The 56,709-nt window shown below is 59.9% G+C and carries 55 protein-coding genes and 1 tRNA gene (2 of these 56 running past the window's edge); 24 read left to right on the forward strand and 32 right to left on the reverse strand.

The features are described 5' to 3' along the window. Positions 1–162: the beginning of an LLM class flavin-dependent oxidoreductase gene (locus QO002_RS17015; RefSeq protein WP_307231780.1), read on the reverse strand. It extends 888 nt beyond the left edge of the window; only the first 162 of its 1,050 coding nucleotides appear in the window; its start codon is at positions 160–162; the stop codon falls past the left edge of the window. A gap of 129 nt (positions 163–291) precedes the next feature. Beyond that, positions 292–1,782, reverse strand: coding sequence for a glycerol kinase GlpK (glpK, locus tag QO002_RS17020; protein WP_370878511.1), 1,491 nt, complete (start codon positions 1,780–1,782; stop codon positions 292–294). Positions 1,783–1,999: 217 nt separating this feature from the next. Between glpK and xdhA the strand changes: the two genes are divergently transcribed. From xdhA to xdhC, 3 genes are read left to right on the forward strand one after another with little or no spacing between them, the layout of a single operon-like run. Then, positions 2,000–3,478, forward strand: coding sequence for a xanthine dehydrogenase small subunit (xdhA, locus tag QO002_RS17025; protein ID WP_307231782.1), 1,479 nt, complete (start codon positions 2,000–2,002; stop codon positions 3,476–3,478). 2 nt (positions 3,479–3,480) lie between these two features. Then, positions 3,481–5,832: a xanthine dehydrogenase molybdopterin binding subunit gene (gene xdhB, locus QO002_RS17030; RefSeq protein ID WP_307231784.1), complete on the forward strand. Its 2,352-nt coding sequence runs from the start codon at positions 3,481–3,483 to the stop codon at positions 5,830–5,832. 12 nt (positions 5,833–5,844) lie between these two features. Beyond that, entirely contained in the window at positions 5,845–6,669 is an 825-nt protein-coding gene (gene xdhC / locus QO002_RS17035) for a xanthine dehydrogenase accessory protein XdhC (RefSeq protein WP_307231785.1), read from the forward strand. Here the strand turns inward: xdhC and QO002_RS17040 are convergent. Next, complete coding sequence (locus QO002_RS17040; protein ID WP_307231787.1) at positions 6,645–6,923, reverse strand: hypothetical protein; 279 nt, start codon at positions 6,921–6,923, stop codon at positions 6,645–6,647. The two genes, xdhC and QO002_RS17040, sit on opposite strands and share 25 nt — an antisense overlap. A 26-nt stretch (positions 6,924–6,949) precedes the next feature. Between QO002_RS17040 and QO002_RS17045 the strand changes: the two genes are divergently transcribed. The 4 genes from QO002_RS17045 to QO002_RS17060 all read left to right on the forward strand — a co-directional run bounded on the left by QO002_RS17045 (position 6,950) and on the right by QO002_RS17060 (position 11,731). Continuing rightward, complete coding sequence (locus QO002_RS17045; RefSeq protein WP_307231789.1) at positions 6,950–7,846, forward strand: LysR substrate-binding domain-containing protein; 897 nt, start codon at positions 6,950–6,952, stop codon at positions 7,844–7,846. A 99-nt stretch (positions 7,847–7,945) separates the two neighbouring features. Further along, on the forward strand, positions 7,946–9,184 hold the full coding sequence (gene puuD / locus QO002_RS17050) for a urate hydroxylase PuuD (RefSeq protein WP_307231791.1): 1,239 nt from the start codon (positions 7,946–7,948) through the stop codon (positions 9,182–9,184). Next, complete coding sequence (gene guaD, locus QO002_RS17055; protein WP_307231793.1) at positions 9,181–10,494, forward strand: guanine deaminase; 1,314 nt, start codon at positions 9,181–9,183, stop codon at positions 10,492–10,494. The genes puuD and guaD overlap by 4 nt, the downstream gene beginning before the upstream one ends. A 100-nt stretch (positions 10,495–10,594) precedes the next feature. Further along, positions 10,595–11,731, forward strand: coding sequence for an alpha-hydroxy acid oxidase (locus tag QO002_RS17060; protein WP_307231795.1), 1,137 nt, complete (start codon positions 10,595–10,597; stop codon positions 11,729–11,731). Here the strand turns inward: QO002_RS17060 and QO002_RS17065 are convergent, their stop codons facing one another. The 7 genes from QO002_RS17065 to QO002_RS17095 all read right to left on the reverse strand — a co-directional run bounded on the left by QO002_RS17065 (position 11,732) and on the right by QO002_RS17095 (position 15,579). After that, positions 11,732–11,998, reverse strand: coding sequence for a Txe/YoeB family addiction module toxin (locus tag QO002_RS17065; RefSeq protein ID WP_307231797.1), 267 nt, complete (start codon positions 11,996–11,998; stop codon positions 11,732–11,734). A gap of 2 nt (positions 11,999–12,000) precedes the next feature. Continuing rightward, positions 12,001–12,246, reverse strand: coding sequence for a type II toxin-antitoxin system Phd/YefM family antitoxin (locus tag QO002_RS17070; protein WP_307231799.1), 246 nt, complete (start codon positions 12,244–12,246; stop codon positions 12,001–12,003). Between the two features lie 79 nt (positions 12,247–12,325). Further along, positions 12,326–12,688, reverse strand: coding sequence for a hydroxyisourate hydrolase (uraH, locus tag QO002_RS17075; RefSeq protein WP_307231801.1), 363 nt, complete (start codon positions 12,686–12,688; stop codon positions 12,326–12,328). Next, the gene (locus tag QO002_RS17080) at positions 12,685–13,206 is read right to left on the reverse strand and encodes an ureidoglycolate lyase (RefSeq protein WP_307231805.1); all 522 of its coding nucleotides are present in this window, start codon (positions 13,204–13,206) and stop codon (positions 12,685–12,687) included. Before QO002_RS17080 ends, uraH begins: the two co-directional genes overlap by 4 nt. Before the next feature lie 33 nt (positions 13,207–13,239). Continuing rightward, a complete protein-coding gene (gene uraD / locus QO002_RS17085) occupies positions 13,240–13,743 on the reverse strand; it encodes a 2-oxo-4-hydroxy-4-carboxy-5-ureidoimidazoline decarboxylase (protein ID WP_307231807.1) in 504 nt (167 codons plus the stop codon). Next, on the reverse strand, positions 13,743–14,672 hold the full coding sequence (gene puuE / locus QO002_RS17090; protein WP_307231809.1) for an allantoinase PuuE: 930 nt from the start codon (positions 14,670–14,672) through the stop codon (positions 13,743–13,745). Before puuE ends, uraD begins: the two co-directional genes overlap by 1 nt. A gap of 115 nt (positions 14,673–14,787) precedes the next feature. Then, the gene (locus QO002_RS17095; RefSeq protein ID WP_307231811.1) at positions 14,788–15,579 is read right to left on the reverse strand and encodes a DUF1045 domain-containing protein; all 792 of its coding nucleotides are present in this window, start codon (positions 15,577–15,579) and stop codon (positions 14,788–14,790) included. Positions 15,580–15,787: 208 nt separating this feature from the next. On the opposite strand from QO002_RS17095, the gene QO002_RS17100 reads away from it, so the two are divergent. Continuing rightward, the gene (locus QO002_RS17100; protein WP_307231813.1) at positions 15,788–16,189 is read left to right on the forward strand and encodes a PRC-barrel domain-containing protein; all 402 of its coding nucleotides are present in this window, start codon (positions 15,788–15,790) and stop codon (positions 16,187–16,189) included. An 85-nt stretch (positions 16,190–16,274) separates the two neighbouring features. On the opposite strand, the gene QO002_RS17105 is transcribed toward QO002_RS17100, so the two are convergent. Continuing rightward, a complete protein-coding gene (locus tag QO002_RS17105) occupies positions 16,275–17,414 on the reverse strand; it encodes an NAD(P)/FAD-dependent oxidoreductase (protein ID WP_307231815.1) in 1,140 nt (379 codons plus the stop codon). Between the two features lie 39 nt (positions 17,415–17,453). Between QO002_RS17105 and mnmC2 the strand changes: the two genes are divergently transcribed. Both mnmC2 and QO002_RS17115 read left to right on the forward strand, forming a co-directional pair. Then, positions 17,454–18,200 carry a tRNA (5-methylaminomethyl-2-thiouridine)(34)-methyltransferase MnmC2 gene (mnmC2, locus tag QO002_RS17110; protein WP_307231818.1) on the forward strand — a complete coding sequence of 249 codons (747 nt, stop codon included), beginning with the start codon at positions 17,454–17,456 and terminating at the stop codon, positions 18,198–18,200. Positions 18,201–18,304: 104 nt separating this feature from the next. Beyond that, positions 18,305–19,891: a trimethylamine methyltransferase family protein gene (locus QO002_RS17115; protein WP_307231819.1), complete on the forward strand. Its 1,587-nt coding sequence runs from the start codon at positions 18,305–18,307 to the stop codon at positions 19,889–19,891. A 51-nt stretch (positions 19,892–19,942) separates the two neighbouring features. Here QO002_RS17115 and QO002_RS17120 read toward each other — a convergent pair whose 3' ends face one another. Further along, positions 19,943–20,392, reverse strand: a complete 450-nt coding sequence (locus QO002_RS17120) for a host attachment protein (protein WP_307231821.1) — start codon at positions 20,390–20,392, stop codon at positions 19,943–19,945. A 235-nt stretch (positions 20,393–20,627) separates the two neighbouring features. Between QO002_RS17120 and QO002_RS17125 the strand changes: the two genes are divergently transcribed. Both QO002_RS17125 and QO002_RS17130 read left to right on the forward strand, forming a co-directional pair. Then, the gene (locus QO002_RS17125) at positions 20,628–21,728 is read left to right on the forward strand and encodes a DNA alkylation repair protein (RefSeq protein WP_307231823.1); all 1,101 of its coding nucleotides are present in this window, start codon (positions 20,628–20,630) and stop codon (positions 21,726–21,728) included. A 303-nt stretch (positions 21,729–22,031) separates the two neighbouring features. Continuing rightward, positions 22,032–23,555, forward strand: coding sequence for a DEAD/DEAH box helicase (locus QO002_RS17130; protein ID WP_307231825.1), 1,524 nt, complete (start codon positions 22,032–22,034; stop codon positions 23,553–23,555). 149 nt (positions 23,556–23,704) lie between these two features. On the opposite strand, the gene QO002_RS17135 is transcribed toward QO002_RS17130, so the two are convergent. Further along, positions 23,705–24,598 carry a DMT family transporter gene (locus tag QO002_RS17135; RefSeq protein ID WP_307231826.1) on the reverse strand — a complete coding sequence of 298 codons (894 nt, stop codon included), beginning with the start codon at positions 24,596–24,598 and terminating at the stop codon, positions 23,705–23,707. Positions 24,599–24,991: 393 nt separating this feature from the next. Here QO002_RS17135 and QO002_RS17140 point away from each other — a divergent pair, with 393 nt between their 5' ends. The 4 genes from QO002_RS17140 (at position 24,992) to QO002_RS17155 (ending at position 29,159) form a co-directional block, all read left to right on the forward strand. Further along, positions 24,992–26,386, forward strand: a complete 1,395-nt coding sequence (locus QO002_RS17140; protein WP_307233470.1) for a circularly permuted type 2 ATP-grasp protein — start codon at positions 24,992–24,994, stop codon at positions 26,384–26,386. 5 nt (positions 26,387–26,391) lie between these two features. Beyond that, a complete protein-coding gene (locus QO002_RS17145) occupies positions 26,392–27,330 on the forward strand; it encodes an alpha-E domain-containing protein (protein ID WP_307231829.1) in 939 nt (312 codons plus the stop codon). A gap of 20 nt (positions 27,331–27,350) precedes the next feature. Beyond that, positions 27,351–28,169, forward strand: a complete 819-nt coding sequence (locus tag QO002_RS17150; protein WP_307231831.1) for a transglutaminase family protein — start codon at positions 27,351–27,353, stop codon at positions 28,167–28,169. A 102-nt stretch (positions 28,170–28,271) separates the two neighbouring features. Continuing rightward, complete coding sequence (locus QO002_RS17155; RefSeq protein ID WP_307231833.1) at positions 28,272–29,159, forward strand: DMT family transporter; 888 nt, start codon at positions 28,272–28,274, stop codon at positions 29,157–29,159. A gap of 2 nt (positions 29,160–29,161) precedes the next feature. Here QO002_RS17155 and QO002_RS17160 read toward each other — a convergent pair whose 3' ends face one another. The 8 genes from QO002_RS17160 to chvE all read right to left on the reverse strand — a co-directional run bounded on the left by QO002_RS17160 (position 29,162) and on the right by chvE (position 38,376). Further along, on the reverse strand, positions 29,162–29,575 hold the full coding sequence (locus QO002_RS17160; RefSeq protein WP_307231835.1) for a type II toxin-antitoxin system VapC family toxin: 414 nt from the start codon (positions 29,573–29,575) through the stop codon (positions 29,162–29,164). Next, a complete protein-coding gene (locus QO002_RS17165) occupies positions 29,572–29,817 on the reverse strand; it encodes a type II toxin-antitoxin system Phd/YefM family antitoxin (protein WP_307231837.1) in 246 nt (81 codons plus the stop codon). The genes QO002_RS17160 and QO002_RS17165 overlap by 4 nt, the downstream gene beginning before the upstream one ends. A 123-nt stretch (positions 29,818–29,940) precedes the next feature. Then, positions 29,941–31,680, reverse strand: a complete 1,740-nt coding sequence (gene araD / locus QO002_RS17170) for an L-arabinonate dehydratase (protein WP_307231839.1) — start codon at positions 31,678–31,680, stop codon at positions 29,941–29,943. 62 nt (positions 31,681–31,742) lie between these two features. Next, on the reverse strand, positions 31,743–33,176 hold the full coding sequence (locus QO002_RS17175) for an aldehyde dehydrogenase family protein (RefSeq protein WP_307231841.1): 1,434 nt from the start codon (positions 33,174–33,176) through the stop codon (positions 31,743–31,745). A gap of 73 nt (positions 33,177–33,249) precedes the next feature. After that, on the reverse strand, positions 33,250–34,242 hold the full coding sequence (gene araD1 / locus QO002_RS17180; RefSeq protein ID WP_307231843.1) for an AraD1 family protein: 993 nt from the start codon (positions 34,240–34,242) through the stop codon (positions 33,250–33,252). A gap of 206 nt (positions 34,243–34,448) precedes the next feature. After that, a complete protein-coding gene (gene mmsB, locus QO002_RS17185) occupies positions 34,449–35,648 on the reverse strand; it encodes a multiple monosaccharide ABC transporter permease (RefSeq protein WP_307231845.1) in 1,200 nt (399 codons plus the stop codon). Further along, positions 35,648–37,183: a multiple monosaccharide ABC transporter ATP-binding protein gene (gene mmsA / locus QO002_RS17190; protein WP_307231847.1), complete on the reverse strand. Its 1,536-nt coding sequence runs from the start codon at positions 37,181–37,183 to the stop codon at positions 35,648–35,650. Before mmsA ends, mmsB begins: the two co-directional genes overlap by 1 nt. A 122-nt stretch (positions 37,184–37,305) precedes the next feature. Further along, complete coding sequence (gene chvE / locus QO002_RS17195) at positions 37,306–38,376, reverse strand: multiple monosaccharide ABC transporter substrate-binding protein (RefSeq protein ID WP_307231850.1); 1,071 nt, start codon at positions 38,374–38,376, stop codon at positions 37,306–37,308. A gap of 282 nt (positions 38,377–38,658) precedes the next feature. Between chvE and QO002_RS17200 the strand changes: the two genes are divergently transcribed. Continuing rightward, positions 38,659–39,636 (forward strand): LysR family transcriptional regulator, encoded by a 978-nt coding sequence (locus QO002_RS17200; protein ID WP_307231852.1) that lies wholly within the window; start codon positions 38,659–38,661, stop codon positions 39,634–39,636. A 78-nt stretch (positions 39,637–39,714) separates the two neighbouring features. After that, entirely contained in the window at positions 39,715–40,182 is a 468-nt protein-coding gene (locus QO002_RS17205; protein WP_307231854.1) for a hypothetical protein, read from the forward strand. A 6-nt stretch (positions 40,183–40,188) separates the two neighbouring features. On the opposite strand, the gene QO002_RS17210 is transcribed toward QO002_RS17205, so the two are convergent. Continuing rightward, the gene (locus QO002_RS17210; protein ID WP_307231855.1) at positions 40,189–40,434 is read right to left on the reverse strand and encodes a hypothetical protein; all 246 of its coding nucleotides are present in this window, start codon (positions 40,432–40,434) and stop codon (positions 40,189–40,191) included. Positions 40,435–40,770: 336 nt separating this feature from the next. Between QO002_RS17210 and iolG the strand changes: the two genes are divergently transcribed. Continuing rightward, positions 40,771–41,766 carry an inositol 2-dehydrogenase gene (gene iolG, locus QO002_RS17215; protein WP_307231857.1) on the forward strand — a complete coding sequence of 332 codons (996 nt, stop codon included), beginning with the start codon at positions 40,771–40,773 and terminating at the stop codon, positions 41,764–41,766. A 63-nt stretch (positions 41,767–41,829) separates the two neighbouring features. On the opposite strand, the gene QO002_RS17220 is transcribed toward iolG, so the two are convergent. Beyond that, entirely contained in the window at positions 41,830–43,047 is a 1,218-nt protein-coding gene (locus tag QO002_RS17220) for an ROK family transcriptional regulator (RefSeq protein ID WP_307231859.1), read from the reverse strand. Positions 43,048–43,276: 229 nt separating this feature from the next. On the opposite strand from QO002_RS17220, the gene xylF reads away from it, so the two are divergent. The 3 genes from xylF (at position 43,277) to QO002_RS17235 (ending at position 46,588) form a co-directional block, all read left to right on the forward strand. Continuing rightward, positions 43,277–44,314 carry a D-xylose ABC transporter substrate-binding protein gene (gene xylF / locus QO002_RS17225; RefSeq protein WP_307231861.1) on the forward strand — a complete coding sequence of 346 codons (1,038 nt, stop codon included), beginning with the start codon at positions 43,277–43,279 and terminating at the stop codon, positions 44,312–44,314. A gap of 163 nt (positions 44,315–44,477) precedes the next feature. After that, complete coding sequence (locus QO002_RS17230; RefSeq protein WP_307231863.1) at positions 44,478–45,791, forward strand: sugar ABC transporter permease; 1,314 nt, start codon at positions 44,478–44,480, stop codon at positions 45,789–45,791. Between the two features lie 11 nt (positions 45,792–45,802). Further along, entirely contained in the window at positions 45,803–46,588 is a 786-nt protein-coding gene (locus QO002_RS17235) for an ATP-binding cassette domain-containing protein (RefSeq protein WP_307231865.1), read from the forward strand. Between the two features lie 126 nt (positions 46,589–46,714). Here QO002_RS17235 and QO002_RS17240 read toward each other — a convergent pair whose 3' ends face one another. Beyond that, positions 46,715–47,122, reverse strand: a complete 408-nt coding sequence (locus tag QO002_RS17240; protein ID WP_307231868.1) for a DUF983 domain-containing protein — start codon at positions 47,120–47,122, stop codon at positions 46,715–46,717. Between the two features lie 52 nt (positions 47,123–47,174). On the opposite strand from QO002_RS17240, the gene QO002_RS17245 reads away from it, so the two are divergent. Both QO002_RS17245 and QO002_RS17250 read left to right on the forward strand, forming a co-directional pair. Continuing rightward, on the forward strand, positions 47,175–47,603 hold the full coding sequence (locus QO002_RS17245) for a hypothetical protein (RefSeq protein WP_307231870.1): 429 nt from the start codon (positions 47,175–47,177) through the stop codon (positions 47,601–47,603). 10 nt (positions 47,604–47,613) lie between these two features. After that, a complete protein-coding gene (locus QO002_RS17250) occupies positions 47,614–48,858 on the forward strand; it encodes a flavin-containing monooxygenase (protein WP_307231872.1) in 1,245 nt (414 codons plus the stop codon). A gap of 378 nt (positions 48,859–49,236) precedes the next feature. Here QO002_RS17250 and QO002_RS17255 read toward each other — a convergent pair whose 3' ends face one another. From QO002_RS17255 to QO002_RS17290, 8 genes are all read right to left on the reverse strand, one after another. Next, a complete protein-coding gene (locus QO002_RS17255) occupies positions 49,237–49,782 on the reverse strand; it encodes a GNAT family N-acetyltransferase (RefSeq protein ID WP_307231874.1) in 546 nt (181 codons plus the stop codon). Between the two features lie 253 nt (positions 49,783–50,035). Continuing rightward, positions 50,036–50,112 (reverse strand) — tRNA-Arg (locus QO002_RS17260). 239 nt (positions 50,113–50,351) lie between these two features. Continuing rightward, positions 50,352–51,116 (reverse strand): ABC transporter ATP-binding protein, encoded by a 765-nt coding sequence (locus QO002_RS17265; RefSeq protein ID WP_307231876.1) that lies wholly within the window; start codon positions 51,114–51,116, stop codon positions 50,352–50,354. Then, positions 51,113–51,946 (reverse strand): ABC transporter ATP-binding protein, encoded by an 834-nt coding sequence (locus tag QO002_RS17270; RefSeq protein ID WP_307231878.1) that lies wholly within the window; start codon positions 51,944–51,946, stop codon positions 51,113–51,115. Before QO002_RS17270 ends, QO002_RS17265 begins: the two co-directional genes overlap by 4 nt. Continuing rightward, positions 51,943–52,878, reverse strand: a complete 936-nt coding sequence (gene nikC, locus QO002_RS17275) for a nickel transporter permease (RefSeq protein ID WP_307231880.1) — start codon at positions 52,876–52,878, stop codon at positions 51,943–51,945. The genes QO002_RS17270 and nikC overlap by 4 nt, the downstream gene beginning before the upstream one ends. Further along, a complete protein-coding gene (locus QO002_RS17280) occupies positions 52,875–53,942 on the reverse strand; it encodes an ABC transporter permease (RefSeq protein ID WP_307231883.1) in 1,068 nt (355 codons plus the stop codon). Before QO002_RS17280 ends, nikC begins: the two co-directional genes overlap by 4 nt. Positions 53,943–53,963: 21 nt before the next feature. After that, the gene (locus QO002_RS17285) at positions 53,964–55,601 is read right to left on the reverse strand and encodes an ABC transporter substrate-binding protein (RefSeq protein ID WP_370878555.1); all 1,638 of its coding nucleotides are present in this window, start codon (positions 55,599–55,601) and stop codon (positions 53,964–53,966) included. 58 nt (positions 55,602–55,659) lie between these two features. Beyond that, on the reverse strand, positions 55,660–56,709 hold the 3' portion of the coding sequence (locus QO002_RS17290) for a dipeptidase (protein WP_307231887.1). Its footprint extends 6 nt past the window's final position; 1,050 of the gene's 1,056 nt are visible here — the last part of the coding sequence; its start codon lies beyond the right edge, outside the window — the gene reads right to left on this strand; its stop codon occupies positions 55,660–55,662.

Consider the following 56,709-nt stretch of genomic DNA (forward strand, 5'->3'; position numbering starts at 1 on the left):
ATCCGGGCGGTGATGTTCGCCCAACCCGAAGACATCAAGCCCCACCTGATCGGCAAGCTCGATCTCTTCGATCAGGTGGCGAATACGCTCCTCACCCTCCACCCCGCGCCCGCTCAGAGCCTCGGGATGAACATCCGCAAATGTGTAAAGACCAAGTTCCATGCGTGCGACCTATCCTGCCTGAGCCGCCCAGCGGCTCTCCGTCGCGACTATCTAGTCGCAGCAGATAAAAGATTACAGTTCGCGCATGGAAACAATGTGTTTCAGCGGCTTCGTGGCAGCACTGAAGCGCTAAAATGTACTCAAAGTCCGCTTCACGGCGTTGCGCCAGCCCTTGAACTTTGCCTTTCGCGTCTTGTCGTCCATGGCCGGCTCGAACCGGCGATCGCGCGCCCAGGTGGCGGCAAAGTCGGCCTGATCCGGCCAGACACCGGCGCGACTGCCGGCGAGCCAGGCGACACCCAGCGCCGTCGTCTCGAGGATGACGGGGCGATCAACGGGTGCATCAAGCAGGTCGGAGAGGCGCTGCATCGTCCAGTCCGACACAACCATGCCGCCATCGACACGCAATACTGTCTCCTTGCCGTTGCTTGACCAATCCTTGTGCATCGCCTCGAGCAGATCGCGCGTCTGGTAGCAGACGGCCTCAAGCGCCGCGCGGGCGAATTCGTTCGGGCCGGTGTTGCGGGTCAGACCAAAGATTGCGCCACGGGCATCGGGGTCCCAGTGGGGCGCGCCGAGGCCGGTGAAGGCCGGCACGAGATAAACCTCCTGATGCGGGTCAGCATCCATGGCCATCGGGCCGGTCTCATAGGCGGCGTTGATGATCTTCAGTCCATCGCGCAGCCATTGCACAGCCGCCCCGGCGATGAAGATCGAGCCTTCCAGCGCATAAGTCGTCTTGCCCTCAAGGCGGTAGGCAATCGTCGTCAGGAGCCGGTTCTTCGAACGCACCATGTCTTGCCCGGTATTCAGCAGGGCAAAACAACCGGTCCCATAGGTAGATTTCAGCATGCCGGGCTCGAAGCAGGCCTGGCCGATGGTGGCCGCCTGTTGGTCGCCGGCAACGCCGAGGATGGGGATCGCCGCGCCAACGATCTCGGGATCGGTCACACCGAAATCGGCCGCGCAATCCAGCACCTTGGGCAGCATCGTCCGCGGCACCTCGAGCATCTTCAGAAGATAGTCGTCCCAGTCGTTTTCGACGATATTGAACATCAGAGTGCGGGATGCATTGGTCGCGTCGGTGACAAAGGACTTGCCGCCCGTCAGCCGCCAGATCAGGAAAGTGTCGATGGTGCCGAAGCAAAGCTCGCCCTTGATCGCGTGCGCCTGCCCATTCTTGACGTTGGACAGCAGCCAGGAGAGCTTCGTTCCTGAAAAATACGGATCGAGCAGCAGGCCGGTCTTCTTCACGACTGCCTTTTCAAAACCCTGCCTTTTCAACGTGTCACAGAAGGATGCCGTGCGGCGATCCTGCCAAACGATGGCGTTGTAGATCGGCTTGCCGGTCTTTCTGTCCCAGACGACCACGGTCTCGCGCTGGTTGGTGATACCGATCGCGGAAATGTCGGAAGCCACGAGACCGGCATTGCGGATCGCCTCCTGGATCGTGGAGACGACGGTATCCCAGATCTCCTCCGGATCGTGCTCGACCCAGCCGGATTTCAGGAAATATTGCCGGAATTCGCGCTGACCGGTGCCGACCACCTTCTGTTCGGCATTGAAAACGATCGCCCGGCTCGATGTCGTGCCCTGATCGATCGCAAGCACGTAACCCATGATGGCCTCCCTCCCTTGTGTCGCGCGCGTTTCCTCCCGGCGCGACCTTTTGAAAAACTTCAATACAACAGTAAAACGAATGTCAAACGAAAATAAAACGCAAATTTTTCTGCGTTCTCGCCACCCGGGAAATCTGGCTCTTGCGCTGCAAAACGCAATTGTCACATCAGCGCTTTTGCGCGTAGTCTGATGTGTCGAAATGATAAGAAGAGACAAGATGACGGCAACGACTGGCAGCATTCGCTTCATTCTCAACGATCGCGACGTTGCGTTATCCGATCTTTCGCCTACCGCAACGCTCCTTGATTTCCTGCGCCTCGAGCGCCGGTTGACCGGCACGAAGGAAGGCTGCGCCGAAGGCGACTGCGGCGCCTGCACAGTGCTCGTCGGAAAGCTCGTGGACGGCACCCTGATCTATGAAAGCGTTAATGCCTGCATCCGATTCGTCGGCTCGCTCAATGCCACCCACGTCGTCACCGTCGAGCATCTGGCGGGCAGGGATGGCACGTTGCATCCGGTGCAGCAGGCGATGGCCGATTATCATGGCTCGCAATGCGGCTTTTGCACGCCGGGTTTTGTCATGTCGCTCTATGGTCTCTGGCTTTCGCGGGATAATCCCGGCCGTGCCGATATCGAAAAGGTGCTGCAAGGCAACCTCTGTCGATGCACGGGCTACGAACCGATCGTGAAAGCGGCCGAAGCGATCGCCCACGCCCGTCCGGACAGCCTCTTCGACCCGATCCTGAAAGTACGCGAGGATGTCACCGCACGATTGAAGTCTATAAAGACCGAAGAGACAATCATCATCGGCCCCGAAGATGCGCAACTCCTCGTCCCCGGAACGACGGCAGCTTTGACCGAGATCATGGAACGATTGCCCAAGGCCACCATCGTCGCCGGTTCGACGGATGTCGGGCTGTGGATCACGAAACAGATGCGCGCGATCAATCCGGTCGTGTTCATCAGCGGGCTGGATGCGTTGCAGACCATCGCCGAGAATGCCGCAGGCATCACCATCGGTGCGGGCGCCAGCTATACCGCCGCCTTCGAAACGCTGGCGCGACGTTTCCCTCCGCTTGGCGGCCTGATCAACCGCATCGGCGGCGAGCAGGTGCGCAATATGGGTACGATCGGCGGCAACATCGCCAACGGCTCGCCGATCGGTGACAGCCCGCCGCCGCTCATCGCCCTTGGCGCCACTGTCACGCTGCGCTCTACCGCCGGCCAGCGAACGTTGCCGCTCGAAGATTTCTTCATCCAGTACGGCGTGCAGGATCGGAAGGCTTCCGAGTTCGTCGAGAGCATTTTCGTGCCCGCGCTGCCTGAAGCAGATCATTTCGCCGTCTACAAGATCACCAAGCGGCGCGACGAGGACATCTCCGCGCTCTGTGCCGCTTTTCGGGTCACGCTCGATGCCGGCAACCGTGTCACTGCTGCCCGTATCGCCTTCGGTGGCATGGCCGGAACGCCAAAACGGGCATCCGCCGCAGAGACGGCCTTCGTCGGTCAACTCTGGAACGAAGAGACGATCAAGGCGGCACAGGCTGCTCTTGAGCAGGATTATCAGCCGCTCACCGACTGGCGTGCGACCGCCGATTATCGCATGCTGACCGCTAAAAACCTTTTCACGCGCTTCTTCCTTGAGACATCGGGAGAGCCGGCAGAACTCAAGCGGTTCGCCACCGGGGAGATTTGACGATGGACCAATCTACCTTCGAAGAGCGCAAGACCATCGCTGGCGGCATGCATGCGAACCTGCGCCACGACAGCGCCCACAAGCATGTCTCCGGCACCGCCGACTATATCGATGACATCCCGGAGCCGGTTGGCACGTTGCACGGCGCACTCGGCATGACCGATCGCGCCCATGCGGAAATCGTCTCCATGGATCTCTCCGATGTCGAGGCCTATCCGGGCGTCGTCTGCGTGCTGACGGCCCGCGACATGCCCCACAGCAATGACATCAGCCCAAGCCATCTCGACGACGAGCCGGTGCTGGCGGATGGCAAGGTGCAGTTCCACGGACAACCGGCCTTTGCCGTGATTGCCGAGACACGCGACATCGCACGACGGGCGGCCCGCAAGGCAAAGATCGTCTACCGCGATCTGCCGCACTTTACCGATATTACCGACGCGCTGGAAAACGGCGCGGAACTCGTGACCAAGCCGCTGACGCTTTCGCGCGGCGAGGCCGAAGCGGAACTGGAACAGAGCCCCCGTCGCCTGCATGGCCGGATGCGCATCGGCGGCCAGGAACATTTTTATCTCGAAAGCCACATCGCCTTTGCCATCCCCGGCGAGGACGACGAGATTACCGTCTGGTCATCGACCCAGCATCCGAGCGAAGTCCAGCACATGGTCGGCCATGTGCTCGGCGTGCCCTCCAATGCCGTGACCGTGCAGGTGCGCCGCATGGGTGGCGGTTTCGGCGGCAAGGAAACCCAGGGCAACCAGTTTGCGGCTCTCGCAGCCGTCTCCGCCAAGAAGCTCGGCCGTGCCGTGAAATTCCGACCGGATCGTGACGAGGACATGACCGCGACCGGCAAGCGCCACGACTTCCTTGTCGATTACGATGTCGGCTTCGACGACGAGGGCCATATCCATGCGGTCAAGGCCAATTATGCCGCACGCTGCGGCTATTCCTCCGACCTTTCCGGCCCAGTCACAGACCGCGCGCTGTTCCATGCCGACAGTTCCTATTTCTATCCGCATGTGAAGCTGACTTCCCAGCCCTTGAAGACGCATACTGTCTCCAACACAGCCTATCGCGGTTTCGGCGGGCCGCAGGGCATGGTCGGCGGCGAGCGCATCATCGAGGAAATCGCTTATGCGCTCGGCAAGGACCCGCTCGACATCCGCAAGCTGAATTTCTATGGCGAAAAGGGCAGCGGCCGGGATATCACCCCCTATCACCAGCAGGTCGTCGACAACGTCATCCAGCGCGTGGTTTCGGAGCTTGAGGCTAGTGCCGATTATCAGGCCCGGCGGCAGGCGATCATCGATTTCAACCGCACCAGCCGCGTCATCCGCAAGGGCATTGCGCTGACGCCGGTGAAATTCGGCATCTCCTTCACCATGACGGCCTTCAACCAGGCCGGCGCTCTCGTCCATGTCTACCAGGACGGCTCGATCCACCTGAACCATGGCGGCACCGAGATGGGACAGGGGCTGTATACGAAGGTCGCCCAGGTTCTGGCCGACAGCTTCCAGGTCGATATATCAACCGTCAAGATCACGGCGACCACGACTGGGAAAGTGCCGAACACATCCGCCACCGCCGCCTCTTCCGGCTCCGATCTCAACGGCATGGCCGCCTATGATGCCGCGCGCCAGATCAAGGAACGTCTCGTCGCCTTCGCCGCCGAGCGTTGGCAGACCGATCCGGCCAATGTCAGCTTCGTGCCCAACCACGTGAAGATCGGCGATGAGCGCGTGCCCTTCGCCGACTTCATCAAGCAGGCCTATTTCGCCCGCGTCCAGCTTTCGGCGGCGGGTTTCTACAAGACACCAAAAATCCATTGGGATCGCACCACAGGCCGCGGTACGCCGTTCTATTATTTCGCCTATGGCGCCTCTGTTTCAGAGGTTTCTATCGATACGCTGACCGGCGAATACATGGTCGACCGGGTCGATGTACTTCACGACGTCGGCAAATCGCTGAACCCGGCAATCGATATCGGCCAGATTGAAGGCGCATTCGTGCAGGGCATGGGCTGGCTGACCACCGAAGAACTCTGGTGGGATGCCAAGGGCCGGCTGCGCACCCATGCGCCCTCCACCTACAAGATCCCGCTTGCCTCCGACCGGCCAAAGATCTTCAACGTTAAGCTGGCCGAGTGGTCGGAGAATGCCGAGATGACCATCGGCCGCTCCAAGGCCGTCGGTGAACCGCCTTTCATGCTGCCAATCTCGGTGCTGGAAGCGCTGTCCATGGCCGTCGCCAGCGTTGCCGACTACCGCGAATGCCCGTGCCTTGACGCCCCGGCGACACCGGAACGGGTACTGATGGCAGTGGAACGCCTGCGCGCTGCACAAGCCGGAAAAGCCTGACGGTTTCAGACGATGAACTTCGCAGCCCAAAGTCTGGACGCCTTTCTCGACCGCGAGTTCAAGCTCGTCATCGTCGAAATCCTCGACGCGCGGGGCTCGACGCCGCGGGAAGCAGGCGCGATCATGCTGGTCTCGCCGACCGATCTGCACGGCACCATCGGAGGCGGTCAGATGGAGCATATGGCGATAGACAATGCCCGCGCCTTCCTCGCCGGTGTCAGCGATACCCTCACCATGGATATTCCGCTTGGGCCTGATATCGGCCAGTGCTGCGGCGGTCGCGTCATCATCGGCTTGCGCATCTGCGATGATGCCGCTCGCGCCGATCTTCACCGGCTGATCGAGGAACGACGAAACGGCTTTCCGGAAGTTTGGCTGTTCGGTGCCGGCCATGTCGGCCGCGCGCTTGCCGATGCACTGCTTCTATTGCCCCTGAAAACCTACGCGGTGGAGACGCGGGAAACGGAACTGGCACAGATGTCCGCCGGTGCGCATCATCGTCTCGTCGCCATGCCGGAAGCGATGGTGAAGGATGTCGCGCCGGGCGGCGCGATCGTGATCCTGACCCACGACCACGCATTGGATTTCCTGGTCGCAAAAGAGGCCCTTGCACGAAACGATCTTGCCTATGTCGGCATGATCGGCTCGAAGACGAAGCGAGCGACCTTTTCAAGCTGGGGGCGCCGGGAAGGAATGAGCGACGCGGAACTGGCCCGCCTGACGCTTCCCATCGGCGGCACCGCCGTTCCCGACAAGCGCCCGGCGGTGATCGCGGCTCTCACAGCCGCGGAAATCATCACCCGCATCAGCAACTACCGCGTCAGTTCGCACTCCTGACGAGGTTCCCGTCCTTCAAGAAAACCCAGGTCCCGCTTGATGTAATCCGGGGTAACGTCGAGATCGATCGAGGCGCTGTCCGCGCGGATGCATACCAGAAAATTGCCGGCGGCACGCCACAGGCGCTGCGGCCAGGATGGCATGTAGAGTTCATGTTTTTCAAAGACTTGAAATGTCATGACGAGACCTGATTTCCATATTGAATGTGGTTGCAGCTTGCCGCCAAACGTGCTGACATTCCAATCGAACTTCACGCGCATTGCATCAAGAGAACTTATCCATGAAACTGTCTCGACAGATGCCGCTCAATGCGCTGCGCGTATTCGAAGCAGCGGCGCGCCTGATGAGTTTCACCAGAGCCGGCGAAGAACTCGGCATGACGCAGACGGCGGTCAGCTACCAGATCAAACTCCTGGAGGATCATATCGGCGAACCGCTGTTTCTCCGGCGCCCCCGGCAGATTTCACTGACGGAGGCAGGCGAACGACTGGCACCGAAGGTCACTCAGGGGTTTGCAGTGCTGGCGGAAGCGATGGCATCGGTCAGCGACGAAACCGGCCAGATGCTGCATCTCGATTCGACCGCGACCTTCGCCCAGCAATGGCTGACGCGCTACCTCGGCTCCTTCCAGCTTCGCCACCCGAACATCGCGGTTCGGCTTTCGACCTCCCCCGTCGTCAATGATTTTGCCAGCACGCAGGCAGATGTCGCCATCCGCTACGGCCGCGGCCTCTGGCCGGGGTTGAAGGCGCACCGCATCATGCGCATGGATTTCGCGCCCATGCTGAGCCCGAAGCTGGCCGAGCAGGTCGGCGGCATCCGCGAACCGGCCGACCTCCTGAAACTCTCCATCATCAGCGCCGGCGATGTCTGGTGGGAGCAGTGGTTCACCGCCGCAGGCGTGAAAAACCCGAATCTCAAGCGTTTTCCGCCCAACGAACTCGGCACCCAGTCTTTCGATGCCGGCATGGCGATCGCCGGCCAGGGGGTCGCCATCCTGAATCCCCAGCATTTTCAGGAAGAAGTAGAAAGCGGCAGGCTCTACCAGCCCTTTTCCTTGACCTGTAACGACGGACGCGACTACTGGCTGGTCTATCTCGAAACCCGGAGGCACGTGCCAAAAATCCGCGCGTTCAAAGATTGGATGCTGAGCGAATTTCCATCGGCGGAAGAATGAAATAATCGCTGCGCACTGCTACCACCGGGCCGGAATTGGCCTTCCCTCACGGGCAAAATTTTCGCAATGTGGCCATGCGGAGGATGAAAGGGGAACTGAATGTACGAATACGCCATTGCCTGGGAATGGCTGGCCTTTGCCGTCCGCTGGCTGCATGTGATCACCGCCATCGCCTGGATCGGCTCATCCTTCTATTTCATCGCGCTTGACCTCGGCCTCGTGAAACGCCCCGGCCTGCCGGCTGGCGCCTATGGCGAAGAATGGCAAGTTCACGGTGGGGGCTTCTATCACGTCCAGAAATACCTTGTGGCACCGGCCTCCATGCCGGAACACCTGACCTGGTTCAAATGGGAAGCCTACACCACCTGGCTTTCCGGCTTCGCCATGCTGTGTCTGGTCTATTACGGTGGCGCAGACCTCTTCCTTGTCGACCGCCACGTCCTCGACATCACCTCGACGCAGGCAATCCTCATTTCCATGGGCTCGCTCGCCATCGGCTGGATTTTCTACGACCTGCTGTGCAAATCGCCGCTCGGCAAGAACACCTGGACGCTGATGGGCATCCTCTACGTGGCGCTCGTCGCCATGGCCTGGGGCTACACGCAGGTCTTTACCGGCCGTGCCGCTTTCCTGCATCTCGGCGCCTTCACCGCGACGATCATGTCGGCCAATGTGTTCTTCATCATCATGCCGAACCAGCGCATCGTCGTCGCCGACCTGATCGCCGGGCGCACGCCGGACCCGAAATACGGCGCCATCGCCAAGCAGCGCTCGCTGCACAACAACTACCTGACGCTGCCCGTCATCTTGTTCATGCTGTCGAACCATTATCCGCTGGCCTTCGCCACGGCCTATAACTGGGTCATCGCCGCCCTCGTCTTCCTGATGGGCGTCACCATCCGCCACTGGTTCAATACCACGCATGCGCGCAAGGGTCGCCCGACCTGGACCTGGCTGGTGACGCTGCTGATCTTCATCCTGATCATGTGGCTTTCGACCGTGCCGAAGCTGATATCGGGAGAGGACAATGCCGCGGTCTCCCCGGCCTTCCAGCAATTCGCCTCCAATGCGCATTTTTCGGCCGTGAAGGACACGATCTCAACCCGCTGCAGCATGTGCCATGCGGCAGAGCCCGTCTATGAAGGCATCGTGCGACCACCCAAAGGCGTGATGCTGGAAACCGACGGCGAGATCGCCGCCCATGCGCGCGAAATCTACATCCAGGCCGGCCGCAGCCACGCCATGCCGCCCGGCAACATCACCGATATGACCAAGGACGAGCGCGCCCTTCTCACGGCATGGTTCGAAAGCGCCACCACGGAAGGCAAGACGGAATGACGACGACGCTGGTCCGCGCCCGCACGCTGAGCTTTTCGCGCGCACCGCTCTCCATGGACGACACAGGTGCCTATCGCTACGAAAGCGACGGCGCGCTGCTGGTTGCCGATGGCATCATCCTCGCAAGCGGCCCCTACGCCGCCGTCCGCGAAAATGCGCCCGCCGATGTCATCGAAATCGACCATCGCCCGCATCTGATCGTGCCGGGCTTCATCGATACCCACGTGCATTTTCCACAGATGCAGGTGATCGGTTCTTACGCCGCAAACCTCTTGGAATGGCTGAACACCTACACCTTTCCAGAGGAATGCCGCTTCGTTGAAACCGCGCATGCGCAACGTATTGCCGGGCATTTCTACGATGAGATGATCCGCCACGGCACCACCACGGCCGTCGCCTATTGCTCCGTCCACAAGACCTCCGCCGACGCCTATTTTGCTGAAGCGTTGAAGCGCAACATGCGCACGGTCGGCGGCAAGGTGATGATGGATCGCAACGCGCCGCAGGGCCTGCTCGACACAGCTGAAATGGGCTATGACGAGACCCGGGCTGTCATCGCGGACTGGCACGGCAAGGGCCGCAACCACGTCGCCATCACCCCCCGATTCGCCATCACTTCAACGCCGGAGCAGATGTCGGCCGCGCAGGCGCTCGCCCGCGAGTTCCCGGACCTGCACATCCAGACCCACCTTTCGGAAAACCGGGACGAGATCGATTTCACCTGCTCGCTCTATCCCGAAGCAGCCGATTACACCGATATCTACGTCCGCTATGGCCTGCTCGGGCCGAAATCTCTTTTCGGCCACTGTATCCATCTGTCAGAGCGCGAGATGGATGCGATGAGCGAGGCTGGCGCGATTGCCGTGCATTGCCCGACATCCAACCTCTTCCTCGGTTCCGGCCTGTTTCCGTTGAAGGCGCTGATGCGGCGGGAAAAGCCGGTGCGAGTCTCGGTCGCAACCGATGTCGGCGGTGGCACCAGCTATTCGATGCTGAAGACGATGGACGAGGCCTACAAGATCCAGCAATTGCTGGGCGAACGCCTCAACCCGTTTGACAGCTATTACCACATGACGCTCGGAAACGCGGAGGCATTGTCGCTCGCGCACAAGATCGGCACGCTGGACGCCGGCACCGACGCCGATTTTATCGTATTGAACATGGCAGCAACACCGGCCATGGCGTTGAAGGCGGAAGTGGTAAATTCGCTCGCCGAAGAGCTTTTTCTGCTGCAGACAATGGGCGACGATCGCGTTGTTGTGGAAACGTATGTGGCCGGCATCGCTTCGAAGTCCGGTTTGCGCTCATGAAAGGGAAAGAGGTAAAATAATTTTACCTCTTTCTGATTCCCGGCTTAACAAGCCAAGCCGGAACGTGATATTGCCAGGCAACACGTTCAAGGGTTCCGCCATGTCCACGCCTCTCGAAATCGCCGACCTCAAAGCCATCGCCAAGCGTCGTGTGCCAAAGATGTTCTTCGACTATGCCGACAGCGGCGCCTGGACAGAAGGCACCTACCGGGCCAACGAGGAGGATTTCAAGAAGGTGAAGCTGCGCCAGCGCGTGCTGGTCGACATGACCAACCGCTCGCTGGAAACGACGATGATCGGCCAGACCGTATCGATGCCCGTGGCGCTGTCCCCGACCGGCCTCACCGGCATGCAGCATGCAGACGGCGAAATGCTGGCGGCGCAGGCGGCCGAGGAATTCGGTGTTCCCTTCACGCTCTCGACCATGAGCATCTGCTCGATCGAGGACGTCGCCTCGGTGACCAAGAAACCCTTCTGGTTCCAGCTCTACGTCATGCGCGACCGGGATTTCGTGAAGAACCTGATCGACCGCGCCAAGGCGGCCAAGTGCTCGGCGCTGGTCCTGACGCTTGATCTGCAAATCCTCGGCCAGCGCCACAAGGACTTGCGCAACGGCCTCTCCGCCCCGCCAAAGTTCACCCCAAAACATATCTGGCAGATGGCAACCCGGCCGCTCTGGTGCATGCAGATGCTGCAAACCAAGCGCCGCAGCTTCGGCAACATCGTCGGCCATGCCAAGAACGTTTCCGATCTCTCGTCGCTGTCCGCCTGGACGGCCGAGCAGTTCGATCCGCAACTGTCCTGGGAAAATGTCGCGGAGATCAAGGAAATGTGGGGCGGCCCACTGATCCTCAAGGGCATTCTCGATGTCGAGGACGCGAAGATGGCAGCCCGCACCGGCGCCGATGCGATTATCGTCTCCAATCACGGCGGTCGCCAGCTCGACGGCGCCCCATCCTCGATCAGCATGCTGCCAAGGATCGTCGATGCAGTCGGCGGCATGATGGAAGTGCATCTGGACGGCGGCATCCGCTCTGGCCAGGACGTCCTGAAGGCGGTCGCCCTCGGCGCTCAGGGAACCTATATCGGCCGCCCCTTCCTCTACGGCCTCGGCGCCGGCGGGAAAGGGGGCGTCAAACTGACACTCGAGATCATCCGCAAGGAGCTGGACATCACCATGGCGCTCTGCGGCAAGCGCGATATCAGGGATATCGATGCGAGCGTGATTGCGGAGTGATCAGTAGAGGAAGCGGCATTGGGTGATGGTCACTGACTGCTCCTCACCCTTGCCGGAAACAATGTAAATCAACCTATGCTCCCGCGTTATACGCCGGGACCAATAGCCTTTGAAGTTCTGACGAAGTGGCTCAGGCTTACCGAGCCCTTCAAAGGGATGGGGCAGAATGTCCTTGATAAGCTCATTGACCCGCAGTTGCGCCGCCCGGTCAGTTTGCTGCCAGTAGACGTAGTCGTCCCAAGCAGCCTGATGCCATATGAGCAGCATCTTCAGTCTTCAATAAGACCGTGGTGAACCAGGTTCCTTCCTGCCTCTACGTCTGCGATAGCACCCATGAGACGCTTGGCATTGGCAGGCGACGACATGAGATGCAGCGTTTCCAGCATGCCCTCATATTCATCCTTGTCGATCAGGATCGCCGAGGGTTTGTTGCGTCGGACAATTTCGACAGCAACGCGATCCTGGCTTACTTCATCCAGAAGTCCCGCAAGTTCTTCGCGGGCTTTGGAAAACATAATAGTGCGAATAGTAACCTCGCAACTCAACTATCTGTACAACAAATCGTACAAGTCCTTTCAAATGTCAAGAATTCGTTCAACTCCCCCGATAAGTCGAATAGCTGAACGGCGAGAACAGCAGCGGCACATGATAATGGCTGGCCGCATCTGCGATACCGAAGCGCAGGGGGATCAAGTCGAGAAAGGCGGGTTCCGCCAACGCAGCGCCACTTGCCCGCAAGTAATCTCCCGCATGGAACAGAAGCTCGTAGGTTCCGGCGGCAAAGGCCTCGCCTTCCAACATCGGGCCATCGACGCGGCCGTCGCTGTTGGTAGAGACCGTGCGCAGTAAAGTCTTCCGCTCGCCGTCGATACGATAAAGGTCGATTTTAAGTCCCTCAGCCGGTTTACCGAGAGCTGTATCAAGGACATGGGTGGTTAGGCGGCCGGATTTGATCATGGTTTCGATGCTCCGTCACTGTTGCCAGCGCTTTCGATGACAAAGGGTTCTTCGTAGAAGAACTCCACCAGATTGTTGCCCGGCCCCTCGCGATCGACCACGAGAAAATCGCAGACAGCACCGACTGCGATCAGTGGATGGTGCCAGACATTGCGGCCGTAGTTCAGCCCCCGCGATCCGCTCACCCGAAACACGCGCGGCACTCCCGGCCGTCCGTCCTCGTCCGGGGCGACGACGGCGAGCCAGTTGTGGCCACTGAGCGGTGAAAAGCTCTGCGAGCCGAGAGGATGACGTTCAACCATGTCGACAACATAGGGAAAGCTGCGCGGCTGGCCACGAAACAGATTGATGATGACGGAGGCGCCGTCACCCACAACATCGGCACGGGCAAGCGCATGGAAACGTTCCGTCGTGCCGCCGTTGATCAGCCGCACCGACGAAGGATCAGCCTCGATGATGGTGCCGAACGGTGCAAAAGCAGCTTTCGTCAGCGGCTCTATGACAAGCGGACGCGCCATCAGGTTCGAACCCCAACGGCAAAAAAGGCGACCTCAGACATCGGCGTCTCCCGGCAGCAGCGCCTGCAGCCGCAGCCACGCAATCTTCTCCACCTGCGCTGCTGCCGTCTCCAGTTCCTGCTGCGGCGTATTACCGATACGGCTCTCGAAGGCTTCAAGAATGTTGTCCTTCGTCAGCCCCTTGACGGCGATGATGAAGGGAAAACCGAATTTCTCCACATAGGCCGAATTGAGCTCGGTGAAGCGGGCATGCTCAGCCGCACTTAACCGGTCGAGACCAGCGGATGCCTGCTCGGCCTTCGAATCCTCGGTCAGATTGCCCGCCAAGGCGAGCTTGCCGGCGAGATCGGGATGGGCGCGCAACACGTCCAGCCGTTCGGTCTCCGTCGCGTTTCGGAAGGCGACGACCATGCCGGCATGCACATCTTCCGCCGTGATCGGCATCTGCGGCCGCGCATCATAGGCGCGCTCGGCGACCCACGGGGAATGCTCGAAGATGCCACCGAAACGAGCCACGAATTCCTGTTTTCCGGCCATCAGAGTGCACCTTCCGGCTTGTGATGCTCATACCAGTGGCGGGCGATATCGATGCGCTTGGGGATCCAGACCTTGTCGTGCCCCAGCACATAGTCGACGAAGCGCGCGAGCGCCGCGGCACGACCGGGACGGCCGACGAGGCGGCAGTGCAGCCCGACGTTCATCATCTTCGGACTGCCCTCGGCGCCTTCAGCATAGAGCACATCGAACGTATCCTTGAGATAGGTGAAGAACTGGTCGCCGGAATTGAAGCCCTGCGGCGTGGCAAAGCGCATATCGTTGGCATCCAGCGTATATGGGATGATCAGATGTGGCTTGTCGGGCGTCAGGCCCGGCACCCAGTAGGGCAGGTCGTCGGCATAGCTGTCGCTGGAATAGAGGAAGCCGCCCTCCTCCAGCACCAGCTTCAGCGTGTTGTCGGACGGCTTGCCCTGATACATACCGAGCGGGTGCGATCCGGTCAGCTCCTTGTGGAGCCGCACGGCTTCGAGGACGTGCCTGCGCTCTTCCTCTTCCGGAAAATCCTTGTATTCCAGCCAGCGATAGCCGTGGCTGGCGATTTCCCACCCGGCTTCCTTCATGGCCGCGACGGCCTCCGGGTTACGCGCCATTGCCAGCGTCACGCCATAGACGGTCACATCGACCTTGCGGCTGGTAAACATGCGCCAAAGCCGCCAGAAACCGGCGCGCGAGCCATATTCGTAGATCGATTCCATGTTGAGATTGCGCTGGCCCGGCCAGGACTGCGCGCCAACGATCTCCGACAGCAAGGCTTCGGAGCCTCTTTCGCCGTCCATGATCGAGCTTTCGCCGCCCTCTTCGTAGTTCACCACAAATTGCACGGCGATGTTCGCATCGCCCGGCCAGCGCACGTTGGGAAGGTTGCGTCCATAGCCGACGAGATCGCGCGGATAAGCTTTTTCTACCATCAATTCACCCTTCGATTTCGCCGGAACGGTAGCATCCGAAACCGGAAAGTCGAGATGAAAATGACGGTTATCCGAAGGCGAAAGCGGCAGTCATCCCGGCGGCCGCCACGTGCCTTTAGCCAGCCTGGAGACGCATCGCGAGTGCTGCCAGTTGCTCCGTAGCAGGATTCGGCGTGTTGTCATCCTGCCCTTTCCGGCGAAGAGAAGGGCGATGCGCCGAAAGTTTACCGAGCGGATGCTGGGAATGCACGCGCAACGGCGCGCCCGGCTCAGGCTCGATGAACAAGGCAAGGCTAGCGACTTTTATCGGCTCGGAAAGGAAATGCCCGAAATACTCGCGCAGGGCTTTTTCGAAACGATCTCTCAGATTGGAATGCAGCGCGCCGGTGAGCATCATGTGGAATCGGAACTCATCCATCACATAGGGAAAGCCCCAGCGATGCAGATTGGCGAATTGCGGCGCCGTCAGCGAATCCGAGTCACGTCGGTCGATTTCCGCCTCGGACAGCGGTGCACGAAAGCGGTCGAAGGCTTCCACCACCGAAGCCGCGAAATAGTTCATTTCGGCGCATTCCGAAGCCGACATCAAACCGTAAAAGGAACCCAGGCGAGAGACTTCCAGTCGCGGGATTTCGAACGGCATGGCAGCGCTTGCGAACTGCATCATGAACTTCAGAAGGCTTGCCTCGGTCTCGTCAGGATGCAGCCTGAAAGGTGCCTTGATGGTACCGTGAAAACCATAACGGCGCGGAACCGCCGTGTGAAAGGCGACCTCCTGCCGGCTGAAGCCGGGGATGGACGGGGGCTCGCAGGCCTCACCTGAGTAGACGTTCCGCCCCAGCCAGCTTGCAGCCGCCACCGAGAGCGGATCGTGCATCGATGGCGTGTAGTAGATCGCGTACCGCATCTGCAGTTTCCTGATTCGTATAACTGCTCCAGCAAATAAGCGATCTTCGTGACAGGATGACAAAACCGCGCGTTTTGTTCATTCCAAACCCGACGAAAGAGTGGGACAAGGGAAATACATTTACAATAAAAAGTTGGGGAAAAACAATGGAACCATCGGGTTACTCGGCCGTTTACTACCCGGACACAACAAAATTGGGAGAAACATCATGAGCTACCAGAGCCCTGAATTTCAGACGACCCGCAAGGATGCCAGCATTCGCGAAACCCACGACCTGATTGCCAGCGACAAGGTTGAAGGTACCCGCGTCTATGGCGCCGACGGTAAGCATATCGGCACCATCGAGCGGGTTATCCTCGAAAAACGCAGCGGCCGCGTTTCCTATGCCGTTCTCGCTTTCGGCGGCTTCCTGGGACTTGGCGAAGACCATTATCCGCTTCCGTGGGCAAAGTTGTCCTACGACGAAAACCTCGGCGGTTATCGCACAGACGTGACCCGCGATCAGGTTGAAAGCGCACCGAAGTATCAGAGTGACGAAGAATACGACTGGAACCGTGAGAACGGCCGTCGCGTCTATGATTATTACGGCGTACCGCCGTACTGGATGTAATCCGGTTTGGCTCGCCTGACGTGGCGCGCGCAACGTCCGAACGAGCAGAGAAGACCCCGTCCCGTGCGGGGTCTTCTTTTTGGGCCTATGGCTGCCGCTGCAGACGCAGATGATGATCGACCGTAAAAGATGGCGGCAATTGCACGTCTCTCCCCAACAAACCCGCGACTACGGCCGCTGCCAAGGTATGCGCGATCCCGAAACTGATCTTGAACCCTCCTCCCAGCACAAACAGCCGAGTGTGGTCAGGGTGTTGACCGGCGATCGGATCGCGGCCGATGGCTTTTGGCCTCAATCCCGCCCACCGCTCGATGACGGGTGCGTTTTCGAGGCGGGGCGCAAAACGCCGTGCACGTGCAATTAATGCATCCAGTTGTTCGTCCGTGGAAAAGGGCTGCCCGAAGTGGTCCTCGCTGGTGCTGCCGATCGCGACCCGCCCGTCTTCGTGCGGGATGATATAAAGCCCGTCGTTGAAAATGACGGGTAGTGTTGGGTCTATACCAGCATCCAGGAGTGCCGCCTGCCCTTTGACAGCGACGCCGATCGGCTTGGAAGACGCGGATAGCGAGAGAGTGTCCAGAAAGCCGAATGTCGCCACGCCTTCGGCAGCGATACAGCGGTCGAAGGATAACTGACGACCATCGGATATCTCGGCCTTTCCCGCCTGCAGGTCGAGATGTGCGACCCCGCATCCTTCCTCAAGGACGACGTTCTCCTGTCGCCGCAGCCATGTTGCCAGAAGAGCAAGCAGTGCGCGCGGCGCCACGCGGGCAGCAAGCGTGTCGAGGACAACACCGGAGGAGATAAACTCGTCCGCGGGCCATCCTGAAAGGGATGACTGTTCCTCCACGTTCCAGAAGAATTCCCGCCCACCCTGATGCCAGTTTACCAAGGCCTCTTGTTCGTGCCGCAGCGCTATTTCCCGAAGATGAGGCTTGGCCAGCGGCATGATGCGTCCGCTGCGGCGATAGCCGGCGGAAAGACCGGTCTCCGCTTCCAGCCCGGCAACGTCCATTTCCAGCGCAACGAGCGCATCATACTGAAACTGCTTCTTGGGGTTCCAGCGGTCAGGCATATGTGGCATCAAAGCGCCGACCAGCCCGCCGCTCGCGCCGGAACCTATCCGGTCACGCTCGACGATATGAACGCGGAGCCCCTCTTTCGCCGCCTTTACGCCGGCCCAAAGCCCCATGATACCGCCGCCGACGATCAACAGATCCGTCATCGATTGACCTTCCCGCCTGCCCGGATTAACGCTTCGCCAATGACCGAAAACTCCCAGGAAAACAACCTGTCCCCACGCGAGGAAACAAGCGTTGCTCCCGATCGCCAGACCGTGACATGGGATGAGGGCGATATGCCCTATTCGCAGGAATTTGGCGATCACTTTTATTGCCGCACCGACGGACGCCTGGAATGCGGTCACGTCTTCCTGGCAGGCAACAGCCTCCCAGAACGGTTCAAACAGGCGTCTTCCTTCACGATCGGCGAACTGGGCTTCGGCACCGGGCTGAATTTCTGCGAGACGTGGCGACAGTTCCGCGATGTTGCAACGGCAGGACAACGGCTCGACTTCATTTCCTTCGAACGCTTTCCCCTGCAGCGGGCAGACATAGACCGGGCGCTCTCGCATTGGCCCGAAATTGAACGCGAACGATCGGCGCTTCGCGCCGTCTGGCCCGACACCCCATCTGGCCGCGTGGTGCTGGACATCGATGATCATGTGCGGCTGACTGTGGTCTGTGGCACTGCCTTCGATGAGATAGGGCGCTTCGAAGACCTCTTCGACGCCTGGTATCTCGATGGGTTTACGCCCTCGCGAAACCCCGACATGTGGTCGGCTTCGCTGATGCAGCGCATCTACGATCACACGGTAAACCAGGGCAGCTTTGCCACCTATGCCGCCGCCGGTTTCGTACGACGCAACCTGCAGGCGGCGGGTTTTTCCGTCGAGCGCCGCAAGGGTTTTGCCGGCAAACGCGAGATGCTTTGCGGCGCCAGACAGGGCTGAATCCAAAGCCAGTTTTCTGTCTAGGAAGCTTGGCGTCGCAAATGGAAGCGCATTTTTTTCACGGTCGAGGCAGTTTGGCGGCGACCCTAACCGATGGAAAAGCCATGAGCGACAACCAGGTAACGCCGCCTTCCCTCAGCGAAACAGATGCACCCCTGGAGCGTCGTCGCCGAACCGGAGGAAGGGGAGCGGAACGCTCCCGCAAAAGCCTTGGCGGTTCGAAATATCTCAATCTGGTCAACTCGATAGAAAAAACCAAGGTCGTCGATGAAGAGACGATCGAAGCCATTCATCAGGCATCTCTGACCGTGCTCGAAGAGATCGGCATGGACGTCATCCTGCCGGAAGCGCGCAGCCTGATGAAGGCGGCCGGCGCCAAGGTTACGCCTGGAACGGACCGTGTGCGCTTCGACCGCGGGCTGATCATGGAGATGATCGCCTCCACTCCATCCGGCTTTACCATGCATGCCCGCAATCCAGTTCGCAACGTCCAGATCGGCGGCAATAATCTCGTCTTCGCCCAGATCGCCAGCGCACCTTTCGTGGCAGACCGCGACGGCGGCCGTCGGGCCGGCAATCAGGAAGACTATCGCAAGCTCGTCAAGCTTGCTCAATCCTATGACATCATCCACACGACAGGCGGCTATCCCGTCGAGCCGGTCGATATCCACGCATCGGTGCGCCATCTCGATTGTCTCTCGGACATGGTGAAGCTCACCGACAAGGTCTTCCACGCCTATTCGCTCGGCAAGCAGCGCAATCTCGATGCCCTGGAGATCGCCCGCATCGGCCGCGGTATCACTGCAGAGCAACTCGAGCAGGAACCCTCGCTGTTCACCATCATCAACACCTCTTCACCGCTCAGGCTTGATGGCCCGATGCTGCAGGGCATCATGGAAATGTCGGCACGCAACCAGGTCGTCGTGGTCACCCCTTTCACGCTTGCCGGCGCGATGGCACCTGTCACGATTGCCGGCGCCCTGGTGCAGCAGAATGCCGAAGCGCTGTCCGGTATCGCCTTTACCCAGATGGTCCGTCGCGGCGCCCCGGTCATGTATGGCGGCTTCACCTCCAACGTCGACATGAAGACGGGTGCGCCGGCCTTCGGCACGCCGGAATACATGAAGGCCGTCATCGCCGGCGGCCAGCTTGCCCGCCGCTACGGCATTCCCTACCGCACATCCAATACCAACGCCTCCAACACCCTGGATGCACAGGCGGCCTATGAATCTGCCCTCTCCCTCTGGGCGCTGACCCAAGGCGGCGGCAATTTCATCATGCACGCCGCAGGGTGGAGCGAGGGCGGGCTCACGGCTTCATTCGAGAAGTTCATCCTTGATGTCGACATGCTGCAAATGGTGGCAGAGTTCCTGAAGCCGCTCGATGTCAGTGCCGATGCACTCGGGCTCGACGCCATCCGCGATGTCGGCCCTGGCGGACACTTCTTCGGCACGGCCCATACGCTCGCCCGCTACGAAACGGCCTTCTATGCGCCGATCCTGTCCGACTGGCGTAATTTCGAGACATGGACCGAGGCCGGCCGGCCCACGACCTACGATCATGCCAATCGTATCTTCAAGGAAAAGCTCAACGAATACGAGCGCCCGCCGCTCGATCCGGCTATCGAGGAAGAGCTTGATGCCTTTGTCGCCCGGCGTAAAATAGAAGGCGGCGTGCCGACTGATTTTTAGGAAGCTCAAGTCGTCAGGCCCGCGCAGAACGCCGGCCTGACTTTTTGATGCTTACTGTTCGAACATTACTGAGCGGACGGAAGATATAAGCTTGTCTGTCGGCAGCTTGCTGAAATCCTTGTTGATTTCGGCTGTCGTCTTCTGCCGCGTTGCGCTCGATAGCATCGTGCGAAGATCCCCCAGCGTCTGCGGCGCCGCGCAAAGGACGAGCCGATCGAACGCCCCCTGCTGCGCATAGGCATCGATCTTGCCGGCAACTTCGGCGGTGAACTTCTGCTGTTCCTCACGCACGGGATCGCTGCTGTACTCCATGGCAGAGCGGCCTTGTCCGTTCGAAGAGTGGCTACGGCCCGGCTTGTCGGCCATGATGTCCTGCACGCGCTTGGTTTCTATCTGGAATATCTCCTGCTCAGGGCTCTGGGGCTCGTCCTTCAGAAAATTCACGCCCTTCAGCAGACGAGCCTGATTTCCATCAGCGGCAAGTATCCATGTGGTGGTCATTTTTCACTCCTCGAGCAGATTGTCGTTGCGGGATTCGGACATCACGTTACCGGCGGCTACGCGACCGAACGCCGTCCGTCCGCCGCCCCCCTGGACGACGCACGTGGAGGATTCAACGCCATGGCCAGACCGATGGTTCCGTGACGTCACGGAAATTTTGAAAAGCTGGGGCTGCTTATGTCTACCATCTGCCGTCTTGAGCGTTTATCGTTCTTGAAAATCGCACGGGATGCTCATGGCCGAACCGCTGAAGAACCTGCTCCATCCTGGCCTGGTCGAGACCATGGCCCATCATATCGGCCGCAATGCGAGCACCTTCGACCAGAAACGCTTCCTTGCGCTGGCGACGAAGAACATCGAAATTCTCGAACTGATGCAGCGCTCGCTGCAGATTTGCGACGCGCTTGAGGCGACGTTGCCGGAAGATTTTGCTGAAGCGGCAGCCTTGCTGTCGGCCAGCTTTCCAAGCGAGAACCGTCCCGGCCTTACGGGCTGGATGCTGCTGCCGGTGAGCCAGTATATTGCGCGTCGGGGGCTGGATGACTTCGAGATATCCCTTGCCCTCCTCAAGGAACTGACCCCTCATTTCACCGCAGAATTCGGCATCCGCGTCTTCATCCACGCCGATCAGGACCGTGCCTTGACGGAAATCGGCGGCTGGGTCCACGACCCGAACCATCACGTCCGCCGCCTCGCCAGCGAAGGTACGCGCCCTCGCCTGCCCTGGGCAATGCGCCTGCCGCACCTGATCCGCGATCCGCAACCGATCCTGCCGATCCTGGAAGCCCTGCTTGACGACCCCGAAGACTATGTCCGCCGCTCGGTTGCCAACAGCCTCAACGATGTCGCCAAGGATCATCCCGATCTGGTTGCAGAGTTTGTCGCGAAACACATCACCGCCGCCGCCGCTGACCGAAGGAGGCTGCTGCGCCATTCCTCGCGCACGCTCCTGAAGAAGGGCCACGCCAAGGCGCTCGGCAATTTTGGTTTCGGCGCGCTCGACTCCATTGATGCCGATCTTGCCATCGGCAGTCCGCAAGTGCTGTTCGGCGATGGTGTCGATTTCACCCTCACCTTGAAAAACACAAGTGTGGCGTCACAACAGGCAATGATCGACTATGCCGTTCATCACCGCAAAGCCAACGGCACGTTGGCGCCCAAGGTGTTCAAGTGGAAAAGCCTGTCGATCGCGCCGGGTGAGACGCTGATGCTGAGGCGCCGGCATGCACTGCGTGAAATCACCACCCGGCAATATTACCCCGGCACCCACCGCCTCGAAATCCTCGTCAACGGCAACGCCCTTGCCAGCGGCGATTTCGAACTTGTCATGCACTGAGGGCATGGCTGCCCTTCGCAGCTGCACAAAAGCTTCTCTTGACTTTTGAACTGAAAACAACGACATGAGGCGCAGCGTCACCTTCCGGCCGCCGCGTGAGCGAGCCCTGCGGGATTTTACCGATCCGTAACGAAGGATAAGCGCACCAAAGAATGTCCAGCCAAACGTGGCCGGATGCAGCGCAGACAGCTTAATCAACCCACAAGTTCCCAAATCACGCGGGGTTCTTGACGCGAAGCGAAACCGGAACCGCATGGTGCAGTTCCGGCGAAATCCGTTTTGCGCCCCCGAAAAGGTAATACATTGACCACTTTTAAAGACCTTGGCCTCTCCGAGCACGTTCTTTCGACCCTGACCGCCATGGGGTTCGAAACGCCGACGCCGATCCAGGCCGGCGCGATACCGCTCGTGATGGCAGGCCATGACCTGATCGGTCTTGCCCAGACCGGCACCGGCAAGACGGCCGCTTTCGGCCTGCCGATGATCGAGAAGCTGATGGTCGACGGCAAGCGTCCCGATCCGCGCAACATCCGCGCGCTCATCCTTGCCCCGACCCGCGAACTGGTGAACCAGATCGCTGCCAACCTCAAGGAATTCGTCAAGAAGACCCCGATCAAGGTCGCCGTCGTCGTTGGCGGCGCATCGATCAACAAGCAGTCCGAACAGCTTGCTCGCGGCGTCGATATCCTGGTTGCCACGCCCGGCCGCCTTCTCGACCTCGTCAACCGCCGCGCAGTGACCCTGACCCAGGCTCGCTATCTCGTGCTCGACGAAGCCGACCAGATGCTGGACCTCGGCTTCATCCATGACCTGCGCAAGATTTCCAAGCTGGTTCCGAAGAACCGTCAGACCCTGCTTTTCTCGGCCACCATGCCGAAGGCGATCGCGGAACTGGCCGGCGAATATCTGAGCGATCCGAAGCGCGTCGAAGTTTCGCCTCCGGGCAAGGCCGCCGACAAGGTCGAGCAGTATGTTCACTTCGTCGCCGGCGCCAGCCAGAAGACCGAAATCCTCAAGAAGACCATGAACGACAACCCGGATGGCCGCGCCATGGTGTTTTCGCGCACCAAGCACGGTGCCGAAAAGCTCATGAAGCATCTGGAGCATGTCGGCTTCTCCGTCGCCTCGATCCATGGCAACAAGAGCCAGGGTCAGCGCGAGCGCGCCCTAAAGGCCTTCCGCGACGGTGATATCCGCGTTCTGGTTGCGACCGACGTTGCCGCCCGTGGCATCGATATCCCCGGTGTTACCCACGTCTACAACTACGATCTGCCGGAAGTTCCGGATGCCTACGTGCACCGCATTGGCCGTACCGCCCGCGCCGGTCGCGACGGCATCGCGATTGCCTTCTGCGCCCCGGACGAAATCCGCCTGCTGCGCGACATCGAGCGTTTGATGAACATCGATATCGCCGTTGCCAGCGGCGAAGTTCCTGCCGACCGCGCCCGTCCGAAGGGTGCCCGTGGCGGCAATGGTGCCCGCAACGCCCAGCGTCCAGCAGGCGACGGTCACAACCAGCGCCGCGCCCGTCCTCAGGGTGGCAGCGATAATGCTCCTCGCGCCGAGCGCACTGCTCCGAGCGCCTTTGCCGGTGACGAGCTGTTGGTCGATGCCAACGGTCAGCAGAAGAAACAGCATCGCAAGGGCCAGGGTCCGGCTGCAACGGCCGCCCATGAAGCTGCTGTCGCCAAGCGCGGCAACCGCAATGGTCGCCCCGGCCAGAAGCAGGGCCAGTGGCGCAACCGTGGCGGCAATGGCGGCGGCGGCAATGGTGGCCAGCAGGGTCAGCGCCGTCAGGGCGGCGGCCAGCGTCGCGACGAAGCTTAAGCTCTGAAATAGAATAGAAAACGGCGGGCTTGGTCCCGCCGTTTTTTTTTAGAGGATATCTGGTTCAGATTGAACCAGATATCCTCTAGACTCTTTTGTTTCCGTTTGTCTTTTCGGGAAAACCGGTTTCCACTTTTCCCTGACAAACTCTAAGCGCGTTCTGCGAGCGGCTCAGCCTTGCGATTGGTGAGGTAAACACCGAGCACCGCAATCACCGTGCCTGTTATCATCGGCAGTGTCAGTGCCTCGCCAAAGATCAGGAAAGCCTCGACGGCGGCGAGCGGCGGCACGAGGTAGATGAGCGAAGCCGCTTTCGATACCTGACCACGGCCGATCAGATAGAGCAGCAATGCGACTGCGCCCATCGACACCCCGAGCACGCCCCAGGCAAGGGTCGCGAACAGCTCGATACCCCAATCGACACGCATATCTTCCAACAGATACGCAGCCGGCAGCGTCACGATCAGCGCACCGACATATTGCAGCATCGCAGTCGTGCGGATGTCGCCGGTCTGCAGGTGGCGTTTCTGATAGATCGTGCCATAGGTGACGGACGCCATACCGATGACATTGACCAGTACCGGGAAAGCCGGAATAGCCGTCGCGGAATCGAGGGCGAGGACTTTGGGCAGCACAGCAAGCGCGATGCCGATGAAGCCGAGTACAAGACCAAGTTTCTGCATCGGGGAAAGCCGTTCGCCGAGAAGCGCTGGGGCAACCGCAGCTGTCATCAGGGGTTGAAGCCCGGCAATGATCCCGGAGATCGCGGCGGACACACCTTGGCCGACCGCCCACCAGACTGCCCCCAGGTAAAACCCGTGCAGGAATACGCCAGACATGATCGCATGCCCGGCCAGCTTCCAGCTCCTGGGCCATTGCGCGCCGGTGACAATGCAGAACACGACAAAGAGAATACCGGCCAGTGCATAGCGCAGCACAAGGAAGGTTAGCGGATCGGCGTAGATCACCGCATATTTCGCCATCACCCATCCGGTCGACCAGAGCAGCACGAAGATGGCCGGAGCCAGGCGATCGAGGGTCATGTCGTCTCCGGATAAGGGTAGTCTATAAGGGAGCTTGCATCCGTGTTGCGATAGGCAGGGTTGGCGTGATCGTCAAAGCAATTTTGCTGATGCTTAAGTTCAGCCCCAATTCGAAACCGCTATAAATTTTCGTTTCTCGGCTATGGAATGGCGTTCAAAAAATAGGCAAAAGTAGTGATCGATGCATCCAATTTCGCCGAAAAAATAACCAAAGATAATTTTCGGCCAGCATAGACGTGCGAAATCTTCACTGAACACACCATTTTTGCCGAAAAAATCAGCAAATTTGACCCCGAATTTCTTTTGACCCCAGATGAGCATGCTTCTTGCATTGCTTATCGCGTTGTACTCAAATGGCAAAAAAAGGGGAACAAACCGTTGGCATTTGACGAAATGATGAATGCGGACAACAGCCCGCGCCCGCCTTATACGACCTACAATGACTGGTACTCGAATCAGGACAAGGCCCGCCTGATCGCCAAATCCAAAGAGGCCGAGAACATATTCCGAAAAACGGGCATCACCTTCGCCGTCTATGGCCATGCCGACAGTTCCGAAAAGCTTATCCCCTTCGACCTCATCCCCCGCATCATCTCCGGCCGCGAATGGCGCCGTCTCGCCCAGGGCATCGAACAGCGGGTCATCGCCCTCAACGCCTTCCTCGATGACATCTACCACAAGCAGGAGATCATCAAGGCGGGCCGCATTCCCCGCGAGCTGATCGAGCGCAACGAAGCCTTCCTGCCGCAGATGATCGGTTTCCGCCCACCCGGCGGCGTCTACACCCACATTGTCGGCACGGATATCGTTCGCACCGGCGAAGACCAGTTCTACGTTCTGGAAGACAATGCCCGCACGCCCTCCGGTGTCAGCTACATGCTGGAAAACCGCGAAACGATGATGCAGATGTTCCCCGAACTCTTCCATCAGAACCGCGTACGCCCGGTCGAAAACTATCCCTACCTGCTGCGCCACAGCCTTGCCTCGCTTGCGCCTCCGGGCTGCGCTGGCAAACCACGCGTCGCCGTTCTCACCCCCGGCATCTACAACTCCGCCTACTACGAACATGCCTTCCTCGCCGACATGATGGGCGTGGAACTGGTGGAAGGTTCGGACCTGCGTGTTATCGACGGCAAGGTGAAGATGCGCACCACCCGCGGCTACGAGGCGATCGACGTGCTGTATCGCCGTGTGGATGATGACTATCTCGATCCGCTGACCTTTAAGCCGGAATCCGCGCTCGGCATTCCCGGCATCATGGATGTCTACCGGGCCGGCAACATTACCATTGCCAATGCACCGGGCACCGGTATTTGCGATGACAAGGCGATCTATTCCTACATGCCGGAGATCGTCGAGTTCTATACCGGCCGCAAGGCGCTTCTGGAAAACGTGCCGACCTGGCGCTGTTCGGAACCCGACAGCCTGAAATACGTGCTGGAAAACCTCGCCGATCTCGTCGTCAAGGAAGTCCACGGCTCCGGCGGCTACGGCATGCTGGTCGGCCCGACGGCGTCCAAAAAGGAGCGCACCGCGTTCGCCGAAAAGCTGAAGGCACGCCCCGGCAACTACATCGCCCAGCCCACGCTCTCGCTTTCGACCGTGCCGATCCTCGTCAACAAGGGCATCGCGCCTCGCCACGTCGATCTTCGGCCCTATGTGCTTGTGTCCGACAAGGTACAGATCATTCCGGGCGGTTTGACCCGCGTGGCCCTGAAGGCCGGCTCCCTGGTGGTGAATTCCAGCCAGGGTGGCGGCACCAAGGATACCTGGGTTCTGGAGGACTGATCCGCATGCTTGGAAGAACCGCAAACGGCCTTTACTGGATGTTCCGGTATATCGAACGGGCCGAAAACAGCGCGCGCCTCGTCGATGCCGGCCTTCGCATGTCGCTTACCCGCTCAGAAGCCACCGAAGACGACTGGGATGGGGTGCTTCAGACCTCGGGTATTCGCGACATCTATGACGAACGCTATGAGAAGGTGACAACCGCCGACGCGGTCGATTTCCTGCTCCGCGACAAGGCCAATCCCTCGAGCGTGCTGTCCTGCATCGAAACCGGGCGCAGCAATGCGCGCATGGTGCGCACCGCGTTGACCCGAGAAACCTGGGAAGCCGTCAACGAGTGTTACCTCGACATGAAGACGCTGCTTGCCCGCCGGGTGAAGCCCACCGAACTGCCGGAGGTGATCGATAGCATCAAGCGGCGAACCGGTCTCATCCGCGGCGCCTTCCACGGCACCATGCTGCGCAACGAAATCTTCAACTTCTCGCGCATCGGCACTTTCATCGAACGTGCCGACAACACGGCCCGCATTCTCGATGTGAAGTATTACGTGCTGCTGCCGGCAGTCTCCCAGGTCGGCTCCTCCATCGACAACGTGCAATGGGAATCGATTCTTCGTTCCGTATCCGCGCACCGTTCCTATGGATGGGTCTACGAGGCGGAATACAAGTCGACCAATATTGCCGACTTCCTGATCCTCAACGGTCGCATGCCACGCTCGCTCGCCTATTGTTACGACAAGATCGTCAGTAACCTCGGCTATCTCGCGCGGGAATATGGCGAGCGAAACGCAGCCAATGAAACTGCCGAAAAGACGATGTTGTCGTTGCGCAACCATTCCATCAAGGATGTGATGGACAAGGGGCTGCACGAGTACATCGAGAATTTCATCAGCGATAACAACCGTCTGGGCCAGGAAATCTCCGACGGCTACCGCTTCTACTGAGTTTCGGAACGGAGACACCAATGCGTCTGAAAATCAGCCACAGCACAAAATATGCCTACGACGAGCCGGTGCAATATGCCTTGCAACGGCTGCGGCTAACGCCGCACAACCAGCCCGGCCAGACTGTGCTGGAGTGGGATATTTCCGTTGAAGGCGCCAATCTCGAGGTCGGCTATGACGACCACTTCGGCAACCGCGTGAACCTCGTCAGCGTCAACAGCGAAAGAAGCGCCATCCAGATCACGGCATCTGGAGAAGTCGAAACCACCGACAAGGCTGGTGTCTACGGACCGCATCTGGGCTACGCGCCGCTTTGGCTGTACCTGCGCGAAACACCGCTTACCAAGAAGACGAAGCCGATCCGCAATCTTGCGAAATCGATGAGCGGCGACGGCGATCTCGCGCGCATGCATGCGCTAATGGCCGAGATCCACGAGAAGATCGAGTACATGCCCGGCGAAACCGGAACGGAGACGACGGCCGAGCAGGCATTGGAGCGCGGCCGCGGCGTCTGTCAGGACCACGCCCATGTGATGATATCAGCCGCACGCACACTCGGACTGCCGGCACGCTACATCTCGGGCTATCTCATGATGCCGGATCACCCGGACCAGACGGCGACCCATGCCTGGGCGGAAGTGCATCTGGGCGGCCTTGGCTGGGTCGGTTTCGACGCAGCCAACAAGATGTGCCCGGATGACCGCTATGTCCGCGTTGCCTCCGGCCTCGATTATCAGGATGCGGCTCCCGTATCCGGTCTGGTCCACGGCGTTGCCAACGAAACCCTCAAAGTTGCGATTACCGTCGAGGAACAGGGTCAGAGCCAGTCGCAGAGCTGACAGGGCCTTTCAGAACGGCAAGACGGTTTAATCGTGCGATTTCGCTGGGGTTCTGAGATGCTTTGTGGCATGACCCGTCCACATTAAAGCCGGTCACGCCCCATGTATCTTTCCGAAATCCTCGCCCTTGCGGCGGCAACCTGTATTGCGACGAGCGGGATGCTTGTCAGCGAGGTGAAGGGACGTATCGACATCTTCCGGCTGGCCCGCTGGCAGATGGTGGCATCGTTCCTGATGACGGCAGGCGCCTCGCTTGTCGTCGGGGGATGGCACACGCTCGAACCGTGGCAACTGGGTTACCTCGGCGCTTCCAGCCTTTTCGGCATCGTCATCGCAACGACCACCTATTTTGCCGCGATCTACACCGCCGGAGCCCGCACGACCGCGCTTTTGTTTTCGCTCGCCTCGCCCTTCGCCTTGCTGCTCGGATACATCGTGCTCGGCGAGACCATCGATATGCAACAGGGGCTGGGCGTCATTCTCGTTCTCTTCGGCATCGTGCTCGCAATCGGCCTACCGGCCTCTAAGACGCCCGCCAAAACTACGGCTACGGCTCCCGTTCCCTGGCTCGGCATAGGACTTGGTGTGATCACCGCCATCGGCCAGGCGCTAGGAAGTCTTTGCGCACGACCCGCGATGGCAGCGGGTGTTGAGCCGTTTACCGCTAGGGCTGTGCGCTCCGGCATAGCAGCCATCGTCTTCCTGCTCGCAAGCCTGTTGCCGCTCGCAGCGCTCCGCAATAAGACGCCCGTCGGTTGGGATGTCCGGTTCCTGGCGCTGGGATCTGCCTTTTTCGGGACGGGCCTCGGCATGTCGCTGCTGATGGCCGCCCTCAGCAACGGCAATGTCGGCATCGTCTCGACGCTATCGTCCATGACGCCCGTGCTGATCCTGCCGATGGTCTGGGTCCGCACCGGCATCGCCCCGCCAAAAGCCGCCTGGTTTGGCGCCGCCCTGGCCGTCTGCGGGACGGCGCTGATCAGCCTGTAGGTTCATATCGACGCCGGAAGAACGGCGAGATGCCCCATGGCGCCATAGTTCAGAATAGCTTGATCCGCCGTCATCAATGGAACCTGATGGAACCGCGCCGTGGCGACGATGATGCGGTCGGCGGGGTCTGTATGAAACTCTCCGGGCAAACGAACGCTTGCCACAGCAATCTGCGGTTCGATCGCTGCAAGTCCTATGCCCGGCAAAGCCAGCACGCGATCGATCCAGCGACCGACATCGTCACCCAGTGCGATGCGCCCTTTCTCGGACAGCATGGCAATTTCCCAGGGCGTGATGGCAGAGACCAGGATTCGGCTGCCCCGGGTGCTCTCATCAATAATAGCACGTGCCTTCTTCCCAAGCCGGGGATCATCATGAACGGCCCAGACCAGAACATGCGTATCGACGAGGATCACTGGCTGGCATCCCAATCAGTGACATCCGCTGCGGGCGAAAACGGATCGTCATAGGCCAGCACGCTCCCCTTCATCGCGCCGATGATGCTGGCGGGTGCAGCCTCCTCGCGGATCGGCGACACGATCGCCACCGGGGTGCCGCGCTTGGTCACAACGATAGGCGCGCCGTCATCCGCCATCTTGTCGATGAGATTGAGACAATTGGCCTTGAACTCAGCCGCGCCGACGGTTTTCGTATTCATGTCCATGTCTCCTATACAGATGAACATGAATATAGTCGCAATTGGGGGCAATGAGAAGGAAAACAAAAAAGGCGAGGTTCGCACCCCGCCTTTTCATCAATTTCCAATCTTGGATTCAACCTATCAGTGGCTGTCCCTGCCAACTGCACTGCCGCGACATCCCTTGAGGAAGTCGAGGTCGGCACCGGTGTCGGCGCCCTCGACGTGCTGTTGGTGCAGGAAGGCGTAGCCGGAAGTCGGCAGGTCGTGGTTCGGCTGCCATTCGGCAAGACGACGCGCCATTTCCTCATCGGAAATATCGACATGCAGGCGACGGTTCGGGACGTCCAGCTCGATCATGTCGCCATTCCTGACAACGGCGAGCGGACCACCCACGGCAGCTTCCGGCGAGGTGTGCAGGACGACTGTGCCATAGGCCGTGCCGGACATGCGCGCATCGGAGATGCGCACCATGTCGGTGATGCCCTTCTTCAGCACCTTGGGCGGCAGGCCCATGTTGCCGACTTCAGCCATGCCCGGATAACCCTTCGGACCACAGTTCTTCATGACCATGACGCAGGTCTCGTCGATATCGAGATTATCGTCGTTGATCTTGCGCTTATAGTCGTCGATGTCCTCAAACACCACCGCACGACCGCGGTGCGTGAGCAGATGCGGAGAGGCGGCGGACGGCTTCAGCACCGCGCCCTTCGGTGCGAGATTTCCACGCACCACGACGATACCGCCCGATTGCGTCAGCGCCTTCTCTGCCGGCAGGATGACATCCTCGTTCCAGTTGATAACGTCCTTGACCTCGTCCCACACGGTTTCGCCGGAGACCGTGATCGCGTCCTTGTGCAGGAGGCCAGCTTCGCCGAGGCGCTTCAGCACCACCGGCAGGCCGCCCGCGTAGAAGAACTCCTCCATCAGGTATTTGCCGGACGGCATCAGGTTGACGATGGTCGGCACATCCCGGCCACAGCGATCCCAGTCGTCCAGCGTCAGGTCGATACCAACGCGGCCGGCCATGGCGAGCAGGTGGATAACGGCGTTGGTCGAGCCGCCGATAGCCGCATTGGTGCGGATGGCGTTCTCGAAAGCCTGCTTGGTCATGATGTCCGAGGGCTTCAGGTCATCCTTGACCATCTGCACGATGCGGCGGCCGGTGAGCTGCGCCATAACCTTGCGGCGCGAATCGACGCCGGGAATAGCAGCGTTGCCGGAAAGTGCCATGCCCAACGCTTCAGCCATGGAGGCCATGGTGGAAGCGGTGCCCATGGTGTTGCACGTTCCGGACGAACGACTCATCGAAGCTTCCGCCTCGAGGAACTCGTCCTGCGTCATCTCGCCGGCCTTCACCATCTCTGAGAACTTCCACAGATGCGTGCCGGAGCCGACGCGCTCGCCGCGGAAGTACCCATTCAACATCGGACCACCGGTGACGACGATCGAGGGCAGGTCAACAGAAGCCGCCGCCATGATCAGCGACGGTGTGGTCTTGTCGCATCCGACCATCAGCACGCAGCCATCCATCGGTTGTCCGCGAATGGTTTCCTCGATCGCCAGCGCCGCAAGGTTGCGGTACATCATCGCGGTCGGGCGGAAGGTGTTTTCAGAAGCCGAGAACACCGGCACTTCCATCGGGAAACCGCCGGCTTCCCAGATACCAGCCTTCACCTTTTCGGCGAGCTCGCGCAGATGGCCGTTGCACGGCGTCATATCCGACCAGGTGTTGAGGATGCCGATAACCGGGCGTCCGTCGAACAGGTCATGCGGATATCCCTGGTTCTTCATCCAGCCGCGGTGATAGATCACGTCACGGCTCGTGCCGCCATACCATTCCTGCGAGCGCAGCCTGCGCGGCCATTCCGCTTTCTTTGTCATTTCCGTAGTCCTTTGAACGGTGAAGGTGGCCCGGCCTGACGAGTCGGAGCCACCCCGAAGGCTTACGCCAGCGTGTATGCAGTCTTGACGGTCGTGAAGAATTCAGCGGCATACTTGCCCTGTTCGCGCGAGCCGAAGGACGATGCCTTGCGGCCGCCGAACGGAACGTGGAAGTCAACGCCTGCTGTCGGCAGGTTGACCATCACCATGCCGGCTTCCGAGTTGCGCTTGAAGTGCGTCGCATGCTTGAGGCTCGTCGTCGCGATACCCGCCGACAGGCCGAACGGCGTGTCGTTGGCAACCGAAAGCGCTTCCTCGTAGTCCTTGACGCGGATGACGGAGGCAACCGGTCCGAAAATCTCTTCGCGACTGATGCGCATCTGGTTGGTGGCTTCGGTAAACAGCGTCGGCTGCAGGTAGAAACCAGGGTTCTCGCGGGAGATCGTCTCGCCGCCGAAGGCGAGCTTGGCGCCTTCGCGCTTGCCGATCTCGATATAGTCCGTGTCGGTCGCGAGCTGGCGCTCGTCGACAACCGGGCCGATATGGGTGCCGGCCTTCAGGGCATCGTCCACCACCAGCGTCTTCAGCTTCTCGGTGAGCGCTGCGACGAACTTGTCGTGGATGCCTTCAGTGACGATCAGGCGCGAGGACGCGGTGCAGCGCTGGCCGGTCGAGAAGAAGCCGGAGTTTGCTGCTGCTTCGACGGCAACGGTGAGTTCGGCATCATCGAGAACGACCATCGGGTTCTTGCCGCCCATTTCCAATTGGAATTTGCGGTTATGTTCGATCGACGCTGCAGCGACGCGCTTGCCGGTGCCGGTCGAGCCGGTGAACGTGATGGCAGACAGATCGGCGCTGTCGAGCATGGTCTGACCCACGACCGAACCCTTGCCCATGACAAGGTTCAGGACGCCCTTCGGCAGACCGGCGCGGTGCAGGATATCGACGATGGCGTGGGCGCAGCCCGGAACCAGTTCGGCCGGCTTGAAGACGACGGTGTTGCCGTAGCAGAGCGCCGGTGCGATCTTCCAGGCCGGGATGGCAATCGGGAAGTTCCAGGGCGTGATGATGCCAACGACGCCGACGGCTTCGCGGGTGATCTCGACGCCGATGTTCGGGCGAACCGACGGCAGAACTTCGCCTGCAAGGCGAAGGGCCTCACCGGCGAAGAAATCGAAGATCTGGCCGGCGCGGATCGTTTCGCCGATGGCTTCCGGCAGGGTCTTGCCTTCCTCGCGGGCGAGCAGGCGGCCAAGCTCTTCCTTGCGCGCCATGATCTCGTCCGAGGTCTTCTTCAGGATCGCATGGCGCTCCAGGATGCCCGAACGCGACCAGGCCGGGAAAGCGGCCTTGGCAGCGGCAATGGCGGTCTTGACGTCATCGGTGGACGCACGGGCAAAAAGCCCGACGACTTCGTTGGTGTTCGACGGGTTGATGTTTTCAACGCCGTCACCGCCGACCCATTCGCCGGCAATCAGGTTCTGATGAAGTGTCATGGGCTTAAGCCCTCCTTGGTTCTAGCGCGAGCACCGCCACCGCGGTGCATCGCCAGGAAACGAACGGTCAGCCTCAGAGCTGCCCGATCACGATCTCGTCTTCGCCGGCGACCGCCAGCGTGTTGCGCAGCGGCAGACCGAACTCGCCTGCCTCGATTTCAAAGATATCGCCGGCCTGCGTCTTGAAGCCGTCCCCGAAGGACAGCGTCGCCGTACCGAACATATGGACATGCACATCGCCCGGTTCACGGAAAATGCCGTATTTAAAATGGTGATATTCAAGATTGGCGAAGGTGTGGGACATATTGGTTTCGCCGGAGAGGAACGGCTTTTCCCAAACGACCTTTCCATCGCGGATGATGCGGGATGCGCCACGGATGTCGGACGGCGCCTCCCCGACGCGGATTTCCGGGCCAAAGCTTGCCGGGCGCAGCTTGGAATGGGCGAGATAGAGATAGTTCACACGCTCGGTGACGTGATCGGAAAACTCGTTGGCGACGGCAAAGCCGATGCGGAATGGAGCGCCCTTGTCGGAGATGACATAGATGCCGGCCATTTCCGGCTCTTCGCCGCCATCTTCGGCAAAAGACGGGGACACGAGTTCGGCGCCGGGAGCAACCGACTGCGTGCCGTTGCCCTTGTAGAACCACTCCGGCTGAACGCCCTTTTCGCCGGGCTTCGGCTTGCCGCCTTCAAGACCCATCTTGAACATCTTCATGGTGTCGGTGGCACCCTCTTCCACCTTGGAGACCGCGGCGTGCATGGCATCGCGCGTCGAGGCGGAACCGAGATGGGTAAGGCCGGTGCCCGTCAGATGGAGATGGGCCGGATCGGCATGGGTAATCGGGGGCAGGAACAGGCCCTTGGCATAGGCATCCTGCAGGTCGACGACATCGCCAAGACCCTTTTCATCCACAACAGCCTTCAGGCTCTTGCCGGAATTGGCCGCTTCCATCGCAAGCGCATGGACGCTTGCCGCACCCTTGACTACACGCGCCTCGCCGCCGGCGTCGCGCACCGCAACCGTGATGGAACCGTCAGCGTTCTTGACCTGGGAAATCAGCACAATTCTGTCCTCTTCTACAATGTCGGATTTCCGGGCGGCAACCTTGGCCGGCAGGCGGAATATCCAGGGGAGGGCTTAAGCCCTCTCAATCCGGCGAACAGGTCGCCGCGTTCAGGGCATTCTGATGGACGTACATCCGATTGATGAAGGCACGCCAAGTCACATGGCCTGCGCGGCCGAAACCGCACAGGCAGGAGTGTCGGGCCTCAGCCCTTGTTCTTGTTGTAGACGTCGAAGAACACGGCGGCGAGCAGAACAAGACCCTTGACGAGCTGCTGGTAGTCGATACCGAGACCCATGATCGACATGCCGTTGTTCATGACACCCATGATGAACGCGCCGATGACCGCACCGGTGATTTTGCCAACGCCGCCGGAAGCCGAAGCACCGCCAATGAAGCAGGCCGCGATGACGTCCAGTTCGAAGCCGACGCCCGCCTTCGGGGTTGCCGAGTTCAGACGTGCAGCAATGATCATGCCGGCGAGAGCGGCAAGCACGCCCATGTTGACGAACGTGTAGAAGGTCAGGCGCTCGGTGTTGATACCCGAAAGCTTTGCGGCCTTCTCATTACCGCCCATCGCGTAGATGCGGCGACCGATCGTCGAGCGCGTGGTGACGAACGTATAGAGCGCGATCAGGAGCCCCATCACGACCAGGACGTTCGGAAAGCCCTTATAGGTCGAGAGCTGAAAGCCAAGGAAAATGGCAACGATCGCAATGATGGCCATCTGCGCCGCGAAGAACGCGAAGGGCTCGTTTTCCGTGCCGTGCTTGTCGTTTTCCTTGCGGTTCTTCAGGCCGTAGTAGATCGCCAGCACGACCAGCGCAACGACGACGACCAGCGCAGCGAAGTTGGTGATCGTACCCGGCACCGGATTGACGAAATAGAGGAAGTCCGGGACGAAGCCGGTCGACAGCGACTGGAAGTCCTTGGGGAACGGACCGATCGGGCGGTTCTGCAAGATCAGGTAGGTGAGGCCGCGGAAGACGAGCATGCCAGCAAGCGTCACGATGAAGGCCGGGATTTTCTGATAGGCGACCCAGTAACCCTGGGCAGCGCCGACCATACCGCCGAAAACCAGGCAGATCGGCACGACGATCGAGAAATGGATGCCCCATTTGACCAGCATGATGGCCGACAGGCCGCCGGTGAAGGCAACGATCGAACCCACCGACAGGTCGATATGACCGGCAACGATGATCAGCAACATGCCCAGCGCCATGATGACGATGAAGGAGTTCTGCAGGATCAGGTTGGTGATGTTGACGGGCCGGAACAGAACACCGCCGGTCACGGCCTGGAAGAAGACCATGATGACGACAAGCGCGACCAGGAGGCCGTATTCGCGAATGTTGGCTCGCAGGTAGTCGCCGACGGACTGAGTGGTTTTGGTTTCGGTGACCATTAGTGTTTCTCCCCGGAACGCATGATGGCGCGCATGATAGACTCCTGGCTGGCTTCAGCCTTGGAAAGCTCGGCCACGATGCGTCCCTCGTTCATGACGTAGATGCGGTCGCAGGTTCCGAGAAGTTCGGGCATCTCCGACGAGATCATGAGAATGCCTTTGCCCTCTGCGGCAAGCTGGTTGATGATGGTGTAGATTTCATATTTCGCACCGACGTCGATACCACGCGTCGGCTCGTCGAGGATCAGGACCTCGGGATTGGTGAACAGCCACTTGGACAGGACGACCTTCTGCTGGTTGCCGCCCGAAAGGTTGACCGCTTCCTGATAGATGGAGTGGGAACGGATGCGCAACTTCTGACGGTAGTCGGAAGCGACCCTGCGCTCCTCATGATCGTTGATCACGCCAGCGGACGACACGGCTTCGAGGTTCGAAAGCGTCGTGTTGTGCATGATGTTGTCGATCAGCACGAGGCCGAGATGCTTGCGGTCTTCCGTCACGTATGCGAGACCTGCATCAATCGCCTTCGGAATGGTACTGACATCCACGGACTTGCCACGCATTGCGACATCGCCGGTGATCTTGTGGCCCCAGGCCTTGCCGAAGATGCTCATGGCGGTTTCGGTGCGCCCGGCGCCCATCAGGCCAGCAATGCCGACAACTTCGCCCGACCGGACGTTAAAGTTGATATCGTGCAGGAATTGGCGGTCGCGGTGCTGCTGGTGGAAGACATTCCAGTTCTTCACCTCGAGCAGCGTCTCGCCGATCTTGGGCTCGCGCGGCGGGTAGCGGTCTTCCATATCGCGACCGACCATGCCCTTGATGATACGGTCTTCGCTGATGTCTTCATTGTGACAGTCGAGCGTTTCGACCGTGCCGCCATCGCGCAGGATAGTGATCTTGTCGGCAACCTTTTTGATCTCGTTCAGCTTGTGGGAGATGATGATCGAGGTCATGCCCTGCTTGCGGAATTCCATCAACAGCTTCAGGAGCGCGTCGGAATCCGTTTCGTTGAGCGAAGCAGTCGGCTCGTCGAGAATGAGAAGACGAACCTTCTTTGAAAGCGCCTTGGCGATTTCGACCAGCTGCTGCTTGCCGACGCCGATATCCGTAATCAGGGTCGGCGGCGTTTCCTTCAGGCCAACCTTCTTGAGGAGTTCCTGCGTGCGTGCAAAGGTCTCTTTCCAGTTGATGACACCGTTTGTCGCGATCTCGTTACCGAGGAAAATATTTTCCGCGATCGAGAGCAGCGGAACAAGCGCAAGTTCCTGGTGAATGATGATAATGCCGATGTGTTCGCTGTCGGAGATCGTGCTGAACTGGCGAAGCTCGCCGTCATAATGGATCTCACCTTCGTAGGTGCCGGCGGGATACACGCCGCTCAACACCTTCATCAGCGTCGATTTGCCGGCGCCATTTTCGCCGACAAGTGCGTGGATTTCACCTTCGCGGACCTTGAAGCTGACATTGTCCAGAGCTTTGACGCCCGGAAACGTCTTTGTAATGCTCCGCATTTCGAGAATGATATTGTCCATGTTCAGGCATTCCAGCGGTGGTCTTTGTAGGATGATGAGGCCAGACCGACCGTAAGTGCAAGCTCCCTCATCACGAGAAAGGGTCCGCGATGTCTCGCGGACCCCGATGGGATTGGAAGAGATCAGTTGTTGATCTGGTCTTCCGTGTAGTAACCGGCGCCGACCAGGATGTCCTTGGCGTTGGACTTGTCAACAGCAACCGGCTTCAGGAGGTAGGACGGGATGACCTTGACGCCGTTGTCGTAGGTCTTCGTGTCGTTAACTTCTGGCTCCTTGCCACCAATGATGGCGTCCGTCATGGTGACGGCAACCTTGGCCAGCTCGCGGGTGTCCTTGAAGACGGTCGAGTACTGTTCGTCAGCCAGGATCGACTTGACGGACGGCAGTTCTGCGTCCTGACCGGAAACAACCGGGATCTTGAGGTCGCCCGAGCCGTAGCCAACGCCCTTGAGGGCGGACAGGATACCGATGGAAAGACCATCGTAAGGCGACAGAACGCCGTTAACCTGTGCGTCCGTGTAGGTCGAGGAGAGAAGGTTTTCCATGCGGGCCTGAGCAACCGCACCATCCCAACGCAGCGTACCGACCTGATCCATGCCCTGCTGGCCGGACTTGATCACGATGTCACCGCTGTCGATGAGCGGCTTGAGAACCGACATTGCGCCGTCGTAGAAGAAGAAGGCGTTGTTGTCGTCCGGCGAACCGCCGAAGAGTTCAACGTTCCACGGCTTCACGCCAGCGAAGTTCTTCTTCAGGCCGTCAACGAGGCTGGTTGCCTGCAGAACGCCGACCTGGAAGTTGTCGAAGGTGGCGTAGTAGTCAACATTGCCCGAATCGCGGATCAGACGGTCGTAAGCGATGACCTTGACGCCGGCTTCATGAGCCTTGGCCAGGATGTCGGAGAGCGTCGTGCCGTCGATGGCGCCGATGATGAGAACCTTGGCACCCTTGGTGACCATGTTTTCGATCTGGGCGAGCTGGTTCGGAATGTCGTCGTCAGCAAACTGCAGGTCCGGCGTGTAGCCGGCTTCCGTGAACAGCTTTTCCATGGTCTCGCCATCGGAAATCCAGCGCGTCGAGGTCTTGGTCGGCATCGAAATACCAACGACACCCTTGTCCTGGGCCAGCGCCGGCATCGCGAAGGACGCGACGCTGAGCGCAGCAGCCGCGAGAAGCGAAGTAATCAATTTCATATGTCTCTCCCTGAGTGTTAACGCAGACCACCCCTCGGGGTCGGTCTGATATGTGCAGCGCTGGCGTATCCGAGGGTGAAGCCCTCGGTGGAGACCTTAAGGATGAAAGAAAGCCCTCCCAGGCCTTACACTCTCCCGCTGCGCTGGCGCACATGGCGGCAAACTGGAATCATTCAACATAACTGTCAAATACAATATTCTGGTGCCTGCATATCATTTTCGATATAGTAAACGACAACAGTGTGATTTTTGGCCGTATTGAATGGCATTCTCGGAGGATTCATGGACGAGCAAACCAACGCGATATCCGTGCCTGTGGATTATTCGGAGAAGGGTATTCTCCGTTCAGGCCTGAAAATGAATCACCTGCAGCTGATTCTCGCAATTGAGGACCACAAGCAGATCAGTGCCGCGGCCGATGCACTCAATATTTCGCAGCCTGCAGCCTCGCGCCTGTTGGGTGAGATCGAGGCGATCCTCAAGGTGCCTCTTTGTGCCCGTGTCGCTCGCGGAGTCGAATTGACCCAGTACGGCGAGACGCTCGCGCGACGCGCACGCACCATCTTCCTGGAACTACGGGAAACCGCCCGTGAAATCAGCGAATTGAAGACCGGAAGCGGCGGCTCGGTCTCGATCGGTTCCGTCACCGGTCCTGCATTGCATCTCGCCGTGCCGGCGATCCGTCAGGTCTCCACCGCCTATCCCGGCATCGAGATAGACCTGCAAATCGAAAACAGCACTGTGCTTGTCCGGGAATTGCTCGCGGCGCGACACGATTTCGTGCTTGGCCGCATTCCTGATGACCAGAACCGACGACTCTTCAACTTTGCTGAAATCGGTATGGAAAACGTCTGCCTGATCGTGCGCGAAGGTCATCCGCTTCTGGAAAAATCCATCGTCTCGCCGTCGGATCTGCCTCTCTATGATTGGGTATTCCAGCCGCCTGGCACGCTCTTGCGGCGTGCCGTGGAAGATAGTTTCCTTTCAGAAGGTATTCCTTTTCCGGCAACGATCATCAACACGTCATCCACCATCCTGACCGTGGCGATCGTCTGCAACACCAATGCGATCGCAGCCGTAGCACGCGACGTCGCGACATTGATTTCAGACAATGGCACCGCGTCCGGTGCAATCCGCATTCTGCCAGCCGATTTCCATGTCACGATACGGCCCTACGGCCTCATAACCGCCCGTGGGCGCGATCTGCCCCCAAGCGCCCGCTTGCTTTACGACCTCATCCTCAAGCAAAGCACCGCGTGATCAGCCTCGCATAATACTCTTATGTCTATAGGCATGACGTGATGATGCTCGCTGAGTTTAACCGTCTGCGGAGGCTTGATGTTCGGGATGTCTGTTTTCCAGTCCGTGCTGGAACGATTTAAGGCCGAGGAAAACGAGGCCACGACGGAGGATGAGACTCCTTCCGTCGTGAGCAGCGGCATTTCCGCGCCCTTCGTCGGCACCCTTACCGCCGCCGGCAATTTCGGCACGGTTGTGGCACATCACGCCTATCTCGAAAATGCTGGCGAAGAGATGCTTCAACCTCCTAAGCCAAAGCCGAAACCGGTGATTCCGGATCACCTGCGGCGCACCAACCCGGACATGATCGCAGCGGACCTGGGCCTCGGCGATAACGAGACAACCTTGTCGCTGACCGAAAAACGCCGCCGTTTCGCAGCCGAAAACCACCCCGACAGATATCCGCTGGACTTTCGTGCCCATGCGACGCTGCGCATGAAGGTTGCCAACATGCTGATCGACGAGGCATTGAGGCGGCTGAAGATCATGGCGCCCAAAGGTGCCTGACAACGGTCAGGCCGCGTCGTCTCCCGCAGGCTTCTCTTCCGGCGCAACCACGTCCTCGGTTTTGTCTTTCGGGTTGTAGAAGATCAGCAGCGCGCAGGCCGCATAGGCTCCAACTGCCAGGAAGATGAAGCCCCAGGTGGTGGCACCGTTGTAAAATTCGACGCCCGTCCAACCAGCACAGAACAGCACGATCAGCACGCGAATCCAGAGTGGCCGGTAAAACGGATGATCCACATCGATGAATTTGAACATGCTGCTGTTCCTCCGGCCTTGACGTTCGCTTGCGAGCATGGCGCCTTGCCGACCCATGCCCCTTCAAGCCTTATGGGGATATTTGCCACGACTGCAAGAGGACTATCCGCGGCGGCTTGACGGATGACGCAAAAACGGAATAAATATTCCGAAATATGAAATCATTGTCGTTTCATTCCGAATTGGAGGATGAAGGGTGAAACGAGACCACGGGAGAGAACCGGCAGGCGTCATCAGATGCCCCTCCTTTTTTGAACACGCATCTGTCGCCCGCGCCGCCGCGAGCGCGAACCCGCCCCTTCGCGGCATGCTGCCGCATTTATGAAAGAGACGAACATGACTGTCAGATTTGCTCTTCTCGGCGCAGGCCGCATTGGTAAGGTTCACGCCAAGGCTGTCAGCAACAACCCGAACGCTATTCTCGTCGCCGTCGCCGACGCGATGCCGGCCGCTGCAGAGGCTATCGCCAAGCAATACGGCTGCGAAGTCCGCACGATCGAGGCGATCGAGAAGGCCAGCGACATCGACGCCGTCGTCATCTGCACGCCGACTGACACCCATGCCGACCTGATCGAGCGCTTCGCCCGCGCCAGCAAGGCGATCTTCTGCGAAAAGCCGGTCGATCTCGATGTCAATCGTGTACGTGAATGCCTTGATGTCGTCGAGGAAACCAAGGGCAAGCTGATGGTTGGTTTCAACCGCCGCTTCGATCCGCATTTCATGGCCGTGCGCAAGGCGATCGATGACGGCGCCATCGGCACCGTCGAAATGGTGACGATCACCTCGCGCGATCCCGGCGCACCACCGGTAGACTACATCAAGCGCTCTGGTGGCATTTTCCGCGACATGACTATCCACGATTTTGACATGGCCCGCTTCCTGCTCGGCGAAGAGCCGGTCGCCGTTACCGCCCATGCCGCCGTTCTGGTCGATCCGGAAATCGGCAAGGCCGGCGACTTCGATAGCGTCTCGGTCATCCTCGAAACGGCAAGCGGCAAGCAGGCCGTCATCTCCAACTCGCGCCGCGCCACCTATGGCTATGACCAACGCATCGAGGTCCACGGCTCGAAGGGTATGGTCGCGGCCGAAAACCAGCGCGCCGTCTCGATCGAGATCGCCAACGGCCAGGGCTATACACGCCCACCGCTGCACGATTTTTTCATGACCCGCTATACCGAAGCCTATGCCAACGAGATCGCCAGCTTCATCGCCGCGATCGAAAAGGGCGCGACCATCACGCCGTCCGGCAAAGACGGGCTTGCAGCGCTTGAGCTTGCCGATACGGCCATGCGCTCCGTTGCGGAAAAGCGCCAGGTACGTATCGAGGTTTAAAGCCTGATGCGGCCTATCGGAAGATACCGTAAGGGTCGGCCTCCGCCGGCCCTTTTCTTTTTCTCAGGTCGAAAGCTTCGCCGAGATGATGTCCTGATCTGCATCCGTCAGAGCCCGGTCGAGATGCCCCTCGAAAACCAGCCGCTGCTCATCGAAATTCACTGATATCTCCGGCATGCCCTGCAGCCGGACCTCATGCGATTGCGACAAGCCTTCCTCGATGCCGCGCTGCAGGAGATCGAAATAGCGGGTTCCCGGTCCGGTGATGTGGATCGGCATGCGCTCGTGAAAACTCATCAGCCGCGACAGACCGTTGCCCAGCGCCACGCCGGCCTGCCGGAAGGCATATTCGGCCATGCGGTTTCCTTGCCGGGCGCTCGTCGCGATCTTGTCCATTTCGACAAGCGGCACGAACTTCGCCGGGATTGTATCGGGTGGAACCTGGAAGGCGGAACGCAGAATTCCGTAAAATCCGGCCGAAGCCTCGATGCAGCCATAGGAGCCGCAGCGACAAAGGCCGCCTCCCGCGTTGTGCAGCATGTGACCGAAGTTCGGAGCAGTCGCTTCCAGCTCGCCCTGACTATTCTTGCGCGCGATGCCGAGCCCGACGCTGTGGCCGAGTGACAGAGCCGCCAGCGCCTGAAACTTGCTGTCCGGCCCCTTGTCCGCCTTCAGGGCGAGCGCCTGGGCAACGAGCAACGTCTCGTTGTTCAGCGATATCTTCGCCCGCCAGTCCTGCCGCAAAAGCGCGCCAAAATCGAGCTGGCGGCTTCCGAAAAGGGGCGACCAGAGCAGCGTCGGGCTTGCAGCGTTAACCGTGCCCTTGCTGCTGATCGAGATCGCCAGCACCGCATCCTTATTAAGCTGAGAACGTGCCGCCAGCCGCGAAAGCGCATCAGTCACTTCGGCCGGAAAAGCATCGGCGCCACCCGGACCGTGATTGCGCGCGTCCTCGAAGCGATCGATCAGCCGTCCGCTGTAATCGACCAGTGAATATTGAACCGTATCGGAGGAAATGCGCACGGCAATCAGGTAGCCACAGTCGCGCCGCTGCGAAAACAAAACACGCGGGCGCCCGCGCCCGCCATAGGCCCGCTGCTCGCTCTTTTCGAGAACCCCTGCCCGCTCCAGCTCGGCGGTGATAGCCGACACGGTTCCAGAGGCAAGCCCGGTGCGCGTCGCAAGCTCGGTATGGGAAGCGGCCCCACCTCGGCGAAGCGCCGAAAGAACAACGGCGCTGTTTTGCTGACGCACCAGTTCGGTGCTGGATTTCGTCAGCATTTCAGATCCTTATCCCCAATCTCCTGATGAAACACATGCCCTCCCAAGCATCTGTCTGCAAGCGTGTCCAGCATTTGGAATGCCTTGTTGACAGCTTCTGAAAACTCTGACATTTATTTTCTCGACTGTCGAGAAAAAACTCTTTCGGGTTTGCGACAGCACGTTGCGCTGACCGGGGGCCGGGCGGGAGGTTCGCTCGGACGGTTGGCATGTCACTTGGGAGGACTTAATGAAATCAGTTTTGAAGCTGATGGCAGGTGTTGCCATCATCACGTCCATGCACACGGCTGTCATGGCGAAGGACCTTATCGTTGGCGTATCCTGGTCGAACTTCCAGGAAGAGCGTTGGAAGACCGACGAAGCCGCCATCAAGGCAGCACTCGAAGCCTCCGGCGACAAGTACATTTCCGCTGACGCCCAGTCGTCCGCTGCCAAGCAGCTGACCGACGTCGAGTCGCTGATCTCGCAGGGCGCAAACGCCCTCATCGTTCTCGCTCAGGACTCGGACGCCATCGGCCCGGCCATCGAAAAGGCTGCTGCTGAAGGTATCCCGGTCGTCGGCTATGACCGCCTGATCGAAAACCCGGCTGCTTTCTATATCACCTTCGACAACAAGGAAGTTGGCCGCATGCAGGCCCGCGAAGTGTTCAAGGTGAAGCCGGAAGGCAACTACGTCTTCATCAAGGGATCGTCGTCCGACCCGAATGCTGACTTCCTCTTCGCAGGTCAGCAGGAAGTTCTGAAGGAAGCCATCGATAGCGGCAAGATCAAGAACGTCGGCGAAGCTTACACCGACGGCTGGAAGCCGGAAAATGCCCAGAAGAACATGGAACAGTTCCTGACGGCCAACGACAACAAGGTCGATGCCGTTGTTGCCTCGAACGACGGCACGGCCGGCGGCGCGGTTGCAGCACTCGACGCACAGGGCCTCGCGGGTTCGGTTCCGGTTTCGGGTCAGGACGCCGACAAGGCAGCCCTGAACCGCGTTGCTCTCGGCACGCAGACGGTTTCCGTCTGGAAGGATAGCCGCGAACTCGGCAAGCGCGCTGCTGAAATCGCAGCAACGCTCGCAAGCGGCAAGACCATGGATGACATCGAAGGTGTCACAACCTTCAACGGCGGCCCGAAGGGCGTCGAAATGAAGTCCGTGTTCCTGGCTCCGCTGCCGATCACCAAGGACAACCTGAACGTCGTCATCGACGCGGGCTGGATCTCCAAGGAAGAAGCATGCGCCGGCGTCAAGGGTGACGTCGCAGCCTGCAAGTAACAAACGGCATCCGCCATTTGACGGTTTGACCAAAAAGAACGCCGCAGCGGCCTCCGTTGCGGCGTTCTTCACGAGGTTAGGCCACGCATGCGGACAGTGATATTATCGACGTGACCGCGAAAGCGGTACAAAAGCAAGAACGAGTGGGGGGAATGGCAGGGCCATGGCCGACACGATACAAACCACACAACTCAATCGCGCCCGTAGCGCCACCGAACATCCGGTGAAGCGCTTTTTCCGCGCCACCGAGATCGATACCCGCCTGCTGGGAATGGTCGGCGCGCTGCTGATCATCTGGATCGGCTTCCAGGTCTTGACCGGCGGCCTGTTCCTGACGCCCCGTAACCTCTGGAACCTGACGGTTCAGACCTCGTCCGTCGCCATCATGGCGACCGGCATGGTGCTCGTCATCGTCACCCGCAACATCGATCTGTCCGTCGGCTCCGTGCTTGGCTTCTGCGGCATGATTATGGGGGTCCTTCAGGCGCAGATCCTGCCGCAATATCTCGGCATGGACTCAAGCCTCACCTGGATCGTCACGCTCGCCTGCGGCATCCTGATCGGCGCGGCCATCGGCGCGCTTCATGGATCGATCATCGCCTTCCTCAACGTGCCATCCTTCATCGTGACGCTCGGCGGCCTGCTCGTCTGGCGCGGTGCGACATGGTTTGTGACCTCCGGCCAGACGGTCGCCCCGATGAACCCGACCTTCCGTCTGATGGGCGGCGGCACCGAAGGCTCGATCGGCGCGACGGTCAGCTGGATCGTCGGCATCATCGCCTGCCTCGCCATCGTTGGCGCGATCATAAACTCCCGCAAGCAGCGCAAGCGCTTTGGTTTTCCGCGCCGCCCGATCTGGGCCGAATATTTCCTCTCCATCCTCAGCTGCGCACTGGTGCTTTTGGCTGTGTGGGTCGCCACGATCTACTATTGGCCGGTCAACATCGCCCGCAAATACGCCGAAGCGAATGCCATCGCCTGGCCTGAAGGCGGGCTGCAGATTTCCCACGGCATCGCCATTCCGGTGCTGATGGCGATTGCGGTCGGCATCGTCATGACGTTCGTCTCGACCCGCCTGCGCTTCGGCCGCTACGTCTTCGCGCTCGGCGGTAACCCGGAAGCGGCTGAACTCGCCGGTATCAAGACCCGCTGGGTCACCATCCGCATCTTCATGCTGATGGGCATCCTCTGCGCCGTCGCCGCTGCTATCTCCACTGCCCGCCTCAATGCAGCCACCAATGCCCAGGGTGAACTCGACGAACTCTATACCATCGCGGCAGCCGTCATCGGCGGCACCTCGCTTGCCGGCGGTGTGGGCACCATCGCTGGTGCCATGATCGGTGCGCTCGTCATGCAGTCGCTGCAATCAGGCATGGTGCTTCTCGGTATCGACAGTCCGCTGCAGCGCATCGTCGTCGGCATCGTGCTGGTGCTCGCCGTCTGGGCCGACACCGTCTACCGCACGCGCGCCAAGTAAGGAGTACGAATATGTCAGAACAACGCACTCCCCTCGTGGAAATGAAGAACATCTCCATTTCCTTCGGCGGCATCCACGCCGTCGACAACGCCTCGGTCGATCTTCACCCCGGTGAAGTGGTGGCCCTTCTCGGCCACAACGGCGCCGGCAAGTCGACGCTGATCAAAATCCTGTCAGGCGCGTACAAACGTGATGCCGGCGAAATCCTGATCAATGGCGAGCAAGCCGACATCAACAACCCGCGCGACGCCAAGAAATACGGCATCGAGACGATCTACCAGACGCTCGCCGTCGCCGATAACGTCGATGCCGCCGCCAACCTCTATCTCGGCCGCGAGTTGCGCACCCCCTGGGGCACGCTCGACGATGTCGCGATGGAGGCTAAGGCCCGCGAAGTCATGGGACGTCTCAACCCGAACTTCCAGCGCTTCAAGGAACCGGTGAAAGCACTATCTGGTGGCCAGCGGCAGTCGGTGGCGATCGCCCGTGCGATCCTGTTCGACGCCCGCATCCTGATCATGGACGAGCCGACGGCAGCGCTCGGCCCCCAGGAAACGGCACAGGTCGGTGAACTCATCAAGCAGCTGAAGCGCGAAGGCATCGGTATCTTCCTGATCAGCCACGACATCCACGACGTCTTCGACCTCGCGGACCGCGTCTCGGTCATGAAGAACGGCCAGGTTGTCGGCCACGCCCGCACCGAAGACGTGACCAAGGATGAGGTGCTGGGCATGATCATCCTCGGCAAGGTGCCGGAAAAGGCGATCCCGGGACCGGGCGCGATGCAGACGGCGTAAAGCCCTTAGCCCCGCCCGAACATCAAAAGCGCCGCGCTCCAGAAGGACGCGGCGCTTTTATATTTTGCAGCCAAGATCAAATCCGGTTTAGCGATCTTCACATCCGCCGCTGAAACCTATGGCGAATTACTTGAGACCCTTGGCTGCATTCTGATGCCATTCCCGGTCGATGCTTCCCTCTTCAGCCTTATGGAAAAACTGGGAGCACACCAGCCAACCCTTCAGTGGTCGCAGTAGCGCCACGCACGCAAGAAGTGTCAACGGCAAAGTAGTCAGCACGTGCACCCACAGCGCCGGTTCATAAGCAAGCTGAAGCCAGAGCGCGAACAACAGCGCCGGCACCGCGACGATCGTCATCGCAAAGAACGCCGGCCCATCCGCCGGATCGGCGAAGGAATAATCGAGCCCGCAGATTTCACACCGCGGCGCAAGCTTCAGCACCCCCTCGAACAGATGACCCGTCTGGCAGCGGGGACATAAGCCCCTGATCCCCGTCAGGGCCGGGTTGGTGGTCGGGCTATAGCTCTCTTCCATGTTTGCCTCCTGGGGCATCCGTATCTTCAAGCCTGGGAAATGAGAGGTTGCTGTGCGCAATACCATTGGCCGGATTGTCGCAGGAGACCTGCAATCGACCAAAGACGGAGAAAAAGGAAAATTTCTGCAGTCATATCAATCTGATAACGAACATATATCTTGCCCGCGACGGAACAGCGCACTATCTGGACTCTTCGCTTTGAAAGCGAACCACCCGCCCAGGCGGATGAATAAGAAGGCGATGTCAGGCCCCTTAGTTCCCGCCGGCCAGCGCTATAGCATCGGCACCCGCGGGAAGACGCAGTCGATCCGAGACATCGTTGCCGCCTGCCATATCGCCTCCCCCACGCCGGTTTCTTTCGTCACCAGCGCCGACGTTACGGAGGCCTCGGGCTGCGATTTTGTCATGTGTGAGAGCAAAACCGTACCGCAAAGCGGACCGTTTACTGATTTCACAAAGTACAATAGGCTGACAATATGAGGGGAACGCAATGGCGAGCGGAACGGACATTCTTGATGCCGTCGTCATCGGCGCCGGTTGGGCCGGGCTGGGCGTCAGTCACGCGCTGACGCAACGCGGCTTGCGCCATAAAGTGGTGGAGCGAGCCCGCATCGGCGAAACCTGGCGGACCCAGCGCTGGGACAGCTTTCGGATAAACACACCCAACAGCCAAACTGTCATGCCCGGGGATAGCTATTTCGGCCCCGATCCCGACGGCGCCATGACGAGCGACGAGTTTGTTGCGCTCCTGGAGGACTACGCCGACCGACATGACCTCCCCGTTGAAACCGGCGCCCCGGTGACGGACCTTGTCGCGAGTGATGGCCTGTACCGGGTGACCCTGCCGCGCGGCCCCCTGTGGGCGAGAAATGTGGTGATCGCCAGCAGCAACCAGAATTGCCCGGCGCGCCCGCCTTTCTCCGCTTTATTGCCGGCCAATATCCAACAGATCGATGCATCGGCCTATCGCAACGCATCTGCTCTCGACAGTGGAGCCGTGCTGGTCGTCGGTAGTGCCCAGTCGGGCGGCCAAATCGCCGAGGACCTGGTCCAGGCAGGGCGAACGGTGTTTCTTTCAACAGGGCAGGTCGGCCGACTGCCCCGAATGTATCGGGGTACGCACATCAGCGTCTGGATGGTTCTGACCGGACTGATCGATGTGACACGCAGGGAAATGCTTCAACAGGGGCCGATCCCTGGAAGGGCGCTGACAGGCGCGCTTCACACGATCAGCCTGCAGTCCCTCAGCGCGCAAGGCGTTGTCCTACTCGGCCGGCTCACCGGCATCGACGACGGTCACCTATCATTCAGCGAGGATGCGGAAGCCCATGTTCGCCATGCGGACGAGGGTTCCGCAAGACTTCGAAGCCAGATCGACGCATATATCGCGCGCAACGGCATCGATGCCCCGGAGGCTGAGCCGGACCCGGCGGAGGTAGTGCCGGCGGTTCTGCCAAATCCACCCGTCCTATCCCTTGATCTCGCTGCGCAGGGAATCACGACGGTAATCTGGTGCACGGGATTCAAGGGGGATTTCGAGTGGGCGCGCGTTCCCGATGTGCTCGATGCACAAGGCCAGCCCTCACATGAGGGCGGCTTCGCGAGTGTCCCCGGCGTGTATTTCGCCGGTCTGCCTTTCGCGATCTCGCGACGGTCGGGCACCATATTGGCAATCGCGGAGGAAGCAGCCCTTTTGGTCGAAGACATCCAGCGTCGGCTGGACACCAGCCTCTGATGTTCCGGTTCAATGATGGCGGCCTTAAGCGAATACCATCCGACCGGCGGCTTCCTCCTCTCGCGAAATTCAAGCCGTTCAGATGAATGGCTGCTGAGGGTCAGTCGCGGGACTCTACGCCCAGTTTTGTCCCGAAATGGCGGAAAATGGGTGGCGCTCCGGACGAGATGAAACCGGGAACTGTTATGTGATTGTTTCGGCTCCTGAGCCCCACGTGCCGAAGCTAGAGCATGTCGCGCAAAAGTGTGCAGCGGTTTTGCGGTAACGACATGCGCAAAAACAAAGAGCTAAAGCATGGGAGCGAATCTGAAAGGTCGCGACGCGCTTTAGCCCTGGCGTGAACGGCCGTCGAACTTCTCAGAGCGGGCGTCCTGCCCGTTACGTCCGCTTGTAGACGCACCACAAGGGCGTTGCATCGAGGCTGCCTTCTCCCCTGAGTTCGAACCCGTTATTGTAGTAGAATTGGAGGCTGACCGGATTGGAGGTCTCCAGATAGACGCCGTGTGATTTTGGATCTGCGTGAGCACACGCGCAAAAGGTGTCGAGCATAACCTTTCCTGCGCCCTTGCCCTGAACGGACGGGTGTACGCCGATCACGCCGAGATAATAGTGGTCCTCGCTCGGCTGATGAGCCTCGCAGATTTTCTCGTAGGCCGCGAGGCGCCCGGTAAATCCGGGCATTTCGGCTTCGAACTGGCGCCATTCCCTGGCGAGCGCCGCTGGCCAGACCGGACGTGACGTGTCGTACCCCATCACAGCGCCCAGCACACTGTCGGCTTGCTGCAGCACATATGCGGGCATCCCGAGCGCAATCCTGGCCCTGAGCAAAAGAGAGAAGAATTCCATCGCGCCAGCGCGGACGCCATTTGGGTTTTCGCGAAAGAGATACAACATCAAGGAGTCTTGGTCGAAAGCTTCGCCCACGGCGGAAACCGCTCCACCAATGTCCCCGGGCCGTGCACGTCTGACTTCGAACATAACAATGCAACGAGTGGTGAATTCGACGATACGGTACCACTAATCCGAATATCCCGGCAACAGTTCGAATGTCTGAGACGTACGCCCAAGAGGACATCGATTATTGGAGCTTCGCTCCTGGCGTCAGAGAAGGCTGATTCCGTTCGCGACCATATACCGCCGGCAGGGGACAAAGCGATTTGGAATATATACTGCAATTTGGTGCACCCGGCGCGATTCGAACGCGCGACCTTTGGAATCGGAATCCAACACTCTATCCAGCTGAGCTACGGGTGCATCCGCGGCGTTTCCGCCGAAGCAGGCTGTGCCCGGTTCATAGCCCAGGATGAACGCCGCTTCAATGGCCAATGCACCGGAGCAACAAGGAAAATCAGCGCAAACGGCTGGGATGGCGATTTGAGCGTCCGCAGTAACCTGGATAAGCCATAACGGCCTCCATTCCAGCCTTTTACCCTCATCTCGCGCTTGAATGCCACCCTGCCCCGTTGAGCCAATCGGAAAACCGTCGCCGCGGCTTAAATGACCGCGGCTTCCTTGCGCACGAAGCCCTTGCTCGCCACCATCAGGTTTTGCGTATAGGGCTCGGTGATGCGGCCCGCCACAAGATCCGGCGCAGTCAGGCGTTCGACGACCCGGCCGTTTTTCATCACCGCCAGACGCTCGCACATATGGGTGACGACGCCGAGGTCGTGGCTGACCATGATGAAGGTGAGCTTGCGGTCGCGGCGGATCTGTTCGAGCAGGTTCAGCACCTCTGCCTGCACGGACGCATCGAGCGCCGAGGTCGGCTCGTCGAGCAGCAGGATCGAGGGCTCGACGATCAGGGCTCGGGCAATCGCGATGCGCTGACGCTGGCCGCCGGACAACTGGTGGGCGTAGCGAAAGCGGAAGCTCGGGCCGAGACCAACCTCATCCAGCGCCCGGACAATGCGATTTTCCGCATCCGGAACGCCGTGGATGGCGAGCGGTTCCTGCAACAGGCGGTCGATCGTCTGGCGTGGATGCAGGGAGCCGTAGGGGTCCTGGAAGACCATCTGGACCTGACGGTAGAACGCTTTGTCGCGTTTACGGCGCGGCAGCGACTTTCCGTCGATGCCGATCTGACCATCTGTGACCGGCGCAAGGCCGGCAATGGCGCGCAGGAGAGTCGATTTACCCGAGCCGGATTCGCCGACGAGGCCGTAGGATTCGCCCGGCTCGACGTTGATCGAAACCTCGTTCAGCGCCAGAAAATCCTCGTAGGTGACGGTGAGGTTTTCGACCGAGATCGCTGAGGTCATAACGCCCACTCCGGTTTGCGGTCGAGCACCGGAAGAGGATGCCGGGTTGAGCCGATGGTCGGCATGCAGTTGAGCAGGCCTTGCGTATAGGGATGTTTTGCGTTGGCGAGATCGCCCGCGGCCAGCTCCTCGACGATACGGCCAGCATACATGACGATCACTCGGTCGCAGAAGGAAGATACGAGCCGAAGATCATGGGAGATGAAGATCAGCCCCATGCCTCGCTCGGCCACCAGCTTGTCGAGAACCGACAGCACTTCGAGCTGCACGGTCACGTCGAGTGCCGAGGTCGGTTCGTCGGCAATCAGCATCTCGGGGCCGGCAACCAGCATCATGGCGATCATCGCGCGCTGGCCCATACCGCCTGAAACCTCGTGTGGATGCAGGTCGAAGACGCGGGCCGCGTCGCGGATCTGCACGGCTTCCAGCATGGCAATAGCCCGGTCGCGGGCCTCGCGCTTGCCGATGTTTTCATGGGTGCGCAGGGTCTCGACGATCTGGCGGCCGATACTCATGACAGGGTTCAGCGAGTATTTCGGATCCTGCAGGATCATGGCGATGCGATTGCCACGCAGAGCCCGCTTCTGGCGAGGGGATGCGGAGACGAGATCTATGCCGTCGAAATTCAGAGTCTTTGCCGAAATTTTGGCGTGGGCCGGGGTAAGCCCCATGATTGCCCTGCCCGTCTGCGACTTGCCGGAACCGCTCTCGCCGACAATGCCAAGCCGCTCGCGACCAAGCGTGAAGGAAACGCCGCGCACGGCCTCGACCGTGCCGGTGCGCGTCGGGAAGGAAACCTTGAGATTATCGACCGTCAGAAGGGCGCTCATTGACCGCTCTCCCGCGGGTCGAGCGCATCGCGCAGGCCATCGCCGAGAAGGTTGAAGCCGAGACTGACAATCAGGATGGCAATGCCCGGCATGGTCGCGACCCACCACTGGTCGAGGATGAAGCGGCGGCCGGATGCGATCATCGCGCCCCATTCGGGCAGCGGCGGTTGGGCACCAAGGCCAAGGAAGCTCAGACCGGCGGCCGTAAGGATAATGCCGGCCATATCGAGCGTGACGCGCACGATGAGCGAGGACATGCACATCGGCATGACATGGCGCAACACAATGCGGAAGGGCGAAGCGCCCATAAGCCGGACGGCGGCAATATAGTCGGAGTTACGCACCGTCAGCGTCTCGGCACGGGCGATGCGGGCATAGGGCGGCCAGGAGGTGATGGCGATGGCGAGGATGGCGTTTTCGATGCCGGGTCCCAACGCCGCAACAAAGGCGAGTGCCAGTACGAGCTTCGGAAAGGCAAGGAAGATATCGGTGATGCGCATCAAAACCGCATCAACCCAGCCGCCGACATAGCCGGAGACCGTGCCGACAAGCAGCCCGACCGGGGCTGCGATAACAGCGACCAGCACGATGACAAACAATGTCAGGCGCGAGCCATGCAGCAGGCGCGAGAGGATATCCCTGCCCTGATCGTCGGTGCCGAGCAGATAGCCTTGCGCCCCCGGCGGCAGCAGACGGGCGCCGGCCAGATTGCCGATGACCGGATCATGGGGTGACAACACATCGGCAAAGATCGCGATCAACACGAGGGCAACGATGATCAGAAGGCCGAGAACGGCGAGACGGTTCGACGAGAAGCGCAGCCAGGTCATGTAGGCCCGGCCGAGGCGGGCCTGCGCGCGCGATTGCGGCCGGTCGGACAGTAGCCATTCGCGGCGACTTGCAGGGCGTTGGGGGGACGGGGCGATGCTCATCGTACGCGCGTCCTTGGGTCAAGCGTCCGGTAGAGAAGATCGGACAGGATGTTGATGGCAATGAACACCGAACCGATGATAATCGTGCCGCCAAGCACGGCGTTCATATCGGCGTTCTGCAGCGAATTGGTGATGTAGAGACCGAGTCCCGGCCAGGAGAAGACGGTTTCGATCAAAACCGAGCCTTCGAGAAGCCCGGCATAGGAAAGCGCAATCACGGTCACCAGCGGCACCGCGGCGTTGCGCAGTGCGTGTCCCCAGATGATGCGGGTTTCCGAGAGACCTTTGGCACGGGCGGCGACGATATATTCCTGCGACAGCTCGTTCAGCATGAAGCTGCGCGTCATGCGGCTGATATAGGCGAGCGAGAAATAACCCAGCAAACCAGCAGGCAGGATGATGTGGCGAAAAACATCGACGAACACGTCCCATTGCCCCTGCCAGAGAGAATCGAGCAGGTAGAAGCCGGTTACCGGCGTAAAACTGTATTCGTAGACGATGTCAATGCGACCGGGAAATGCGATCCATTGCAGCTTGGCGTAGAAGAACAGCAGGGCCAGCAGTGCCAGCCAGAAGATCGGCACGGAATAGCCGATGAGACCGACGACGCGCACGACCTGGTCAGCAATGCTGCCACGCTTGACGGCGGCAAGCACGCCGAGCGGCACACCAACGAGACTACCGATCAGGGTGCCCACCGTGGCAAGCTCTATCGTGGCCGGGAAGACGCGGCGGATATCGGCCATGACCGGATTAGTCGTCAGCACCGAGGTGCCGAAATTGCCGGTCAGCGCATCACGGATATAATAAAAGAACTGCACATAGAGCGGCCTGTTGAGCCCCATTTCCTCGCGCACGCGCTCCACCACATGGGCGGGCGCCCGGTCGCCGAGAACGGCCAGCACCGGATCGATGGGGATGACACGGCCAATGAAGAAGGTCACGGCGAGAAGGCCGAGATAGGTGGTGACCATCACCACGAGAAACCGTGCGATGGTCGAAGCCCAACCTTTGGCACGGGCGCGTTTGCGCCCGGCCAGTTGCGATGTTTCGGGAATGCTCAACGGACTACCCTTGAAGGCCGATTACTTGCTGATCGGACCGACATAGTTGGTGTCGAAGCTCGGACCCAGCTTGAAGTCCTTGAGCTTGGCGCTGTAGCCGGCCACTTCCGTCTGCTGGAAGATGATCACGAACGGACCCTTTTCCAGAACAGCCTTCTGCAGCGACTTGTACATATCGGCGCGCTTGGCGCTGTCCTTTTCGAGGAGAGCAGCCTTGGATTCGTCCGAAAGCTCCTTCGGAACATCCCAGGCATTGCGCCAGGCGAGCGTCTTGTTCTTGCCTTCGTCCGAATTGTCGGGGTTGATCGTGAAGGTTTCCGAGTTCGAATTCGGATCGAAGTAATCCTGGCCCCACTGACCGATATACATGTCGTGGGTGCGGGCGCGGTATTTGGTCAGCGTCTGCTTACCGTCACCGGGGATGATTTCGAGCTTCACGCCGGCCTGACCGAGCGTCTGCTGGAAGGATTCGGCAATACCGGTGACCGGCTGGGTGTTGCGCACGTCCATGGTGACGGTGAAGCCGTCGGCGAGACCGGCCTTGGCCAAGAGTTCCTTCGCCTTGGCAACGTCGAACTTGTAGGGATTTTCATCAAGCTCGCCGAGAACGCCCTTCGGCAGGAAGGTCTGGTGAATATCGCCGATGCCCTTGATCAGGGTCGAGCCGATGGCATCATAGTCAACCAGATATTTGAAGGCTTCCACGACCTCAGGCTTGGCCAGGTTCTCGTTCTTCTGGTTGAGGCTGATGTAATAGACCGTCCCCTTCGGCGCTGCCGTGGTTGCAAGATCCGCGTTCTTGGAGATGGCCTCGAGATCGCCCGGCTCCAGGTTGCGCGCGATATCGATATCGCCGGCTTCCAGCGCCAGACGCTGACCGGAGCTTTCCTTCATGTGACGATAGATGACGCGGGTGAGCGGCGCCTTGGTGCCGTGATAGTTGTCGTTACGCTCCAGCACGACGACTTCGTTGGCGCGCCATTCACGCATCTTGAAAGCACCGGAGCCGGCATAGCCAGTCTTCAGCCAGGCGTTGCCGAAATCATTGTCGTACTTGTATTCGTCAGACGGGGTAACGGCGGCAACGTGCTCAAGGACAAGCTTCTTGTCGACGACTGAGGCAACCGTTGCCGTCAGGCAGTTCAGGACAAAGCTCGGCGCATAGGGCTTGTCGACCGTGAAGACGAAGGTGCCTTCGTCAGCAGCCTTTGCCTTTTCTGTAACATTGTCGCCGGAGAGGCCAAACTGGGTGAGGATGAAAGCCGGGCTCTTGTCGAGCTTGACAGCACGCTCGAAGGAAAAGGCGACGTCGTCAGCGGTGATCGGGTTGCCGGAGGCGAACTTCAGGCCCTGCTTCAGCTTGAAGGTATAGGTCAGGCCGTCGTCGGAAACGGTCCAGCTGTCGGCGAGATCGCCAACGATCTTGGACGTGTCGTTGAGGTCGAGGCGCACCAGCAGATCGTAGGTGTTGCTGGTGACTTCAGCCGTCGAAAGCTCGAAAGCTTCGCCCGGATCCATGGTGATGATGTCGTCGATAGCGAAGCCCTCAACCAGCGTATCGGCCGGAGTGACGGCAAAGGCCGGAGCGGCTGCCAGAAGTGCGAGCGACATGGCGGCACCCGTTGTCAGCATGCGCATGTGACGGCTGAAAATCTGCATCTGCATTTTCGTTCCCTCTTGTTTAAGTCTTTGATGACTCTTGATTTAGTCTCTTGGATCAGGCGGCTTCGTGCCAGGCCTGACCCAAAACGCGCAGCCAGTTTTCCCGGCATATTTTTATGAGTTCCTGTTCACCATATCCGGCAGCGGAAAGAGCGGCAATCAGACTCTGGTTGCCGGCGGCATCAGCGATCTCTTCCGGAATGGTTGCACCGTCGAAGTCCGATCCAAGTGCCACGCAATCGATGCCGATGCGCTCGACGAGATAATCGACATGACGCACCATATCGGACAGCGGCGTCCTGGCATTCTCCTGCCCATCCGGCCGCAGCATGGTCGTCGCGTAGTTGAGACCAACCAGCCCCTTGCTCTCGCGGATCGCGTCTAGCTGCTTGTCCGTCAGGTTGCGGGCGACGGGCGTCAGGGCGTGAGCGTTGGAATGGCTGGCAATCAGCGGCTGGTCAGATGTCCTGGCGACATCCCAGAAGCCTTTTTCCGTGATATGAGCGAGATCGATGAGGATGCCGAGACGATTGCATTCCTTGACGAGAGCAAAACCGGCATCGGTCAGGCCCGGCGCTGTATCCGGGTCCATCGGATAGGCAAAGGGCACGCCATGCCCAAAGATGTTGTGGCGGCTCCAGACCGGGCCAAGCGACCGCAGGCCAGCCGCGTAAAAGGTTTCGAGCGCGGCAAGATCCGCACCGATTGCCTCGCAGCCTTCCATGTGCATGACGGCGGCGAAGATGCCGTCAGTCATCGCCTTGCGGATATCTGAGGTTGAGCGGCAAAGCCTCCAGGCCCCTGCCCTGTCGAGACGCAGTGCGATAGCGGCAAATTCAAGCGCAATATCGAGCGACGGCTGGCGTTCAAGCGGCTCCGAGAGCGGCGTTACGTAACGGCCATTTTCATCCGGTGTCTTCAACACCACGCCGTCGGAGGGAATGTAGATGGCGCAGAGACCGCCGGCGAGGCCGCCCTTGCGAGCGCGGGGACCATCGATATGCCCACTGTCGATCCCATCGACGAATTCCGAAACCGGATCAGCACCCTTGGCCGCATTGGCCCAAAGCCGCAGCAGCACGTCGTTATGGCCGTCGAAAACCGC

The organism is Pararhizobium capsulatum DSM 1112 (genome assembly GCF_030814475.1).
GTDB lineage: Bacteria > Pseudomonadota > Alphaproteobacteria > Rhizobiales > Rhizobiaceae > Pararhizobium > Pararhizobium capsulatum.

Excerpts from the sequence above, each read along its gene's own strand:
- glpK (WP_370878511.1), bottom strand. The coding sequence starts at position 1,782 with ATGGGTTACGTGCTTGCGATCGATCAGGGCACGACATCGAGCCGGGCG.
- xdhA (WP_307231782.1), top strand. The coding sequence starts at position 2,000 with ATGACGGCAACGACTGGCAGCATTCGCTTCATTCTCAACGATCGCGAC.
- xdhB (WP_307231784.1), top strand. The coding sequence starts at position 3,481 with ATGGACCAATCTACCTTCGAAGAGCGCAAGACCATCGCTGGCGGCATG.
- xdhC (WP_307231785.1), top strand. The coding sequence starts at position 5,845 with ATGAACTTCGCAGCCCAAAGTCTGGACGCCTTTCTCGACCGCGAGTTC.
- QO002_RS17045 (WP_307231789.1), top strand. The coding sequence starts at position 6,950 with ATGAAACTGTCTCGACAGATGCCGCTCAATGCGCTGCGCGTATTCGAA.
- puuD (WP_307231791.1), top strand. The coding sequence starts at position 7,946 with ATGTACGAATACGCCATTGCCTGGGAATGGCTGGCCTTTGCCGTCCGC.
- guaD (WP_307231793.1), top strand. The coding sequence starts at position 9,181 with ATGACGACGACGCTGGTCCGCGCCCGCACGCTGAGCTTTTCGCGCGCA.
- QO002_RS17060 (WP_307231795.1), top strand. The coding sequence starts at position 10,595 with ATGTCCACGCCTCTCGAAATCGCCGACCTCAAAGCCATCGCCAAGCGT.
- QO002_RS17065 (WP_307231797.1), bottom strand. The coding sequence starts at position 11,998 with ATGCTGCTCATATGGCATCAGGCTGCTTGGGACGACTACGTCTACTGG.
- QO002_RS17070 (WP_307231799.1), bottom strand. The coding sequence starts at position 12,246 with ATGTTTTCCAAAGCCCGCGAAGAACTTGCGGGACTTCTGGATGAAGTA.
- uraH (WP_307231801.1), bottom strand. The coding sequence starts at position 12,688 with ATGATCAAATCCGGCCGCCTAACCACCCATGTCCTTGATACAGCTCTC.
- QO002_RS17080 (WP_307231805.1), bottom strand. The coding sequence starts at position 13,206 with ATGGCGCGTCCGCTTGTCATAGAGCCGCTGACGAAAGCTGCTTTTGCA.
- uraD (WP_307231807.1), bottom strand. The coding sequence starts at position 13,743 with ATGGCCGGAAAACAGGAATTCGTGGCTCGTTTCGGTGGCATCTTCGAG.
- puuE (WP_307231809.1), bottom strand. The coding sequence starts at position 14,672 with ATGGTAGAAAAAGCTTATCCGCGCGATCTCGTCGGCTATGGACGCAAC.
- QO002_RS17095 (WP_307231811.1), bottom strand. The coding sequence starts at position 15,579 with ATGCGGTACGCGATCTACTACACGCCATCGATGCACGATCCGCTCTCG.
- QO002_RS17100 (WP_307231813.1), top strand. The coding sequence starts at position 15,788 with ATGAGCTACCAGAGCCCTGAATTTCAGACGACCCGCAAGGATGCCAGC.
- QO002_RS17105 (WP_307231815.1), bottom strand. The coding sequence starts at position 17,414 with ATGACGGATCTGTTGATCGTCGGCGGCGGTATCATGGGGCTTTGGGCC.
- mnmC2 (WP_307231818.1), top strand. The coding sequence starts at position 17,454 with ATGACCGAAAACTCCCAGGAAAACAACCTGTCCCCACGCGAGGAAACA.
- QO002_RS17115 (WP_307231819.1), top strand. The coding sequence starts at position 18,305 with ATGAGCGACAACCAGGTAACGCCGCCTTCCCTCAGCGAAACAGATGCA.
- QO002_RS17120 (WP_307231821.1), bottom strand. The coding sequence starts at position 20,392 with ATGACCACCACATGGATACTTGCCGCTGATGGAAATCAGGCTCGTCTG.
- QO002_RS17125 (WP_307231823.1), top strand. The coding sequence starts at position 20,628 with ATGGCCGAACCGCTGAAGAACCTGCTCCATCCTGGCCTGGTCGAGACC.
- QO002_RS17135 (WP_307231826.1), bottom strand. The coding sequence starts at position 24,598 with ATGACCCTCGATCGCCTGGCTCCGGCCATCTTCGTGCTGCTCTGGTCG.
- QO002_RS17140 (WP_307233470.1), top strand. The coding sequence starts at position 24,992 with ATGATGAATGCGGACAACAGCCCGCGCCCGCCTTATACGACCTACAAT.
- QO002_RS17145 (WP_307231829.1), top strand. The coding sequence starts at position 26,392 with ATGCTTGGAAGAACCGCAAACGGCCTTTACTGGATGTTCCGGTATATC.
- QO002_RS17150 (WP_307231831.1), top strand. The coding sequence starts at position 27,351 with ATGCGTCTGAAAATCAGCCACAGCACAAAATATGCCTACGACGAGCCG.
- QO002_RS17155 (WP_307231833.1), top strand. The coding sequence starts at position 28,272 with ATGTATCTTTCCGAAATCCTCGCCCTTGCGGCGGCAACCTGTATTGCG.
- QO002_RS17165 (WP_307231837.1), bottom strand. The coding sequence starts at position 29,817 with ATGAATACGAAAACCGTCGGCGCGGCTGAGTTCAAGGCCAATTGTCTC.
- araD (WP_307231839.1), bottom strand. The coding sequence starts at position 31,680 with ATGACAAAGAAAGCGGAATGGCCGCGCAGGCTGCGCTCGCAGGAATGG.
- QO002_RS17175 (WP_307231841.1), bottom strand. The coding sequence starts at position 33,176 with ATGACACTTCATCAGAACCTGATTGCCGGCGAATGGGTCGGCGGTGAC.
- mmsB (WP_307231845.1), bottom strand. The coding sequence starts at position 35,648 with ATGGTCACCGAAACCAAAACCACTCAGTCCGTCGGCGACTACCTGCGA.
- mmsA (WP_307231847.1), bottom strand. The coding sequence starts at position 37,183 with ATGGACAATATCATTCTCGAAATGCGGAGCATTACAAAGACGTTTCCG.
- chvE (WP_307231850.1), bottom strand. The coding sequence starts at position 38,376 with ATGAAATTGATTACTTCGCTTCTCGCGGCTGCTGCGCTCAGCGTCGCG.
- QO002_RS17200 (WP_307231852.1), top strand. The coding sequence starts at position 38,659 with ATGGACGAGCAAACCAACGCGATATCCGTGCCTGTGGATTATTCGGAG.
- QO002_RS17205 (WP_307231854.1), top strand. The coding sequence starts at position 39,715 with ATGTTCGGGATGTCTGTTTTCCAGTCCGTGCTGGAACGATTTAAGGCC.
- QO002_RS17210 (WP_307231855.1), bottom strand. The coding sequence starts at position 40,434 with ATGTTCAAATTCATCGATGTGGATCATCCGTTTTACCGGCCACTCTGG.
- iolG (WP_307231857.1), top strand. The coding sequence starts at position 40,771 with ATGACTGTCAGATTTGCTCTTCTCGGCGCAGGCCGCATTGGTAAGGTT.
- QO002_RS17220 (WP_307231859.1), bottom strand. The coding sequence starts at position 43,047 with ATGCTGACGAAATCCAGCACCGAACTGGTGCGTCAGCAAAACAGCGCC.
- xylF (WP_307231861.1), top strand. The coding sequence starts at position 43,277 with ATGAAATCAGTTTTGAAGCTGATGGCAGGTGTTGCCATCATCACGTCC.
- QO002_RS17230 (WP_307231863.1), top strand. The coding sequence starts at position 44,478 with ATGGCCGACACGATACAAACCACACAACTCAATCGCGCCCGTAGCGCC.
- QO002_RS17235 (WP_307231865.1), top strand. The coding sequence starts at position 45,803 with ATGTCAGAACAACGCACTCCCCTCGTGGAAATGAAGAACATCTCCATT.
- QO002_RS17240 (WP_307231868.1), bottom strand. The coding sequence starts at position 47,122 with ATGGAAGAGAGCTATAGCCCGACCACCAACCCGGCCCTGACGGGGATC.
- QO002_RS17250 (WP_307231872.1), top strand. The coding sequence starts at position 47,614 with ATGGCGAGCGGAACGGACATTCTTGATGCCGTCGTCATCGGCGCCGGT.
- QO002_RS17265 (WP_307231876.1), bottom strand. The coding sequence starts at position 51,116 with ATGACCTCAGCGATCTCGGTCGAAAACCTCACCGTCACCTACGAGGAT.
- QO002_RS17270 (WP_307231878.1), bottom strand. The coding sequence starts at position 51,946 with ATGAGCGCCCTTCTGACGGTCGATAATCTCAAGGTTTCCTTCCCGACG.
- nikC (WP_307231880.1), bottom strand. The coding sequence starts at position 52,878 with ATGAGCATCGCCCCGTCCCCCCAACGCCCTGCAAGTCGCCGCGAATGG.
- QO002_RS17285 (WP_370878555.1), bottom strand. The coding sequence starts at position 55,601 with ATGCAGATTTTCAGCCGTCACATGCGCATGCTGACAACGGGTGCCGCC.